This is a genomic window from Cupriavidus sp. 22TCCZM01-5 (genome assembly GCF_057798915.1).
The window spans coordinates 57,414-114,283 of the sequence record NZ_JBYOJR010000017.1; the positions used below are offsets into that span (position 1 = coordinate 57,414).

A 56,870-nucleotide genomic window follows, 5' to 3' on the forward strand; every position below is an offset into this window, starting at 1 on the left:
TATACCCCATCTGCGCGGCCAGCACGGGGCCGACCAGCGGGCCGGCGCCGGCAATGGCGGCGAAGTGGTGGCCGAACAGTACCGCCTTGTTGGTCGGCACGTAGTCCAGGCCGTCGTTGTGGCGCCAGGCCGGGGTCATGCGTTTCGGGTCGAGCTGCATCACCTTGTCGGCGATGAAGCGGCTGTAGTAGCGGTAGGCGATCAGGTAGATGCAGAGCGCGGCAACCACGATCCACAGCGCACTGACAGCCTCGCCGCGCGACAGCGCGACCGTGGCGAAGGCAAAGGCGCCGAGGACGGCGACGGCCAGCCACACCAGGTGTTCTCCGATGCGATTCATAGTGAAGGTCTCCTCAGACCGGGATTTCGATAGCCTGCGGCGGCGAAGGACTGGTAACTGGCAGGGTCCCGGCGGCGCGGCGGTGGGCGCGCGCCTGAGGCGGGCAGCGGGGCAATCCGGCGGTGAAGGCGTCTCCTGGGATCTGGCTGCTGCTCGCCCGGTTCGTGTCGTTTCCGGATCTCGTCTGGCAGGCAGGCGATGCACCATCCGGGTAGGCGATGCACCAGCTGCGTGGCCGCGTGCGCCCTGCTGGGGCAGTTCTCGCGTCCGGCGTGTAGTATTGACACCCGCCATACCCCGCACAAGCGCGTAACTACGCAGCACTTCTGCGTAGTACTACGCAGATCGACGGTGGCATGCCGCCTGCGCGGCATCGGTGTTTACCCCCGGTCGTCCGGTTCATGTATGAAACTCCGCCAGAAGATCCTGTTGCTCGCCGTGGCGCCGCTGGCGGTGGCCATGCTGGGCATCGCGCTTGCCGTGCGTTTCCAGGCGACGCAGCTGGCCCAGCACGAGCGTACGCTGGTCGAGTCCGCCTATCTCCAGAGCAAGGAAACCGAACTGCGCCATTACGTAGAACTGGCGCAAAGCGCGATCGCGCCGATGGTGCGTTCGGGCCGCACCGACGCCGCCACGCGCCAGGCCGCCATGGACGCGCTGGCGCGGCTCGACTACGGGCCCGATGGCTATTTCTTCCTGTATGACTTGCAGGGCCGCAACCTGATGCACCCACGCCAGCCGGAACTGGTCGGGCAGGACTTGTGGACGCTGCGCGATCCGCAGGGCGCCCTAACCATCCAGAAGCTGATCGCGGCGGCGAAGGCGGGGGGCGGCTCGGTGCGCTACCTGTGGAAAAAGCCGTCGTCGCAGCAGCTCGCGCCCAAGCTCGGCTACGTCGTGGCCGTGCCGGAATGGGGCTGGATGCTCGGCACCGGCATCTACCTGGACGATGTGGAAAGCACGCTGCGCCAGCTCGACGCGCGCGCCGCGACCGATATCCGCGAGACCATGGCGTGGATCGGCGTGATCGCCGCGGTCAGCATCCTGCTGGTAGCGGCCAGCGGCCTGGCTCTCAATATCAGCGAGCACCGCGAGGCCGATGCCAAGCTGCGCCAGCTCGCCCAGCGCGTGGTGCAGTCCCAGGAAGAGGAACGCGCGCGGCTGTCGCGCGAACTCCATGACGGCATCAGCCAGTTGCTGGTGTCGGTCAAGCTGGTGCTGGAAGCGGCTGCCAACCGGCTGCGCCTGGCGCCGGCGGAAGGCGCGGCGGTGGCGCCGGTGCTCGGCATGGCGCTGAACCGGCTCGACACGGTGTTCAACGAGGTACGGCGCGTGGCACGCAACCTGCGCCCCGCGCTGCTCGATGATCTCGGCATCTTTGCCGCCCTGCAGCACCTGGCGCGCGAGATGCAGGCCGGCAGCCAGCTGCAGATCAGCGTGGCCCAGGCCGGCACGCCGCGTGAGCTGCCCGACGAGCAGGCCACCGCGCTGTACCGGATCGTGCAGGAAGCGCTGACCAATGTCGAACGCCATGCCGGCGCCCGCAAAGTGACCGTGGCGCTGGCATTCGATCCGGACGCGACGCGCCTGACAGTGCGCGACGACGGCTGCGGTTTTGACGTGGCCCGCATGCAGGTCGATCCGCGGCGCGGCATCGGCCTGCGCAACCTGCGCGAGCGCATCGCGGCGCTGGGCGGTCAGTTCGGCATAGTTTCGGGCATTGGCGGCACCGAACTGCAGGCGGTCCTGCCGCTCGCGAAATTGCCGGCCCGGCCCACCGCTCCCCTCCCCGCGGATTCTTCGCAGTCATGACCCATATTTCTGACCCGGCCGACATGGCGGAACCCGTTGCCGCGCCCGCGCGCGTGCTGCTGATCGACGACCATGCGCTGGTTCGGGATGGCATGCGCATGCACCTGGCGCTGCAACCCGGCCTGCGCGTCGTGGGCGAGGCCGATGGCGGCGAGGCGGCGCTGGCCTGGCTGGATCGTGCCGGCGAGCCGGAGCGCCCGGACCTGGTCATCACTGACATCGGCATGCGCGGCATGGGCGGCATTGCCCTGACCGCCGCGCTGCACGAGCAGTACCCGGAAATCGCCGTGCTGGTGGTGAGCATGCACGACAACCTGGAATACGCGCGCCAGGCCGTGCGTGCCGGCGCGCGTGGCTATGTGCTCAAGGATGCGCCGGCGGACGAACTGATGGCCGCCATCCAGGCCGTGCTGGCCGGACGCGTGTTCTATAGCGCGCGTATCGCGCGCGGCATGGCTGAACAGGCGCCCGCAGCGGATCCGCTGGACGCCCTGACCCGGCGCGAGCGTGACATCCTTGGCTGCATCGGCGAGGGCATGGCGAACAAGGAGATTGCCGCGCGGCTCGGTGTGTCGGTGCGCACGGTAGAGACCCACCGGCTCAACCTCAAGCGCAAGCTGGGCATCGAGGGCCGGGCGGGGTTGGTGAAGTACGCGGTGGAGCAGTCGGGGGGAGAGGGCGAGGCGGGATAACCGGAAGTTATCCGCAGTATCCACAGGCTGACTCGGCGACTCGCCACGCTCCCGGGCCCTCTCCCGCTGCGGGAGAGGGAGTGCCCTGGGCTGGCCGGGTGCTTACCCTTCCAGGCGCTTGCCCAGTGCCGAGCGCGCTTCGGCCAGCGCCTGCGGCAGGTTGTGCTTGAGCTGCGTGAACAGCTCGTCGTGCAGCACCAGCTCCTGCTTCCAGGCGTCGGCGTCGATCGACGTGACCTGCGCGAACTGCGCCGGCGAGAAGTCCACGCCATTCCAGTTCAGGTCTTCATAGCGCGGGCTGGTGCCGAACACGTGCTCGGCGCCCTGCCCCTTGCCTTCGACGCGGTCGATCATCCACGACAGCACGCGCATGTTCTCGCCGAAGCCCGGCCACACGAAGCTGCCGTCGGCGTCCTTGCGGAACCAGTTCACGCAGTAGATCTTCGGCAGCTTGGCGCCGGCGGCTTCCAGCTTCTTGCCCAGGTCGAGCCAGTGGCCGAAGTAGTCGCTCATGTTGTAGCCGCAGAACGGCAGCATGGCGAACGGGTCGCGGCGCACCACGCCTTGCTGGCCGGCGGCCGCGGCGGTGGTTTCGGAGCCCATGGTCGCGGCCATGTAGACGCCTTCGGTCCAGTTGCGCGCTTCGGTCACCAGCGGCACGGTGGTCGAGCGGCGGCCGCCGAAGATGAACGCATCAATGGGTACGCCGGCCGGGTTGTCCCAGTTCTCGTCGATTGACGGGCACTGCGAAGCCGGCGCGGTGAAGCGCGAGTTCGGGTGGGCCGCCTTGGCGCCGCTCGCCTTGGCGATTTCCGGGGTCCAGTCCTTGCCCTGCCAGTCGATCAGGTGCGCCGGCGCTTCCTTGGTCATGCCTTCCCACCACACGTCGCCGTCGTCGGTCAGCGCCACGTTGGTGAAGATGACGTTCTCCTTCAGCGTCGCCATCGCGTTGTAGTTGGTCTTCTCGCTGGTACCTGGGGCCACGCCGAAGAAGCCGGCTTCCGGGTTGATCGCGTACAGGCGGCCGTCCTTGCCCGGCTTGATCCACGCGATGTCGTCGCCAATGGTGTTGACCTTCCAGCCTTCGAAGCCCTTGGGTGGGATCAGCATCGCGAAGTTGGTCTTGCCGCAGGCCGACGGGAATGCGGCGGCCACGTGGTATTTCTTGCCCTCGGGCGAGGTCACGCCCAGGATCAGCATGTGCTCGGCCAGCCACCCCTCGTCGCGGCCCATGGTCGACGCGATACGCAGGGCAAAGCACTTCTTGCCGAGCAGCGCGTTGCCGCCATAGCCCGAGCCGAACGACCAGATCTCGCGCGTTTGCGGGAAATGGACGATGTACTTGGTCGGGTTGCACGGCCACGGCACGTCCTTCTCGCCGGCGGCGAGCGGCTTGCCGACAGTGTGCACGCACGGCACGAAGTCGCCGTCGGTGCCCAGCACGTCATACACGGCCTTGCCCATGCGCGTCATGATGCGCATATTGACGGCCACGTACGGGGAGTCGGACAGTTCTACGCCGATATGGGCGATCGGCGAACCCAGCGGCCCCATCGAGAACGGAACCACATACAGCGAGCGGCCGCGCATGCAGCCGTCGAACAGGCCGTTGAGCGTCTGGCGCATCTCGGCCGGGGCGATCCAGTTGTTGGTGGGGCCGGCGTCTTCCTTCTTGTCCGAGCAGATGAAGGTGCGGTCTTCGACACGCGCCACGTCGGAAGGATCGGACAGGGCCAGGTAGGAATTCTTGCGTTTTGCCGGATTCAGGCGCTTGAGCGTGCCGGCCGCGACCATCTGCTCGCAGAGGCGGTCATATTCTTCCTGCGAACCGTCGCACCAGTGAATCCGCTCCGGCTTGGTCAGCGCGGCGATTTCGGCTACCCAGGCCACCAGCTTCTGGTTCTTGACCCAGGCCGGCACGTTCAACGCGGCCGTGCCTTGCATCGAGGGGTGGTTCATACGGCAACTCCAAATGTGTAAAGGGAAGGAAGGGGGAAATCTTTTCAAAGCCCGGCCTGAGGCCAGCCAGGCCGGTGCTCGTCGCCGCGCCTCGTTGGCGCTCATCGGCGACTCGCACCGGTCGTCACATCCCGTTACAACTCCTCTGCGGCCCAGGCAACGCAAAGGGTCGCGGCAGTCCCTGCGCCTGCGCTAAAGTTGCGCTTCGCCCGCGCGGGGCCAGGCGGGCTTTGTCCGACGGCGCCGGGTGTCGGGAGCGAGGCTCAACCGACCATTCCTGGCGACACCGGAGCGGGCAAGGATACCACTGCTGCACCCTGCTGTTTTTTGCTGCGCAGCATTGCGAATCATGGATTGACGCATGGATTGTGCCGGGCCGGGATGGCCGACAATAGCGCTTGCGGCGCGCGTTCCGTTGCCGCGAGCACACATCCCGGGTCACAGGCCAGCCGACAAAAAGAGTTTCCGATGAAGATTGCTGTACTCGACGATTACCAGGATGCCGTGCGCAAGCTGCCCTGCTTCAGCCTGCTGGAAGGACACGACGTCAAGGTGTTCAACAACACCGTCAAGGGCGTGGGCCAGCTGGCCGCGCGCCTGTCGGACGTGGAGGCGGTCGTACTGATCCGCGAACGCACGCGCATCACGCGCCAGCTCCTCGAAAAGCTGCCCAAGCTGAAGATCATCAGCCAGACCGGGCGCGTCGGCGTCGCGCCGGACACGCATATCGATGTCGAGGCGTGCACCGACCGCGGCGTGGCGGTGCTGGAGGGCGTGGGCTCGCCGGTTGCGCCGGCCGAGCTGACCTGGGCGCTGATCATGGCAGCCCAGCGCCGCATTCCGCAGTATGTGGCGAGCCTCAAGCACGGCGCCTGGCAGCAGTCCGGCCTGAAGTCGACCACCATGCCGCCCAACTTCGGCCTGGGCCAGGTGCTGCGCGGGCAGACCCTGGGCATCTGGGGCTACGGCAAGATCGGCCGGCTGCTGGCCGGCTATGGCCGGGCCTTCGGCATGAACGTGCTGGTCTGGGGGCGCGAGGCATCGCAGGAAGCGGCGCGCGCCGATGGCCTGGCGGTCGCGGAGTCCAAAGACCAGTTTTTCGCCGACAGCGATGTGCTGTCGCTGCACCTGCGCCTGAACGACGACACGCGCGGCATCGTCAAGCTGACCGACCTGACCCGCATGAAGCCGACGGCGCTGTTCGTCAATACCAGCCGCGCCGAACTGCTGGAAGAGAACGCGCTGGTCGCGGCGCTGAACCGCGGCCGTCCCGGCATGGCGGCGGTGGACGTGTTCGAGTCCGAGCCGATCCTGCAGGGCCACGCGCTGCTGCGCATGGAAAACTGCATCTGCACGCCGCACCTGGGGTATGTGGAGCGCGACAGCTATGAGCTGTACTTCCGTACCGCGTTCCAGAACATCCTCGATGTGCTGGCCGGCCAGCACGACAGCATCGTCAACCCGAAGGCTTTGACGCCGGCGCTGTCGCGCTGACGAGCCCTTCATCCACGGTTGGCGTCCCTCTGCCACTCCGCGGGAGAGGGGGGCCTGCCTAGAATCGGCTCGACAACGCCGGATACCTCCCCGCTTCGGCCGCCGCGGACGCGAATTTCGCGAAACCGCTACACTCGGGACTTCCCCAGGCGCGGGCCGCAACGGCCCGCCGCACATCCCGACAATAACAAGGCGCCAGCGCGCCACCCTTCCACCAAGGCCGGAATGGACCCCAGGCTCGTGACGCTCTGCGTCGGCAATTTCATCATTGGCACCGGCGCGATGATCGTGACCGGCATGTTGAACGACATTGCCGGCGATTTCGGCCTGGGCGTGGCCAGTGCCGGCCAGCTGATCTCGGTATTTGCACTGGCCACCTGCGTGGGGGCGCCGGTATTCGCCACGCTCGGTTCGCGCATCGACCGCCGCCTGCTGCTGGCCGGTTCGCTGCTGGTCTACGCGGTGATGCACCTGGCCGCGGCGCTGGCGCCGAATTTCGCCACGCTGATGGTGATTCGCTTCCTGACCGCGATCGGTGCTGCCATCTACACTCCGCAGACCGCTGCCACCCTGCCGCTGCTGGTCAATGCGCAGACGCGCGGGCGCGCGATCAGCTTCGTGTTCCTGGGCTGGAGCATCGCCAGCGTGGTCGGCGTGCCGCTGGGCACCTGGATCGCGAGCACGCTCGGCTGGCGCGTCAGCATGGCGATCGTGGGCGTGCTGGCGCTGCTGGTGTCAGCGGCGGTCTGGCGCGCCTTGCCGCGCGGGCTCTACGTGCCGGCCGTGGGCCGCGAGGCCTGGGGCGCGGTGCTGCGCCACCGGCCGATCCTGCTCGTGGTGGCCACCACCATGATCCAGTCGGCGGGCATGTTCACGATGTTTACCTACATTGCGCCGCTGATGCGCGATGTCCACGGCATTACCGGCGCCGCGCTGAGCCTGATGTTCCTGGCCTACGGCGCCTGCGGGGTGTTCGGCAATGCGATGGCGGCCTCGCGCATGGACCGGATCTCGCCGAGCCGGATCGTCCGGATCACGCTGCTGACGTCGATTACGGCGCTGCTGCTGTGGCCGCTGGCGGGCCTGCACAGCGTGGCGCTGGTGCTGCTGTTCATGCTGTGGGGCGTGGGCGGGTTTGCCACCAATAGCGCGCAGCAGGCGCGGCTGGTGATGATTGCGCCGGACCGGGCCTCGGTGTCGATCTCGCTCAACTCGTCGTCGATCTACCTCGGCCAGGCGCTGGGCGCCATGGCCGGCGCGGCCATCTATACCGTGGCCGGCTCCGGTTCGCTGCACTGGGGTGCCGCGGCGCTGATGCTGGCGGCCCTGGTTATCTCGCAGCGCGCGCGGGCGCTTGGCTGCCAGTGGCCGCCGCGGCCGGCACCGCAACAGGCCTGAGCGGACCCCGGACCCGCTTCAGCGGGGTTTCGTTCCACAGCTTTTCCACAGTGTTGTCCAACGCACTGTCCACCACCTGTTCCCTGCGTTATCCACGGAGTTATCCACAACTCCTGCAGCGGGGGCATCGTGAGCGAACCGAACGGAGTCCTGGCCGGCGCACGCGTGCTGGCGATCAGTATCGGCAAGGCCATTCCGCTGGTGGTCGCCCGCGCCGGCACCGAGGCGGTGGTGATGTCCGGCATCCGCAAGCACCCGGTCAGCACGCTGGCCCGCCCGCTGCGCGTGCAGGTGCGTCCGCTCGGCGTGGCCGGCGACGAGCAGGCGGACCTGGCGGCGCATGGCGGCCCGGACAAGGCTGTCTATGCCTATCCGTCCGAGCACTACGCCTGGTGGAACGCGCGCCGCCGCGCCGCCGCGCAACCCGAAGCGCACCGTGGCCTGCCATTCGGCGCCATGGGGGAGAACCTGACCATCGAAGGCCTGGACGAGACCGACCTTTGGGTCGGCGACATGCTGAGCATCGGCACCGCGCTGCTGCGTGTGGCGTCGCCGCGGCAGCCCTCGTGCAAGTTCAATGCGGTGCTGGGCTACCGCCATGCCGTCCGCGACATGGTCGAGAGCGGCTACTCCGGCGTCTACCTGAGCGTGGTGCGGACCGGCGAAGTCCGGGCAGGCGATGCCATTTATGTGCATCATGGGCCACGCAAATTGTCGATCGACAGCATTAACCGCTGGCGCCGGGATGGCCGGCGGCAGCTTTTCTGATAATGTTTGTCTATCGATACAAGCAGTCGCCCCCGCCTCCGCCACGCCACCCTCGTCGCCAATCAAGCCAGGCCCGGATCACGCCGTTACCGCTGTAACGCGCTGTAATAGTCCGCGCTGGCTACGCGGGGCGAACCGCTGTACTACTACAGGTTTTGCGCGACACGTACCCGCCCGGTCCCCGGGCTGCCCGTATTGGGCGGTCACGGCAGGAAGAGGCGGGACGTCACCGGGGAGGCGCGCTGCGGCTTAGAGGGTCCACACAAGATGAAGACAGACAGGATCGATCAGCCCAAGGGGTTTGTCGACGGCAACTGGAGTGCGTCCGCGGGAACCGGCCGGGGCCGGGTATCGCCGTGGGTCGTGGTGATCACGGTGGCCGTGCTTGGCGGGGCGGGATGGTTCGGCTGGCATGCCTGGCTGGCACCCAGGCCCGTCGCGAAGGGGCCCGCGCCGGTGGTGGTCGCTACCGCGCTCGTGCAGCAGGGCGACGTGCCGCTGCAATTCACGGCCAACGGCAACGTGACGGCGTTATCCACAGTCGAGGTTCGCCCACAGGTCTCGAGTACCGTGCGCGCCGTCCATATCAAGGAAGGCCAGACCGTCAAGCCCGGCGACCTGCTGTTCTCGCTCGACACGCGCATGGACGAGGCCAACCTGGCCAAGGCGCAGGCGCAGCTGCTGCGCGACCAGGCCGACCTGTCCGACGCGCGCCGCAACCTGGCGCGCAGCAAGGAACTGCTGGAGCGCAACTTCATTTCCAAGAGCGCGGTGGATACGGCCCAGGCCAAGGTGGACGGCTTCGAGGCCACCATCCGCGCCGACCAGGCCGCGATCGAGGCCAGCCGCGTCGCCGTCAGCTACGGCGCGATCCGCGCCAGCATCGGCGGGCGCACTGGCGTGATCAATGTCTTCCCGGGCTCGATGGTGCTGCCCAACAGCACCGGCCCGATGGTCACCATCGCTCAGGTCCAGCCGATCGCGGTGACCTTCAGCCTGCCCGAACGCCAGCTCGCCGCGCTGCGCGACGCCTTGCGCTCCGGCCCCGTGCAGGTCACGGCCCAGCCCAACGACGGCAGCAAGACGCCGGTGACGGGCAAGATCACCTTCATCGACAACACCGTCGACCCGCAGTACGGCACCATCCGCGTCAAGGCGCAGTTCGACAATGACGAGCAGCGCCTGTGGCCCGGCACCTATGCCAACGTCAGCGCCGTGGTGCAGACACTCAAGGATGCGTTGTCGGTGCCGCCGCAGGCCGTGGTGACGGGGCCGGAAGGCCGCTTCGTCTACGTCGTGCAGCCGGACAGCAAGGTCGCCCGCATGCCCGTGAAGATGGTGACCACCACCGCCACGTCGGCCGTGATCGAAGGCGTGCCGCCGGGCACGCGCGTGGTCGTGGAAGGCACGCAGAACCTGCGCCCGGGCGCCCTGGTGCGCGAAGCCGCGCCGGCGTCCGCCCCCGCCGCCACGCCGGCGAGCGCGCCCGCTGCCGCCCAGGGACACTAAGTCATGACGCTGTCCGAGCTTTGTATCCGCCGTCCGGTGATGACGGTGCTGCTGTGCATCGCGGTCATCGTCACCGGCATCGTGCTGTACCCGACCATCCCGATCGCCGCGCTGCCCAGCTTCAACTCGCCGGTGATCCAGGTCACGGCGACGCTGCCGGGCGCAAGCCCCGAAACCATGGCCGCCTCGGTGGCCACGCAGCTTGAAAAGCAGTTCGCGACGATTCCGGGCGTGACGGTGATCAGCTCGTCGAACACGCTTGGCAATTCGAGCATCACGATCGAATTCGACAGCGACCGCGACATCGATGCCGCCGCCGTGGACGTGCAGGCGGCGCTGTTCCGCGCCCAGCGTTCGCTGCCGATCGAGATGACGGTGCCGCCGTCGTACCGCAAGGTCAACCCGGCCGATGCGCCGGTGCTGCTGCTGGCGATCAACTCGCCGGCGATGAGCCTGGCTGAACTCAATGCCTTTGGCGACAACCTGATCTCGCCGACGCTGGCCACGCTGCCCGGCGTGGCGCAGGTCCAGGTGTTCGGCCAGAAGCGCTTTGCCGTGCGCGTGCGCGCCCACCCGGACGCGCTGGCCGCTCGCGGCCTGACGCTCGACGAACTGGCCACGGCGCTGAACCGTGCCAACGCCAACACGCCGGTCGGCACGCTCGACAGCGCGCGCCAGACGCTGACGATCCAGGCCAACCGGCAGCTTGCCAATGCCGAAGCGTTCCGCGGCATCATCGTCGCGAGCCAGCCCAACGGCGTGCTGGTACGCCTGTCCGACGTGGCCGAGGTGGAAGACAGCGTCGAGACCCTCAAGACCGGCAGCTGGCTCAACAACGAACGCTCCATCGTGCTGGCCGTGCTGCGCCAGCCCGACGCCAACACCGTGGCCGTGGTGGATGCGATCAAGGGCGCCCTGCCCCGGCTGCTGGCCCAGATGCCGGGCTCGGTCAACGTGTCGGTGGTCAACGACCGCTCCAACTCGATCCGCGAATCGATCCACGACGTGCAGTTCACGCTGGCGCTCACGGTCGCGCTGGTGGTGATGGTGATCTTCCTGTTCCTGCGCCGCGCCGCCGCCACGCTGATCCCCACGGTGTCGCTGCCGATCTCGCTGATCGGCACGGTGGCGCTGATGAAGGCCTTCGGCTATAGCCTGGACAACGTGTCGCTGCTGGCCATCACGCTGGCCGTGGGCCTGGTGGTGGACGACGCCATCGTCATGCTCGAGAACATCGTGCGCCATATCGAGGAAGGCGTGCCGCCGCTCAAGGCCGCGCTGGTCGGTTCGCGCGAGATGGGCTTCACCATCCTGTCGATCTCGATCTCGCTGGTGGCGGTGTTCATCCCGATCTTCTTCATGCCGGGCGTGATCGGGCTGCTGTTCCATGAGTTCGCCGCGGTGGTGTCGCTGTCGATCCTGGTGTCGGCGCTGGTGTCGCTCACGCTGATCCCGATGCTGTGCGCGCGTTTCCTGTCGGCCGAGAACGTGCCGGTCGATGAATCGCAGCACGCCTATGGCGATCACGCTGGCCACGCGCCGGCGGTGGTGCAGAAGCAGACGCTGGGCATGCGCTCGACGCAGTGGTTCGAGAACCTGTTCGAGTGGACGCTGCACAAGTACGCGCACGGCCTGGACTGGTGCCTGGCGCACCGGCGCGTGGTGCTGGTGGCCGCCGGCCTGACCTTCGTGCTGACCGCCGTGCTGTTCGTCAAGATTCCCAAGGGCTTCTTCCCCGAGGAAGACATCGGCCAGATCCAGGTCAACGCCGAAGGCCCGCAGGACATCTCGTTCGACGCCATGGCCGAGCGGCTGCGCGATGCCGCCGAGCGCATGCGCGCCAACCCGGCGGTGAAGAGCATCGTGGTCTCGATCGGCGGCGGCCCGTCGCCGGCGATCAACACCGGCCGCATGTTCATCGAACTGAAGCCGCTCGGCGAGCGGCCCAAGATGCCAAAGGTGGTGGAGTCGCTGCGCAAGGACGTGTCCGGTATCCCGGGCCTGGCGGTGTATTTCTCGCCGGTGCAGAACCTGCGCCTGGGCGGACGCCAGAGCAAGAGCCGCTACCAGTACACGCTGCAAAGCGTGAAGGCCGGCCAGCTGCAGGAGTTCAGCGACAAGCTCATGGCAAAGATGCGCGCGGACTCGATCTTCCGCGACGTTACCAGCGACTCGCAGCAATCGGGCCTGGAGGCGCAGCTTTCGATCGACCGCGACAAGGCCAACGCGCTCGGCGTGCAGATGCAGGACGTGCGCACGGCGCTGTACTCGGCCTTCGGTGAGCGCCAGGTGTCGACGATCTACACGCCGATCGACAACTACTACGTGATCCTGCAGGCCGCCGACGTCGACCGCCAGGACGAAAGCGCGTTCACCAAGCTCTACGTGCGCAGCAAGACCGGCCAGATGGTGCCGATCTCCGCGTTCGCCACGACCGAGCGCCGGGTCGGGCCGATTGCCGTGAACCACCAGGGCCAGCTGCCTTCGGTGACGGTGTCGTTCAACCTGGCGCCCGGCGCGGCGCTTGGAGAGGCCTCGGCGAAGATCGACCGCTACCGGCAGGAGATCGCCATGCCGACCTCCATCTTCACGAGCTGGGGTGGCGACGCGGCCGTGTTCCAGTCGTCGCAGGCCACGCAGATCGTGCTGCTGGTGGCGGCCATCGCGGTCATCTATACGCTGCTGGGCGTGCTGTACGAGAGCTACATCCATCCGCTGACGATCCTGGCGGGCCTGCCCTCGGCCGCCATCGGCGCGCTGCTGACGCTGTTCCTGTTCAACGTGGAGCTGTCGCTGATCGCGACCATCGGCGTGCTGATGCTGATCGGCATCGTCAAGAAGAACGCCATCATGATGATCGACTTCGCGCTCGCGGCGCAGCGTGAGCAAGGCATGGCGCCGGCGCGGGCCATCCGCCAGGCCTGCCTGCTGCGCTTCCGGCCGATCATGATGACCACGTTCGCCGCCGTCATGGGCGCGCTGCCGCTGGCGCTGGGCCTGGGCGCGGGCGCCGAGCTGCGCCAGCCGCTGGGCCTGGCCGTGGTCGGCGGCCTGCTGTTCTCGCAGGTCATCACGCTGTTCATCACGCCGGTGATCTACCTGGCGCTGGACCGGTTCTCGGGCACCGGCCCGCTGCAGATCGATGCGGACGGGAACAGGCTGCCGGAGCAGGTGCACGCCGAGACGGTGCAGCAGCACTGAAGGACGGAAGCGAAGTTTTCCACTTCCGCTTGCGTGAGCGATGACGGCGCGTTGACCACGATGACTTGCGCGTGCTAACCGACACGTGGTCCCCGCGTATGCGGGGACCCGGCAACTTTCAGGAGGGCCGCACCACTATCCGCAGCACATGGCGGCGCGAATCTGGTCTGTACTCATACGGCCCCCGGGCGCAGCCGAATGGAGCCGACCACGGCGTCCCATAACTCCAGCGCCTCCTCGTCGCTGGCAAACGACTCCTTGTTGGTGCGGTAAGCGCTTTCGCCGACCTGCAGCGATATATTCAGATTTGGTTCAGCCAGGGAGTCGGCCTTGCCCGGCGCTTCCCATTTGAAGCCGTAAGTCCGCTTGCCGTCCTGCGTGCCCGCCACGAGAATCTCGTCGGCCTCGATGGGGCCGACCGGGCGCTCACGATTGCGCAGTTGGGTAAAGCCGGCCACCGCACCCAGCAGCCCGGCCAGAACCCCGCCGGCCCGCTTGCGCAGGCCTAGCTCCACGCTGCGTTGTACGTAGGCAGTGATCCTGAATGAAACGTCGGGCTTGCCCGCCAGGTGGATCACCATGCGCCAGCTTTCGAGGTTCAGTTGCTTGTCCACCAGAACAACATCATTGGCTACATAACCGATCCCTGCCGGCAATTCTCCTGGCGGGATTTCGCGCCACTCACGAGACAATTTTTCGCAATCAGACAGTGCCGACTGCTTATTGTCGGGGGAGACATTTCCCGCATACCTTACGGTCCTTGATCCGGCCCTGAAGTACGTCTCAAAGCGATATAGTATGTCTCCCGTTGGTCTGTTCCACGATATTAGCGTCACTGCTCCATTGGCATGCGGCACGCGGTCGATAAACATGCTGCCATGCTTGACGTGTCGGGCCTCCCGCAGGGCCTGCTCCTCTTTGGCGACAAACCGATCCAGGCTTGCCTGCGTCTGAATTGCTGGCATCGCCTCGATTTTGACCCCGTTGTGTGCATGGCTTTCAATTGTCCGCGCGTCTCCAGGCAGGTCGACTAAATGCCGACCGATGGCATGGGTTCTCCATCCTTCTTTCATGCTGACTCCTTCTTGTGCCATTGGGCTTGCTGGGCGATTTTCACGATCGCATACATCGTGGCGTAAAGGGCGCGTTTGTCCCCATAGCTGTCCTGATGGCCGTAGCAGAAATGCTTGTTCTGTTGCCCTGGACAGTCTTGGCCATGTGCAAAGCTCATTTCGATGCCTGTCTTTGCCGGCGCCGCACCGGATTGAAGAGGAACCGTGCCATCCCCCGGACAATCTGGTTTGCTGAGTGTCAGGCTGAGCCCCTGCGAAGTCCTCAGCGTGCCATTGCCACTGTCGCTGGTAATCCTGCCCATCTCGGGATCGAATGCTCCGACGCCGGTCCCCTCCCATGCAACTTCGCCCCAGCTGAACCGATCTGTGCTGGCGAGCAGGCCGCTGTTGAACAGCCCGCCACGCTCTTTCTCAGTGTTTCGCTGCCCTTGTGCGCCGTAGTAAGCGTAGGTGGGCACTTTGTATTGCTCTTTGATTGCTTCGTGAAACTCCCGAACACTATCGATGACTTCACTTATGGTGTAGCGAGGAGACTCGCGATTGGACATGTATGAGCTGGTCAGATTCGCCCCTACATGCATGCCGGCTGGGTTCAGTAGCCCCAGATTCCCGTCCGGCACCAGCCCATACCACGCCCGTGACAAATAGATCTCGCCGTAAGGATCCCGATGCTTCGGCAATGCCAGCGTCTCGTTGACACCCTTGCGCTCCCTCACCTTTAGCCATGGCTGGCCGTCGTTGTAGTCCGCCGTCGGCAACAGCTCCAGCCCACCCGGCGCCTGCGACAGAACGGCAACGACCTCGGCGGCATTCCGGCCTAGAACCACCTGCTCCATGCCCTCGAAGCCCGCGCGCATGCGCTTGTATGTGGCCGGCGCGCCTGTGGCCGGCTGCACGCCGTGCGAGACGCCCAGCACCTTGTCGCACGCGTGAATCTCGGTCAACGCACGGCTCACCAGCCCGCCCATCGAATGGGTCACCACGATGACCTTTTCGGCTAGCGGCCGGCCAGGCTTGCGGCGACGGATGCGGCAGTGGTCGCCACCCTCCCCGTCTGGCGTGTCCTCGGCAACGGCCGTCTTGCCTTCGTTGTAGTACGGCAGGATCGTGTTCTCGATCAGGTCCTTGATGGCCGCACCGGAGTCGCGGTTGCTCTGCAGCCAGTTGTAGCCGCCGGCCCAGACATCGAACTGGTAATTGGCCGCGTGCAGGATTTCCTCGCGCGTCAATGCCTCACCACGGTCCGCACCCCAGTCCGAAGGCGGGGATTGGCCATCTTCGGCTGCCCAGCCCTTCAGGTCCGCTACGCAGCGCTCGAAATCGTATTCCGCCAGTGAGTTCAGGAGGTGCTGCAAATCGCCCATGAACCGGTGGTAGGAGGAACGCATCAATGCTCCCCAGCCGCGCGCAACGAGCACGTTTCTGGGCAACCCGCTCAGGCCGGCGTCGATCGGCCCGCTGGGATCGACCTCCACCGTGGCGGTTGCCAGGTCGTGGGCGCGGTCCTTCGCATTCTTGAACAGATAGCTGAAGAGTTGGCAAATGGCATCTGCCGCGCCGCGCAGGTCCGTGTTTGGCGGACGCCAGGCGATATCCTTCCCTTCCTTTTTCCTGAGATTGGTGCCCATGATGCCGGGCAAAAAGAGGACGGGAATCACGTAAGGTTTGGCCAGGACGATCTTTTCACGCTGATCTTCCGCTGGCGTCAGTGTCACCGGGGCATATTGATCGCCGTCGTCGTCGATGATGCTGCGGTAGAGTAGGTAGCCGGGGTTTTCCATGGTGGCGGTGGAGGGCCGGTATTGGCCTGCAATTGAGCGAGTCCGAGGCAAGTTATCTGCCGGACGGAACGCCCGGATTGACCAGCCGCAAGGAAGGTGCCGAGCGGGGACTTACACCGAGCTATAGCTGGCCGGCCGGCGGCATTGCGTTGGCGGCAACCTGGATCGCGGGCACGGCGCTGAAGGATCTGTCCGACGGCAACCTGGCCAAGGTGGGCGAGAATCTCGCCATTGGCGGCCGCATTGAGATAAGGGAGGAACACCGCATGATGTCAATCCGGTTGCATATGGCCGGCATGCTGGCGGCGGCCCTGACCGTGCTGACGGCCGGCTGCGCAACCCAGGGACCGTCTCCCGCGGAAGTCAATGCCGACTTTGCCGGCAAGTCCTACGTGCTGCTGGGAGAAGTCCACGATAACCCCGCCGGCCAGCAACAGCGCCTCGCCGCGCTGACCCACGCCATCGAGCAAGGCTGGCGCCCCGCCATTGCCATGGAACAATTCGACCGCGAACGCCAGGCCGATATCGACCGCGCGCGCCGCGAACGAGCGGACGACGCCGACTACCTGATCGCGCAGGCCGGCGGTGGCGGCTGGCAATGGCCGCTGTACCGGCCAGTGGTGGCGCTGGCGCTGGCGTACGACCTGCCGCTGCTGGCCGCGAACCTGTCGCGCGCCGACGCGGCGAAGATAGTGCGCGGCGGCCTTGACGGCCTGTTCACGCCGCAGGAGCGTGCCCGGCTGGGCCTGGCAGGCACGCTGCCGCCGGACCTGGTGGCAGCGCAGACCGCGGTGCTCGACGAAGGCCACTGCGGCAATTTTCCCAAGGCCATGCTGCCCGGCATGCTCGACGCGCAGGCCGCGCGCGATGCCGTGATGGCGGCCACACTGCGTCCCTACGCGGCGCGCGGCGCGGTGCTGATCGCGGGCAATGGCCATGTGCGCAACGATATCGGCGTGCCGCGCTGGCTGGGAGCGGATGCCGGCAAGGCGGTCAGCGTGGGCTATCTGGAGCACGGCCAGGGCAACCCGGCGGGCTTCGACCGCGTCGTGACCGTGGCGCCCGTGGAACGCGGCGATCCGTGCCGCGACGCCGTAGTGGGCAAGGCCATGCCGGTCGCCGCATCCGCGCCTGCTGCGCGCTGAATCACCCGCCTATCCACGTAAACCCCGATGCAAGAGCTGTCAATCTGACAGCCTTTTGACAGTTTTCAACGCCTAGAATCCGGCACATGACCCACCAGCGGGTCACACAGAAGCCCATAACAATGCCGGCATGCAAGGCGTGCAACGGACAGGAGACAGCGACCTACCGGTTCCTTCGTGACGGTATGCGCCCGTGTCTCCCGGGTCCCGACGCGACGCCATGACGGCCAGCCGAAGATACGGCAATACCACAAGGAGACCGTTATGCGCCGCTCGATTCACCGTTTCGCCCACATCGTCATGGCCTCGGCCGTGGTTGCGGCCACCGCCGTTGCCGCGCCTGCCTATGCCATGGACACCGTCAAGTTCATGATCGGCGCCAACCCGGGCGGCGGCTATGACCAGACCGGCCGCGGCCTGGGCGCCGCGATGATCGCCTCGGGCGTGACCAAGACGGCCACCTATGACAACAAGGGCGGCGCGGGCGGCACCATCGGCCTGACCCAGTTCGTCAACACCGACAAGGGCAACCCGAATGCGCTGATGGTCGTCGGCGCGGTGATGGTCGGTGCCATCGAGACCAACCATCCGCCGGTCACGCTCAAGAACGCCACGCCGATCGCGCGCCTGTTCGCCGACACCATGGTCATCACCGTGCCGGCCAGCTCGCCGATCAAGTCGATCAAGGACCTGACCACGCAGCTCAAGGCCAACCCCGGCAGCGTGAGCTGGGGCGGCGGTTCGAAGGGTTCGATCGACCACATCCTGGCCGGCCTGATCGCCAAGGACGTCGGCGTGGACCCGAAGAAGATCAACTACGTGCCGTTCCAGGGCGGCGGTGAAGCGTCGGCCTCGATCCTCGGCGGCCACGTGACCGTCGGCATTGCCGGCGTGTCGGAATTCCTGCCGTTCATCAAGAGCGGCAAGATGCGCGCGCTGGCGGTGACCTCCAAGGACCGCACCGCCGACATCCCGACGCTCAAGGAGCAGGGCGTGAACGTCGAGATCTACAACTGGCGCGGCGTCTACGGCGCGCCCGGCACCACGCCCGAGCAGCGCAAGGCCATGATCGACGCCGTGGTGAAGGCGACCGAGAGCAAGGCCTGGAAGGAAACGCTGCAGAAGAATGACTGGACGCCGTTCCTGCTGACCGGCGATGAGTTCGGCAAGTTCGTCGACAGCGAATCGGCCCGCCTGGGCGGCACGCTGCGCGAACTGGGCGTAGCCAAGTAAGAACAGAGGCGCGCGAGCGCCTTGCAGTACGGATCCGCGGCCCCGCGGATCCGAGCAGTGCTGAAGTGTTACCTGTCGTGCCTGCCGAAGCTGCCGCAATAGACGGTAGCCGGGAAAACGGCGCGGGGCCCGGTGTCTGCCACCTGCGATAGCCAAACCAAAACTACATGTCGCCGGGCCCTGCGGCCGCGCAGGATTCAGAAAGCCAGCGTCGCGGACGCCAGCGCCCCTGTGCTGGCGACAAAGGCCCAAGGAGTCTCCATGAAACCCTCCCATCTCGCCATCGGCGTTGCCGTGCTGGCGATCTCGCTGTTCTTCTTCCTCGGCCTGTCGGGCATCTCGGGCGAAGAAGGCTATGCCGGCCTGTCGCCGCGCTTCGTGCCCACGCTGGTGGCGATCGGCCTGGCCGTGTGCGGCGCGCTGCTGACCTGGCAGGGCGTGCGCGGCGGCTTCCGCAACATGCCCGAAGAAGACGCCGAACTGCCCAGCGCCCCGCACAACTTCCAGGGCTTCCTGTGGGTGTCGGCGGGCCTGGTGCTGAATATGGCGCTGATCGGCACGCTCGGCTTCGTGCTGTCGTCCACGCTGCTGATGATCTGCGTGGCGCGCGGCTACGGCAGCCGCCGCATCGTGCGCGACGCGATCATCGGCCTGTGCATCACGGTGCCGATGTGGGCGTTGTTTGAATTCCTGCTCGGCATCAACCTGCCGCTGCTTCCCATCGCCGGCTTCTGAGCCCGCCCGTTCAGCAAGGAGTCACGAATGGATACCCTGAACCAGCTGATGCACGGCTTTGCCGTCGCCATCACGCCAATCAACCTGATGTGGGCCCTGGTGGGCTGCTTTCTCGGCACCGCCATTGGCGTGCTGCCCGGCATCGGGCCTGCGCTGACAGTGGCGATGCTGCTGCCGCTGACGGCCAAGGTCGAACCCACCGCTGCGCTGATCATGTTCGCCGGCATCTACTACGGCGCGATGTACGGCGGCTCGACCACCTCGATCCTGATGAACACGCCGGGCGAGTCGTCTACCATGGTCACGGCCATGGAAGGCAACCTGATGGCCAAGAACGGTCGTGCCGGCCCGGCGCTGGCGACGGCTGCGATCGGCTCGTTCGTGGCCGGCACCATCGCCACCGTGCTGCTGTCGATGTTCGCGCCGGTGGCGGCGGACGTCGCGCTGGAGTTCGGCCCGGGCGAATATTTCATGATCATGCTGCTCGCGTTCACCACGGTCTCGGCCGTGCTGGGCTCGTCGCTGCTGCGCGGCATGACCAGCCTGTTCCTTGGCCTGGGCATCGGCCTGATCGGCATGGATTCGCTGTCGGGCCAGACCCGCTATTCGATGAACGTGCAGGAGCTGTACGACGGCGTCGACATCGTGGTGGTGGCCGTGGGCCTGTTCGCCGTGGGCGAGGCGCTGTTCAACGCGTTCTTCCCGCAGCCGGAGGGCACCTTCAACAAGCTGAGCTCGGTCCACATGAACAAGTCGGACTGGAAGCGCTCGGTCCCGGCATGGATCCGCGGCACCATCATCGGCTTCCCGTTCGGCCTGATCCCGGCCGGCGGCGCCGAGATCCCGACGTTCCTCTCCTACGCCACCGAGAAGAAGCTGTCGAACCACAAGGAAGAGTTCGGCAAGGTCGGCGCGATCGAAGGCGTGGCCGGCCCGGAGGCTGCCAACAACGCCGCCGTGACCGCCACGCTGGCCCCGCTGCTGACGCTCGGCATCCCGACCTCGAACACCACGGCGATCCTGCTGGCGGCGTTCCAGAACTACAACCTGCAGCCGGGCCCGATGCTGTTCCAGACCTCGGGCGACCTGGTGTGGGGCCTGCTGGCATCGCTGTACATCGGCAACGTGATGCTGCTGGTGCTGAACCTGCCGGCGATCGGCCTGTGGGTACGCATGCTGCGCGTGCCGACGCCGCTGCTGTACGGCGGCATCCTGATCTTCGCCGGACTCGGGGCCTACGGCATCCGCCAGTCCTGGTTCGACCTGCTGCTGCTGTTCGTGGTCGGCTTGCTGGGCATGGTGATGCGCCGCTTCGACTTCCCGACCGCGCCGGTCATCGTCGGCCTGATCCTCGGACCGATTGCCGAAAAGCAGCTGCGCAATGCGCTGTCGATCGGCCAGGGCGACTGGAGCCTGTTCGTGAAGCAGCCGATCTCGGCCACCATCCTGGCCATGACCGTGGCCGTGGTGGTGATCCCGCGCCTGCTGCGCTGGCATGCCAATCGTCCGACCGCGCACGAGCAGGCGGACAATGCGGCGTGATCATGCGCCCCGTGTCATAAGATGAACGAAGCCCGGTGCATGCGCGCCGGGCTTCATGCATTCTTGCATCCACAACAACAAGGCGCCGGCTCCCCCTGCCAGGCCGCTGCATCATGAGTCTTTCCTCCCATCGCTGGCTGCCGTTCGTGCTGACGCTGCTGCTCGGCCTGGCTGCCGCCCTGCTCTGCACCGTGCTGCGCACACCGCTGCCGTGGATGATCGGGCCGTTGCTGTCCGTCGCGAGCGCGCGCATGGCCGGCGCTGACCTGCGCGCGCCGAATCAAGCGCGCAACGCCGGACAATGGGTGATTGGGGCATCGCTGGGTCTGTATTTCACGCCGGACGTGGTGGCCCGGCTGCTCGAATTTCTGCCCTACATCATCGCGGGCTCCCTGTTCGCGCTGGCATTGGGCGCGGGCGGCGCGCTGCTGCTGCGCCGGACCACGGGCGTCGCGTTCAAGACCGCATTTTTCTCGACGGCCATCGGCGGCGCTTCGGAGATGGCCAACCTGGCCGAGCGCAACGGCGCGCGCATCGACCAGGTCGCGGCGGCGCATTCCCTGCGCGTGCTGATGGTGGTGGTGGCGGTGCCGGCGATCTTCCAGTACGGCGGCATCCATGGCCTCGATCCGTACATCCCGGGGCCGCGCACGGTGAGCGCGCCGGGTCTGCTGGCGCTGATCGCCATCACGCTTGGCGTGGCGCTGCTGGTGCGCCGGCTCAATATGCCGAATCCGTTCGTGATCGGCACGCTGCTGGCCGCGGCGGTGCTGACCGCTTCGGGCGTCGAGCTGTCGGCCATCCCGACGTGGATGAGCCGCGCCGGCCAGTTGCTGATCGGCGTGTCGCTGGGCGCGCGTTTCTCGCGCGACTTCCTGCATACCGCGCCGCGTTTTCTGTCGGGCGTGGCGCTGTACACGGTGGCGGCGCTGCTGGTGTCGGCGCTGCTCGGCTGGGTGATCTCGATCCTGTCCGGCGCGCATCCGGCCACGATGATCCTGGGCACCACGCCGGGCGGCATTGCCGAGATGTGCATTACGGCCAAGGTGCTGGAGCTTGGCGTGCCGCTCGTGACCGCCTTCCATGTGATCCGGATGGCCTTCGTGGTGCTGGCCACCGGCCCCCTGTATCATTGGCTCAAACATCGCGTCGCGCCGGAGGAGACGGAGTAGCGGCCAGCCCGCTTTCCGGGCGGCTACCGGGCGACATCCCAGCGGGACAACAAGACCAGGATCGCCATGTCCGAATCCGCCGAACGCCGCCTGACCCTTGCCGAGATCGATGCCACGCTGGAGCGCGTGCTCGCGCCCTGGGTGCGCCAGCTCGGGCTGCGTGCCGAAGCCGTCGATGACGCCGGCATCACGCTGCGGCTGCCATTCCAGGAAATGTTCCGCCATGCGGGCGGCGTGGTGTGCGGCCAGGTGCTGATGTCGGCCGCCGACACCGCGATGATCGTCGCCGTGGCCAGCGCGCTGGGCGCGTTCCGGCCGATGACCACCGTCACCCTGAATACCAACTTCATGCGCCCCGTGATCGACGGCGATGTGCTCGTGCGCGCCAACGTGCTGCGCCTTGGCAAGACCGTGGTGTTCGGCGAGATCGAGCTGACTGGCACCGATGGCAAGCTGGCCGTGCAGGCTACCACCACCTATGCCCTGCTCTGACGCCGGGCCCGCAAACGACTCGCAGATCGCGGCATGACTACCGGCACCACGACCCCCTTTGACCAGATCGTCTTCGCCGGCGGCGGCAACCGCTGCTGGTGGCAGGCGGGCTGGTGGGACACGGTGGCGCCGGAACTGAAGCTGCGCCCGCGCGTGATCGCCGGCATTTCCGCGGGCGCGGCCACGGCCTGCATGGTCTATGCGCATGACTCGCAACAGACCATGGCGTACTACCGCCAGGTGCTGTCGAACAACAAGCGCAACGCCTACTGGGGCAACCTGCTGCGCAGCGAGCGGGTGTTCCCGCACTACGGCATCTACCGCACGGCATTGCTTTCGATCTTTGCAGACGGGCGACTCGCGCACTTGCAGCAGGCACCGGAGATCCGCATCGGCGTCGCGCATATCCCGCGCTGGAGCGGGCCGCGCCTGGCCGTGGCGGCGGGGCTGCTGGCGTACAACATCGACAAGCACGTGCTCAAGACGCTGCATCCGCGGCTCGGGCGCAAGCTTGGCTTCCGCCCGGAGTTCGTGCGCGCGCAGGACTGTGGCTCGCCCGAGCAGCTTGCCGACCTGCTGCTGCAGTCGGCCTCCACGCCGCCCTTCACGCCGGTGCTGCGCCGTGAAGGGCGCGCGGTGCTCGATGGCGGCCTGGTGGATAACGTGCCCGTAGACGCGCTCGACGCCACGCCGGGCAATGTGCTGGTGCTGGTGACGCGGCTGTATCCGCGCCCGCGCCGTTTCGTGATGCAAAGCGGCGGCCAGCGCCGCCTGTACCTGCAGCCTTCGCAACGCGTGCCGATCTCGAGCTGGGACTACACCCGGCCCGACGCGATGACGCACGCCTATGACCTGGGCCGCCGCGATGGGGAAACTTTCCTGCGCGAGTGGCCGTCGATCCTGAATACGGAACTGAAGTCCGGCGCCTAGCGCGTTGCTGGTGCCGGTCCGATCGTTTGTCGATGCGGCCGCGTGCCGCGACAGGAGGCATGGATGAGCAAGCGCCAGACAACAACCGCCACGTCCGACAACGGACCAAGGCGGGCCCGTCAAGTCAGTGCCGAGCCGGCGGTGGAACGCGTGCCGCGTGCGCGCGGCAAGAGCGGCAAGCCCGCGCGTTCGCGCAAGGCCGACTTCGTCGTGATCGGCGGCGGCTCGGCCGGCGTCGCGTGCGCGCGGCGCGCGGCGTCGCATGGAGCCAGCGTCGTGCTGATCGAGCGCGATGAAATCGGCGGCACCTGCGTCAACCGGGGCTGCGTGCCCAAGAAGATGCTGTCGTACGGCGCGGGCTGGGCCGCGATCCTGTCCGGCTGCCTGTCTCACACGGGTGGCCACGAGGACTGGCGCGATGCCATCGTGCGCGTCAATGCGGAAGTGGCGCGGCTGAACGTGGCCTACGCACAGCGCCTGCTCGAAGCGGGCGTCGACATCATCCGCGGCGATGCCACCGTCACGGCGCCCGATGAAGTGCGCGTGGGCGATGAAGTCATCCGCGCCAAGCGCATCCTGATCGCCACGGGCGCCCGACCCAAAGCGCTCGACATTCCCGGCGGCGAACTTGCGAGCAATTCGGACGATGTGTTCACGTGGCAGACCGTGCCGGGATCGATCGCCGTGATCGGCGGCGGCTACATCGGCGTGGAGCAGGCATCGATCCTGTCGCGCTACGGCGTCAAGGTGGACCTGATCGTTGCCGGCGACAGGCTGCTGCCGCATTTCGACGCGGAGATCGCCGAGGCGCTTGCGGGCGCGCTCGAAGCCAAGGGCGTGCGGCTGCACCTGAATGCCACCGTCAACCTGATCAGCCAGGCCAACGGCGCGCTGGAGGTTTGCTATCGCCCCCGCAACAAGCCGGGGCAGACCGAATCCGTGCGCGCGCAGGCGGCGCTGGTAGCGGTCGGGCGCGTGTCGAACGTGGACGGGCTCGGGCTCGATGCGCTAGGCGTGAAGCTCGGCGACAAGGGCGGCATCAAGGTGGACCGGCAGTTCCGCAGCTCGGTGCGCTCGATCTATGCGATCGGCGACGCGATCGAAGGCCTGCACCTGACACCAGTCGCAACCTCGCAGGGCCGCTGGCTCGCGGACCGGCTGTTCGGCCGCCGCGGCGAACGCTCGGACTTCGATTTCGTGCCGACCGCCGTGTTCTGCGAACCGGCCATCGGCGCGGTCGGGCTGACCGAGGCCCAGGCCGTCGAAGAGGCCGGCAAGCCCGAGCGCATCCGCACCGTGGTCAAGCGCTTTGTCTCGCTCGAAAGCCGCTTCGGCGGCAATGCGCTGCAATCAGTGTTCAAGCTTGTGCTGAACGCGCGTACCGGGCGCGTGCTGGGCGTGCACCTGATGGACAACGCGGCACCGGAGATCGTGCAGGCGATGGCGGTGGCGCTGCGGCTCGGGGTGCGCGAATCTCACCTGGAGACTACGCTGCAACTGCATCCCACGGTGGCGGAAGAGCTGTTCGGCTGATGGGGAATACGGTTGCGGACAGGGGCCCGTCAAAGGCCCTGTTCGCTGACCGGCAGCTTCAGCAGTGCCCTGACCCCCTGCCCTTGCGATCCTTCTGCCAGCTCCACGGTTCCGCCAAACCGCGCGGCCATTTCGCGCGAGATCGCCAGCCCGAGTCCGGAGCCCGGTTCGGTGTTGCCCACGCGCCGGTAGAAGCGCGCGAACACCTTTTCGCGCTCGCTGGCGGGAATACCCGGCCCGTCGTCCTCGACCATCAGGCACGCCGTCTGGTCGATGCGCCGTGCCGACAGCGTGATGCGGCTGCCGCGCGGCGAATACTGGATGGCGTTGTGGACAAGGTTAGCCAGTGCCTCGCGCAACAGCGCCGCATCGGCGCGCACGGGCAGCTTCAGGCCCGGCGTCGGCTCCCAGCCGAAGTCCTGCTGCTTGCCGCGCGCCAGCGGCAGGTAGTCCAGCGCGACCTGTTCGGCCACGGTGACGGCATCGAAGATATCGACGGCATCGACCGCCTGCGCGACGGCTTCGCCGTGGTGCTGCCGTACCCGCGCCAGCGCGAGCAGCTGGTTGGTCAGCCGGGCGGCCTGCTCCAGTTGCGTGACGATGCCGCCGACCGCTTCGCCGGCGGCCTGGCGCGAGGCAGGATCTGCGTCGCCCGCGCAAAGCTGTCGCTGCGCGAATTCGGCTTGCGTCTTCAAAATGGCCAGCGGCGTGCGCAACTGGTGCGCCGCGTCGGCGATGAACTGCGCCTGCGCCTGCGCCATGGCTTCGGAGCGCGCGACGTGCAGGTTCACGGCATCGACGAGCGGGCTCACTTCAATGGGCACATTGTCGAACGCGAGCGGCGTGAGGTCATCGGACGAGCGCGCTTCGACGTCGTCGCGGACCCGTCCCAGCGGGCGCAACACATAGGTCACGCCGCCGACCAGGATTGCCGCGCTCAGCACGATCAGCAGCAGATCTCGCGCGAGCGCGCTGCGCCAGACCTTGCCGATCAGCGCGGTGCGCGGCTCGGCGCTCTCGGCGACCTGGATGATGACGCGCATGTGCGCGTCGGGCCGGTACACGGGGCGTGCCATGGCGGCGATGCGCACCGCATCGCCGCGGTAGTCGTCATCGTCGTAGAAGCGCGGCTGGTTGCTGGCGAGTGCGCCGCCGGGCAGCGGCAGGTCGTCGTAGCCGGTGACGGTCTCGATCGTCCCGGCGCGTTCGAGCGAGACGCGGTAGTACACGTGGGTCTGCGCCGCCGTCTCGAACATTTCCATGGCGGCGTCGGGCAGCGTGATCTGGACGCTGTCGCCAGCCATGCCGATGGCGTTGTCGATGGCGCGGATCGAGCCGTACAGCGAGCGGTCGTAGGCCGTGTTGGCGGCATCGCGCAGCGTGCCGTAGGTGAGCCAGGTGTCGATCGCCATCATGGCCGCCAGCGCCGGCACCAGCAGCAGGAGCAGCTGGCGGCGCAGGCTGCCGCGCCGCCACAGCAGGATCGGGTGCCGCGCGCGCAGGCGCAGCTTGCGGGGCCACATATCAGGCGGCCGGTGTCTCGGGCTCGAGCAGGTAGCCGAAGCCGCGCAGCGTGACGATGGTGACGCCGTGCCCGGCCAGCTTCTTGCGCAGGCGGTAGACCAGCACCTCGATGGCGTCGGGGCTGACGTCGGCGTCGAGCGAGAACACCTTGTCGAGCAGCTGGGCCTTGGTCAGCGGCTGGCCGCTGCGCGCGAGCAGCGCGCCGAGCAGCGTCGATTCGCGCGGCGTCAGCGCCAGCGGCTGGCCGTCGAGCGTAAAGCCGCGGCTTTCGCCGTCGAACACCAGCGTGCCGCACTGCAGGCGCGGATGCGCGCGGCCGCGGCTGCGGCGGATCAGCGCCAGGATGCGCGCTTCGAGTTCGGCAATGGCGAAGGGCTTGGGCAGGTAGTCGTCGGCGCCCAGGTTCAGGCCGCGCACGCGTTCGTCGAGCGTGTCCTGCGCGGTGAGGATCAGCACCGGGGTGCGGTCGTCGCGCGCGCGCATGGCCTTGAGCACGGCCAGGCCGTCCTTGCCGGGCAGGCGCAGGTCGAGCACGACCACGTCGTACTCCTCGGCGACCAGCCGTGCCTCGGCCTGAAGGCCGTCGGTCACGTGCTCGATCACGAAGCCGCCCTGCTCGAGCGCGCGGGCCACCCAGCGCGCCAGCTCCACTTCATCTTCCACCAGCAGAATGCGCATGCTGGTTCTCCTCCTGCTGGTTCTGTCGATGCGGTCTACAGCCCGCGGGCGCCTATAATACCCCCGCCCTGCCGTTACTGGCGCACGCAGCGTCGCCAGTCCACCGTTGTTCCCTCTTGCCGCTCCGCACCATCGTGTCCCAGCGCCTGACACCGCCATCCGAACCCATCGCTGCGCAAGACCCGGCCTCGACCCTGCGCCGCCGGCTGCTGGCCGGTGCCGCGCTGGCCCCGTTCGCGGGCGGGACGCTGGCGCAGGACGCAATGCCCGCGCCGCCGGCCAGCTATCCGTCGGAATACGAAGTCACCGTCTCGCGCGCGATGCGCGAGGGCGCGGTCCATGTCTATGCCTCGACCGATCTCGACGCGGCGCAGCCGCTGATCCGGGCGTTCGAGGCGCGTTACCCGGGCATCCGCGTGCGCTACGAAGACCTGAACACGATCGAGCTGCATGAGCGCTTCCTGGCGGAGAGCGCGGCGCTCGGCAAGGCGCAGCCGGCCCGGGACGCCGCCTGTGCCGATGTGCTGTGGAGCACGGCCATGGACCTGCAGATCAAGCTGGTCAATGACGGCTACGCGCAGCGCTACCAATCGCCCGAGCGCAGCGGCCTGCCGGCCTGGGCGGTATGGCGCGACGAGGCCTGGGGCACGACCTTCGAGCCCGCGGTGATCGTCTACAACCGCGGCCACTTCGCCGGCACCAGGCCGCCGGGCAGCCGCAGCGGCCTGGCGCGCCTGCTGCAGGAGCACGCGCCGCGCTGGCGCGGCAAGGTGGTTACGTACGATGTGGAGCGCTCCGGCGTGGGCTACCTGCTGGCGCAGCAGGATGCCCGCATGGGCAGCGAATTCTGGTACCTGGCGCAGGCGCTGGGGCGCGCGCATGCGCGGCTGTCGACGTCGACGGCGGACATGATCGAGCGCATCGCCAGTGGCGAATATGTGCTCGGCTACAACCTGCTTGGCTCGTATGCGCTGTCGCTGATGGAGCGCGGCGCCGGCATCGACGTCATTGCACCGCGCGACTACACGCTGGTGATGTCGCGCGTGGCCTTCATTGCCCGGCGCGCGCCGCGGCCCAATGCGGCGCGGCTGTGGCTGGATTTCCTGCTCTCGCGCGAAGGGCAGACGGTGCTGGGCAACTCCGCCTCGCAGCTCTACACGGTGCGCACCGATACCGACAGTCCGCATACGGCGGCGGCGCTGTCGGAGCGGCTGGGCTACGCGCTCAGGCCGATCAGCGTCGGCCCCGGCCTGCTCGCGGCGCAGGATACCCTGCGCAAGCGTGCCTTCCTGACGCGCTGGCGCGAGGCCATGCGCGGCTGACTCCGGTCAGGTCGCCAGGGAGGCGCAGTCGCCGTTCTTCCCAGCTTTTTCGCACAGTGTGGACAGTTCCTGGTCCAGTTCGGCCATCGGGCGCGGAACATAGCCCAGGCGCAGGGCCGTGGAATATTTGAGGGTATCGATAAAGACGTCCGCCAGGCGCTCGGCATTGGCGTCCAGGTCAAAGTCCTGCGGCGAGAACAGCCAGTGCGCCAGCACGCCGCCGATGCCGGCATGGAAGGCGTTCACCGCAAGGTCCAGGTCCAGGTCGGCTGGCAGCTGGCCGCGCTCCACCGCCAGGCGCAGGTGCTCGCGGATCTTCACCATGCCTTCCTGGTGCGACTGGCGCTGGCGCTCGAAGATGGCGCCGTTGTCCTGCACCATCTCGCACTTGTGGAAGATGATCTCGAACACGCGCCGCCAGCGCGGGTTGACCACGGTCTGGCGAAAGACAAAGGCGCAAATGTCGCGGATGCCGCCGAGCGGATCTTCCTGGCGCGCGATGCGCTCGGGATCGCAAAGGGCTTCCACCGGCAGGTTCACGCGGTCGCACATGGCGGCGAACACGTCGCTCTTGTTCTTGAAGTGCCAGTAGATCGCGCCGCGCGTGACACCTGCCGCCTCGGCGATGTCCGCGAGCGACGGGCGCGCGACACCGCGCGCGTGGAACACGGTTTCGGCCGCGTCGAGAATCCGGTGGCGCGTTTCAAGCGCCTCTTCCTTGGTACGTCTGGCCATTTCTATCTCTGGTGCCGGCCTTGGGGACCGGTCCGTTTTGCTCCCCTGACGTGGCTGCTGTCGCAGTCACGTGTGCTGGTGCCCTTGCACCGGCGGGTTGTTACCGTCACTTGCGGAATCCGGCGCGCGGCAACCGGCCGCGACGACCGGCGCGCATCCTAACGCGTCCAGACCCATTGCGCATGGATTCAACGCCTGAAAACCGATTTGGTTGCACACACTCAGCCAAAAAGCGCAAGCGAAGCGCCTAAAGCCCCGCTTTACCGTACAGGATTAACATACATGCTTGAATGTATATATAATACCCGCTTGCCCGGCATTCGGCCAGCCGCTGGTCTGTGCGCAAAGACGCGCCACCACTCTTGCTGACCGGTCGGTCATCAGAACCATTTGTCAAAGAAAAGGCCGCGTTCGTCGCTTTGTCGTTGTTGTGACGTTCCGTTTGGCTAGCATCACGCTTTCTCCGCTGCCGGGCACGCAGCGGACCGCATCGCGCCCCGGTTGCCCCGATCACGGGCAGGGCCGGGCCGGCGCGGCAGATCTCAAATTTCATCATGGGGTTATCGATGAGGAAGTCCCAACGTATCCATTGCGTTGCCGTTGCCGCGTTGTCGGCGCTGGCGCTGACCGCCTGTGGCGAGAAGAAGCCCCAGGGCGGCGCCATGCCCCCGCCGGAAGTGGGCGTTGTCACCGTGACGCCGTCGTCCGTCGCCATCGTCAATGAATTGCCGGGCCGCCTGGAAGGCGTACGTACCGCCGAAGTGCGTGCGCGCGTGGAGGGCATCGTGCTGTCGCGCAACTACACCGAAGGCGGCGAGGTAAAGGCTGGCCAGGTCATGTTCCGCATTGATCCTGCCCCGTACCAGGCGCAGCTTGCGTCGGCCAAGGCCCAGCTCGAGCGGGCCGAGGCCAACGCCGTGTCGGCGCGCCAGAAGGCCGAGCGCTACAAGCCGCTGGTGGCCGTCAATGCCGTCAGCAAGCAGGAATATGACGAAGCCGTGGCTGCGGCCGGCCAGGCCAACGCTGACATCGCCGCGGCCAAGGCCGCCGTGACCACCGCGCAGATCAACCTCGGCTACACCACCGTGACCGCCCCGATCGGCGGCCGCGCGGGCCGTGCCCTGGTGACCGAGGGCGCGCTGGTCGGCAAGGGCGAAGCCACCAAGCTGGCCCTGGTCGAGCAGGTGGACCCGATCTGGGTGACGTTCACCCAGCCGGCCGCCGAAGTCACGCGCCTGCGCCGCGCCATCGAGTCCGGCGCGGTCAAGGGCCTGAACGGCGGCGCCAAGGTGCACCTGTATGTCGAGGATGGCCGCGAGTACGAACAGACCGGCAAGCTGCTGTTCTCGGACATGACCGTGGACCCGACCACGGGCGCCATCACCCTGCGCGCGCAGTTCTCCAACCCGAAGCGCGAACTGCTGTCCGGCACCTTCGTGCGCGTGAAGATCGAGCAGGGCGTGGACGAGAACGCCATGACCGTGCCGCAGCGCGCGCTGATCCGCAATGCCCAGGGCGCCAGCGTGCTGGTGGTGGGCAACGACGGCAAGGTGGCCGCGGTGCCGGTCAAGGCGCCACAGGCGATCGGCGACCGCTGGGTCGTGACCGAAGGCCTCAAGGGCGGCGAGAAGGTGATTGTCGAAGGCCTGCAGAAGGTCAAGGTCGGCGCGCCGGCCAAGGCCGTGCCGTTCCAGCAGGATGGCGCAGCCAAGCCGGCATCCACGCAGGCTTCGGATTCGCAACCGGCATCGGACAACAAGGCCGGCGCCAAGGCGGAAGCCCAGGCTGACGCCAAGTCCGACGCCAAGCAAGGCTAAACCCAGCGCATCAGACAGAGGGAGCCAGTTTTATGGCCAAGTTTTTCATCGACCGGCCGGTGTTCGCGTGGGTGCTCGCGCTGATCATCGTGCTGGGCGGTCTGCTGTCGATCGCGCAGTTGCCGATCGCGCAGTACCCGAATATCGCCCCCCCGACGATCTCGGTCACCGCCACCTATCCGGGCGCGTCCGCCAGGACGCTCGAGGACTCCGTCACCTCGGTGATCGAGCAGGAGCTCAACGGCGCGCCCAACCTGCTGTACTACCAGTCGACCAGCGAGTCGTCGGGCCTGGCATCGATCACCATCGCGTTCGCGCCGGGATCGAACGTCGACCTGAACTCGGTCGAAGTGCAGAACCGCCTCAAGCGCGTCGAGGCGCGCCTGCCGGCGGAAGTGCGCCAGCAGGGCGTGCGCGTCGACAAGGCGGGCAACAACTACATGATGTTCCTGACGGTGTCGTCCAAGTCGGGCGCTGCCGATGCGATCCAGCTGGGCAACTACGTCTCGTCGCAGGTGATCGACTCGATCCGCCGCGTGCCGGGCGTGGGCCAGGCCGACCTGTTCGGCACGGAATACGCCATGCGCGTGTGGCTGGACCCGTCCAAGCTGACCGGTTTCAACCTGACGCCGCTTGACGTCACCGCCGCGGTGCAGGAACAGAACATCCAGGTCGCCGTCGGCGAGCTCGGCGGCACGCCGTCGCCCAAGGGCACGGAGCTGAACGCCACCGTCACCACGGAAAGCCGCCTGACCACGCCTGAGCAGTTCGGCAACATCCTGCTGCGCACGAATCCGGATGGTTCCTCGGTCCGCATCAAGGACGTGGGCCGCGTGGAACTCGGCGGCGCCGACTACTCGACGCTCGCCCGCACCAACGGCAAGCCGTCGGCGGCCATCGCCATCAAGCTGGCTCCGACCGGCAACGCGCTGGCCACGGCAACCGCGGTACGCGCCAAGATGGAAGAGCTGTCCAAGTACTTCCCGGCGGACTACCAGTACAGCGTGCCTTACGACACCTCGGCCTTCGTCAAGATCTCGATCGAGGAAGTGATCAAGACCCTGCTCGAAGCCGTGGTGCTGGTGTTCCTGGTGATGTACCTGTTCCTGCAGAACTTCCGTGCCACGCTGATCCCGACGCTGGTGGTGCCGATCGCGCTGCTGGGAACCTTCGGCGCGCTGCTGGCGTTCGGCTTCTCCATCAACGTGCTGACCATGTTCGGCATGGTGCTGGCGATCGGTATCCTGGTGGATGATGCGATCGTCGTGGTGGAAAACGTCGAACGCATCATGAGCGAGGAAGGACTCTCGCCACGCCAGGCCACGCGCAAGGCCATGGGCCAGATCACGGGCGCCATCGTCGGCATCACGCTGGTGCTGACCGCGGTGTTCATCCCGATGGCGTTCTTCTCGGGCTCGGTCGGCAACATCTACCGCCAGTTCTCGCTGTCGCTGATCGCATCGATGGCGTTCTCGGCGCTGCTCGCGCTGACGCTGACGCCGGCGTTGTGCGCGACGCTGCTCAAGCCGGTCGAGGCTGGCCACCACCACGAGAAGAAGGGTTTCTTCGGCTGGTTCAACCGTACCTTCGCGCGCGCGTCCACCAGCTACCAGGGCGTGGTGGGCCGCATCCTCGCGCGCAGCGGCCGCTACCTGATCATCTACGCGGTCATCATCGTCGGCGTGGTGGTGCTGTTCAAGCGCCTGCCGTCGTCGTTCCTGCCTGACGAAGACCAGGGCTACATGATCACGGTGGTGCAGCTGCCCAACGGCGCGACCCAGGACCGTACCATCGGCGTGCTCAAGCAGATCGAGGACTACTACCTGCAGAAGGAAAGCAAGGTGGTGGACCAGATGATCACGGTGGCGGGCTTCTCGTTCTTCGGCCGCGGCCAGAACGGCGGTATCGCGTTCGTGCGCCTGAAGGACTGGAAGGAGCGCTCCGGCGCCAACGAGACCGCGCAGGCACTCGTGGGCCGTGCGTTCGGCGCGCTGTCGTTCATCAAGGACGCGATCATCTTCCCGCTGAACCCGCCGGCGATTTCAGAGCTGGGCAACTCGTCAGGCTTTGACTTCCGCCTGCAGGACCGCTCGGGCCAGGGCCACGCCAAGCTGATGGAAGCGCGCAACATGATGCTCGGCATGGCAGCGAAGAACCCGGTGCTGGTGGGCGTGCGCCCCGAAGGCCAGGAAGACGCGCCGCAGCTGCAGATCGACATCGACCGCGAGAAGGCCAAGGCGCTGGGCGTGACGGTGGCGAACATCAACTCGACGCTGTCGATTGCGTTCGGCTCCAACTACGTCAACGACTTCATCTATGAAGGCCGCGTGCGCAAGGTGATCGTGCAGGCAGAAGGCGCGGACCGCCGCCTGCCGGACGACCTGACCAAGCTGCGCGTGCGCAACAGCAACGGCGACATGGTGGCGTTTGCCGCGTTCGCGACCTCGAAGTGGGTCATGGGCTCGCCGCGCCTGGAGCGCTACAACGGCATGCCGGCGGTGAAGATCGCGGGCCAGGCCGCACCGGGCCACAGTACCGGTGAAGCCATGCGCGCGATGGAGGACGCCTTCGCCAAGCTGCCGCCGGGCTTCGGCTACGAGTGGTCGGGCCAGTCGTATGAAGAGCGCCTGGCTGGTTCGCAGGAGCCGATGCTCTACACGCTGTCGCTGATCATCGTGTTCCTGTGCCTGGCCGCGTTGTACGAGAGCTGGTCGATCCCGTTCTCGGTGCTGCTGGTGGTGCCGCTCGGCGTGCTTGGCGCGCTGCTCGGCGTGACGCTGCGCGGCATGCCCAACGATGTGTATTTCAAGGTGGGCCTGATCGCCACCATCGGCCTGTCGGCGAAGAACGCGATTCTGATCGTGGAATTCGCCAAGGACCTGCAGGCCCAGGGCAAGGGGCTGATCGAAGCCACGCTGGAAGCGGTGCACCTGCGTTTCCGTCCGATCCTGATGACGTCGATGGCGTTCATCCTAGGCGTGCTGCCGCTGGCGATCGCCACCGGCGCGGGCTCGGGCAGCCAGCGCGCCATCGGTACCGGCGTGATGGGCGGGATGATCACGGCCACCGCGCTGGCGATCTTCCTGGTGCCGGTCTTCTTCGTCGTGGTGCGCAAGCGCTTCAAGGGCAGCGAGCGCCAGCACGAGTTCGAACGTGCGCGCCTGACCGCAGCGCAGGAGGACAACTGATATGACCAAGACACTGACCACACTGCTGCTGGTGGCCGGCGTTCTGACGGGTTGCACGCTGGCGCCGAAGTATGAGCGCCCGGTGCCGCCGGTGGCGGCCGGCTTCCCGGCCGCGCCGGAAGGCTATGCCACCGCCGAAGTGAAGAGCGGCGAGACGCGCCGCGCCACCGATATCGGCTGGCGCGAGTTCTTCCGCGACCCGCGCCTGCAGGCGCTGATCGCCACCTCGCTGGAAAACAACCGCGACCTGCGCACCGCCGCGCTGCGCATCGAGGAAGCGCGCGCGCAGTACCAGGTGCAGCGCGCCGACCTGCTGCCGACGGTGAATGCGAATGCTGGCTATACCCGTGCCAGCACCAACGCTGCCACGGGGGTATCGGTCCTGGGCCAGCCAGCGGTGTCGCAGGTCTACTCGGCCAGCCTCGGCATCTCGTCCTACGAGCTTGATTTCTTCGGCCGCGTGCGCAGCCTGTCCAACGCGGCGCTGGCGCAGTACTTCTCCACCGAAGAGGCGCATCGTTCGGCCTATATCTCGCTGGTGTCGGAAGTGGCCAAGGCCTACCTGTCCGAGCGTTCCTTCGCCGAGCAGTACGAGATCGCACGCGACACGCTCAAGGCGCGCGAAAGCACCTACGCGCTCGCCAAGCAGCGTTTCGACGTCGGCGCCACGTCCGCGCTGGACCTGCGCGACAACGAATCGCTGGTGGCGCAGGCACGTGTGTCCGCGGCGCAGCTCGCGCGCCAGCGCGCGCAGGCGCAGAACGCGCTCGAAGTGCTGGTGGGCAAGCCGATTGGTTCGATCGAGAACCTGCCGGAGCCGATGCGGTTGTCGGATGAACGCATCATCAGCGACATCCCGGAAGGCCTGCCTTCGGACCTGCTCGAGCAGCGTCCCGATATCCGCCAGGCCGAGCAGCAGCTGCTGTCCGCCAACGCGAACATCGGCGCGGCGCGCGCGGCGTTTTTTCCGCGCATCACGCTGACCACCAGCATCGGCACCATCAGCCCGACGTTCTCGAACCTGTTCGAGGCCGGCACCAAGGCGTGGTCGTTCGCGCCGCAGCTGACGCTGCCGATCTTCGACTATGGCCGCAACAAGTCGAACCTGGACCTGGCCAACGTGCGCAAGAACATCCAGGTGGCCAACTACGAGAAGACCATCCAGACGGCCTTCGCGGAGGTGGCCGATGCGCTGGTGGCGCGCGGCACGCTGGAAGACCAGGTGACGGGCCAGGAGCAGGTGCGCAATGCGGAAGCGGCGCGTTATGAGCTGGCACGTGTGCGGTTCCGCAGCGGGGTTGCGAGCTACCTGGATGAGCTGGACGCGCAACGTCAGCTGTTCACCGCGGAGCAAGCGCTGGTGCAGGCGCGGCAGCTGCGGTTGAACAACTCGATCGACCTGTATCGGGCACTTGGCGGTGGCCTGAAGGAGACCGGCGAGGTGGCGCAGGCGCCGGCCCCCGCCGCACCGGCGGGAACGGTCACGCAGTAAGGCTTGCCCAGGCTGGCTGATGAGCGGCGCACTTCGGTGCGCCGTTCTCTTTTTGGCTTGGGCGTGATTGTGCCGATAATGCAGTGTCGCCACCGTCGGCGCCATCCGCACCCTGCTTCCATGCACATCCGCTGGCTTGAAGACTTCATCTGCCTGGCCCAGGCCGGCAGCCTGGCGCGCGCGGCCGAATTGCGCAACGTGACGCCGCCGGCGTTCGGGCGGCGCATGCAGGCGCTGGAAGTGTGGGCCGGCGCACCGCTGATCGACCGCAGCGCGTTCCCAGTGCGTCTGACAGCCGAGGGCCGCCAGTTCCTGGAAGCCGCGCAAAGCGCGCTGCAGACGCTTGAGGATGCACGCCTCGCGCTGCGCACGGCCCATCGCGCCGATGCCAGCACCCTGACCATTGCCACCGGCAAGACGCTGGCCCGCTCGATGGTGCCGGCATGGCTCGCCGGCCTGCGCCATGCACTGCGCAACGACAAGGCCGCGGCGGGATTCCGCACGCGGCTGTCCACCTTCCCGATGCACGACGCGCTGGCCATGTTCACCGAGGGCGATGCCGATTTCCTGCTGTGCTACAGCCCGCCGGATATTCCCGTGATGCTCGACGACGCGCACTACCGCTTCCACATGGTGGGCGTGGAGCGGCTGGTGTGCGTGAGTGCCGCCGACGCTCGCGGCGCACCGCAATTCCGGCTGCAGGCCGGCAAGAGCGGCGCGGCCATGGCTCCCACGCCAATGATCGCCTACGCCGACAGCCTGACGCTCGGCCGCATGGTCAACCAGGAGATCGCGCGCCGCAAGCTGGCCAGCCGCCTGGACGTGATCGCCGTCAGCGACTTCGCCGAGTCCGTGCACGAGATGGTGCGCCAGCGCATGGGCCTGGCCTGGCTGCCCGCGCGGTTGATTGCGGACGATCTCCATGCCGGGCGCCTGGTGCGCGCCACCACGGGCCGCGGCGCGGACGAGGCCGACCTTGCACTCGAGATCCGCCTGTATCGCCAGCGCGCACCGATGCGGCCGCTTGCGGAGGCATTCTGGGAAGCGGCGGTCAGCGAAGCACAGGGCTGAGGCATTGCCGAAACGGCAACCCTCCTTGCCAAAGCCGCAATCCGCCGCCCTGCATGCTCACTAACATCGGGCCAGCGTCATCCCCATTCCAATCATCCGATCCGAGCCATGACCACGAAGACCCTGCTGCGCGCGGCCGCTGCCGCCACCCTCGCCTTCTCCGCGCTTGCCGCCCATGCCTCCGGCTGGCCGGCCAAGCCGATCACGCTGGTGGTTGGCTACACCGCCGGCGGCAGCGTCGACCTGGTGGCGCGCACGGTCGCGCCCGAACTGGGCAAGCGCCTGGGCCAGAGCGTGGTCATCGAGAACCTGGGCGGCGCCGGCGGCACCATCGGCGCGTCCAAGGTGGTCAAGGCCGAGGCCGACGGCTATACGCTGCTGATGGGCTCGGGCAGCGAAGTGTCCATCGCGCGCCTGACCAATCCGGCTGTGCGCTATGACGGCGAGAAGGACCTGGCGCCGATCACTTTCGTCGGCACGCAGCCGATGGTGCTGGTCGGCAAGACGTCGCTGCCGGCGAAGAACGCGGCGGAGCTGATGGCGCTGGCGAAGGAGCAGCCGGGCAAGCTGTCGTACGCGTCGTCGGGCGTGGGCACGCCGCTGAACCTGGCGGGCGAGCTGATCAAGCAGCAGGGCCACGTCAATATCACGCACGTGCCGTACAAAGGCGCCTCGGCCATGGCGACCGACCTGCTCGGCGGCCAGATCGACCTCGCGGTGATGGTGCTGTCGTCGGCGCTGCCGCATATCCAGGCGGGCCGCGTGAAGGCCTACGGCGTGACCGAGGCCAAGCGTTCCGGCGTGGCGCCGAACGTGCCGGCGCTGGCGGAGACCCCGGCGCTCAAGGGCGTGGACATGGGCGTGTGGTTCGGCCTGATGGGCCCGGCCGGCACGCCGCGGCCGGTCATCGACCGCCTCAACACCGAGATGCAGGCCGTGCTCGCCATGCCTGACGTGAAGAAGAAGCTGGCCGAGGCCGGCGTGGAAGTGGCCCCGGGCAATCCGGCCCAGTTCGGCGCGTTCATCAAGCGCGAGACCGGCCGCTACCGCACCATCGTCCAGACCGCAGGCATCCGCGAATAAGCCGTCACCCGGCAGGACATCCCAGCATGAGCAACGCTCCTCTCACCCTTGACGCGTATCCCGTCGAGGTCGAATTTCCCGATATCCGCCCTTATGCCGAGGGCAACTGCGGCATCCCGTATGTGTTCACGTTCGACAGCGGCGTGGCCGGCCCGCACGTGATGGTCAATGCGCTCACGCATGGCAACGAGGTGTGTGGCGCCATCACCGTCAAAGGGCTGCTCGATGCCGGCGTAAAGCCGCGCCGCGGGCGCCTGACGCTGGCATTCGCCAACGTGGACGCCTACCAGCGCTTCGACCCGGCCCGGCCGGATGCCTCGCGCTATGTCGACCAGGACTTCAACCGCGTCTGGACCGCCGCGGTGCTCGACGATGCCAGCCGTGATTCGTCCGAACTGCGCCGCGCGCGCGCCATGCGCCCCGTGATCGATACCGTGGACCTGCTGCTCGACCTGCACTCGATGCACGAGAAGAGCCGCCCGCTGATCGTCTCCGGCCCGCTCGACAAGGGCATTGCGCTGGCTCGCCAGCTCGGCGCGCCGGCAGACGTGATCGTCGACGAAGGCCATCCGGAAGGCCGCCGCATGCGCGACTACGCGGACTTCGGCGATCCGGCCAGCGCGCGCAATGCGCTGCTGATCGAATGCGGCCAGCACTGGGAAGCCGCGGCCGTCACGGTGGCGCGCGACAGCGCGGCGCGTTTCCTGCTCAATGCGGGCGTGATCGAAGCGCAGGACGTGCCGGCCGGCTGGCTGCAGCCGCTGCCGGCCGCGCAGCGTGTGGTACGCGTGACCGAGCCCGTGGTGGCCACCAGCATGGACTTCCGCTTTGCCGGTCCGTACACCGGGCTGGAGACCTTTGCGGACGCCGGCACCGTCGTCGGCTGGCGCGACGGCGAGCCGGTGGTGACGCCCTACCCCAACTGCGTGCTGGTGATGCCCTCGTTGCGGCAGCTGCGCCCCGGCGTGACCGTGGTGCGGCTGGGCCGGCTCGAGGGCTGAACGCTCAGGAAGCGGCGGCGGTGCCCGCTGCCGGTGCGGCCACGGGCGTGCCGGCGGGCGGAGGCGGTGGGGGCAGCATGCCGGGGAACAGCTGTTCCACCAGCGCATCGAGCGTCTTCTCCGGCATGACGAAGTTGCTCAGGTTGATCCCGCCGGCGCCGCGGTTGGCGCTGTAGACCGCCTTGCCCACGCGCGCGCCGTTCTGGAACACGATGATGTCCACGCTGTTCAGGTACGTCATCCAGAACCACGCGCTTTTGGCCGAGTACGTGGCCACCAGCGGGCACGACACCACGGGCGCGTATGGCGGCAGCAGCTTCACTTCGAAATTGCGCGCCTGCAGCGACGCGCGGAACGCGTCGAGATATTCGTTGCCACTCACCGGGTTCGCCACCACGCACAGCAGCGCGCCATTGGCGCCGTAGCTGCCACGCGGGCCGGCTGCGACAGTGCTGCCGGCGGGGATCTGGAAGGCGGATAGCATGTCGCCCTGCTCGGGCCGGTCCACGGGCATCACGGCCTGGTACGTGGAGCAGCCGGTAATCATCAGGCCCAGCGCGGCGGCCAGCAGTGCTTTGTTCATGGAGTGTCCTGGATGGCATCGGCGCCGCTGCCGCTTGCGGCGGGCGGAGCATCGGTAGCGTATCCGTCCACTGTATGCGCCGGCGCGGCGCGCCGATACGGGGAACAGAGGCGCAAAACGGGCGCTGCCTGCCCGTTGCGCGCGCTGCGTGCCGCTTCAGGCGCCCGCGACGGGCTGCGCCAGGCGCCCCACCAGGATCAGCAACAACGCCGCCAGGCACAGGCCGATCACGGCAATCTGCAGCCGCCCGACGGGCTTGCCTTGCAGGAAGGTCTGGCTGATGAACGCGGGTGAAACCAGCCCGACCACGGTGATGATCAGGATGAGGAGGGCCAGGACAGAGAGGACAGTCTGCATGTTGTTGGCTCAGTCGGTCGCTTAGTTGGCGCCGCCGCGCAGCAGGCAGTCGCTCAGCAGCGGCGTGCCGTCGGACAGGCCGGCGCCGTTGCACTCCACGGCAACCTTCTGTCCGCGCCGGACCATGGTGGCGCGTGCTTCCACCTCGCACTCGCGGCCGGCCGGACCGCAGATCTGCCGGCGCAGCAACTGGGCGCGCACGACCGCGTCGGGGTCGCTTGTGCGGATATCGACGAACACATTGTCAGCCTCGCCGCGCCGCACGCCGCTGGCTATGCCTTCGACGATGATGTACTTGCCGCGATAGCGGTTGTCGGCCGCGCCGGCGTTGTCGCGATAGTCGTTCAGGATGGCGTCGGCCTGGTACTGCGGCAGGCGGTCGGCCGGGCGCTGCGGGTCGATGCTCACGGGGTCGAGCGTGCCGTTGCGCGGCACGCCGCGTACCTCGCTGGCGGCTTGCGTGTCGGCGGGTGTATCAGCCGTCGCGGCCTGCTGGCTCTGGCCCTTGTCATTGCCGGCGAACCAGAGCATGCCGAGGACGGCCACTGCGACGACGGCGATGAGGATCTGCTGGGTACGGTTCAACATCTGGAAATTCCTGCTTGAAATGACTGGCCGGCGGCGGCTGCTATCCCCTGCCCCGCCGGCAAAAGGTTTCGATGGCGGCCACGGCGTTATCCACACCGCGTTCCGCCCGGATCGCGGCGCCGAGCGCCGCGGCCTTCTCGCGCACATCGGGCTGTCGGGTGAAGGCGAGCATCGCCGCGAGCTTGCCCGCGTCGATGTCATGCCCGGCGACATACCGCGGCGCCACGCCACGTGCCGCCAGCCGGCCGGCCCAGAAGAACTGGTCGCCGGCGAACGGCAGCACGATCGACGGCACGCCGGCCGCCGCGACCGCGTGCGTGGTGCCGGCGCCGCCATGGTGGATGGCCGCGCTCACGCGCGGCAGCAGCCAGTCGTGCGGCGTGGCGCCGATCACATGGAAGTTAGGCGGCAGTGTCGCTATGTCGATGCCGCTCCAGCCCGGATAGAACAGCGTACGCCGCCCGTCCAGCGCCTGCACCAGCGCGCGCATCACCTTTTCGCGATCAAAGCCGGCCATGCTGCCGAAGCCCACGTAGACCGGCGGCTTGCCCGCGGCCAGGAAGTCCCGCAATGCGGCGGGCGCCTGCCAGTCGCCCGGCGCGGGCAGTGTCCACGCGCCGCAGACCAGCCAGTCCGCATGCCAGTCGCGCGGGCGCGGCACCAGGTGCGGCGAAATGCCGTACATCGACGGGAAGTCCTGCCACACCGCCTTGCGCGGCGCGAGCCCGAACTGTGCCTGCCGGCCCGCATTGATGGCGGGCCGGAACATGCGCCACAGCACGTTGTTGATCAGCTGATGGGTGGCCCGGTTGACCCAGCCCGGCAGACGCCACGGCGGCAGGAATGCTGACGGGAAATCGCGCGTCGGCGACAGCGGGAACATCGCGGCGGCGATGGCGGGTTTGCCCAACGCATCGCCAACGGCCATGCCGACATAGGCGGCCAGTCCCGAGAAGACGATGGCGTCGCGCTCGCGCGCGGCGGCGGTGAGCTGCGCCATCCACTGGGCGGTGTTGTCTTCCGCAATGCGCGCGAAGGCTCGCGTGGCGTCGCTGACATTGCCGCCTTCGGTCATCAGCTTGTGCAGCGCACCGCCCGGTGCCAGCGTGGCCTGGATGTCGCCAGCGAGCGCTTCGAACGCGAGGCCGTGCTCTGTCGCCAGCGCCTCGGCCGACCGTTCCCCTAGCATCAACACCTCATGGCCGGCCGCGCGCAGTCCCGCGCCGAGGGCGACGATGGGGCGGCAGTCACCCTGGGTGCCGAAGGTGATGAGGGTCAGGCGCATGCGGTGGAAGGTGTTGAGATTGTCGGCTTGCGGATTGTGCGGATGGGGCGAGCGCGCCGGCCCGATAGTGTACCCGCATGGCATGCGACGGCCGGGCCACGCGGAAATCCTGCCCAGGGACTTGCCGGCCCATGCACAATGGGGGCTTCTGGTCATCCGCCGGGACCCACGCCATGACAGCACCGATCCAACTCGTCCTGTTCGACATGGAAGGGGTACTGACCCACTATGACCGCGCCGCGCGAGCGGACCATCTGGCTGCAACGACTGGCCGGTCACCGGAGCAGGTGCGTCACGCCATCTGGGGATCGGGGCTTGAAGCGCGCGCCGATGCCGGCGAGATCAGCGATGACGAGTACCTGCGGGAACTCGGGCAACTGCTGGGCTGCCGTGTTGACCGTGCCGACTGGCTGGCATCCCGCCGCGCATCGATCACACCCAATGCCGACACGCTGGCGCTTGCGGCCAGGCTGTCCGGCCGCCACCGGATCGCCATCCTCACCAACAACTGCCGGCTGGTGACGGACCATATCGGCTACCTGAATCCGGCGGTGGCGCAGTTGTTTGGCCGGCACGTTTATCCGTCGGCGGCATTTGGCGCGACCAAGCCGGATGCGCAGGCGTATCTGGGCTGTATCGGCCAACTTGGAGCCGCTGCCGGGGAGACACTCTTTATCGACGACACCGAAGCCAATGTGGCCGGCGCGGCAGATGCCGGGCTGCATGGGTACAGGTTTGTGGGGGCTGAGGCGCTGTCGGAGGAGTTGGAGCGCAGGCGATTGATATAGCAGCGCGTTGACCTGATCCCCTTCGCTCTTATGCTGTCATCATGATAAAATGACAGCATTGAAAGCAAAAACGAATGGTGACTGCGATGGCAACTTTAACCGTACGCAATCTCCCCGACGAAACCCACCGCGCATTGCGAGTACAGGCGGCCGCGCATGGCCGCAGCACGGAGGCCGAAGTCCGCGACATCCTGGCGCGCGCCGTGAACCCGCCGGGGCGGGTGAGGATGGGCGATGCACTCGCAGAACTCGGGCAGCGCCTGGGGCTGACCAATGCCGATGTGCAGGCGCTCGAACAGACCCGTGACCGGACGCCTGCAAGTCCGCCGAGGCTTGACGAATGATCGTACTGGACACCAATGTGGTTTCGGAAGCCATGAAGCCGGAACCGGCCGCCGCAGTGCGAGACTGGCTGAATGAGCAGGCCGCCGAGACGCTGTACCTGTCCAGCGTCACGCTGGCGGAGCTGCTGTATGGCATTGCTTGTCTGCCAGATGGACGCCGCAAGCTGGCGCTGGAAGACGCGTTGGAAGGCCTGATGGCGCTGTTCGCGGGGCGCGTGCTGTCATTCGATCCGCGCGCGGCACGCTGTTACGCCGAACTGGCAGCGAGGGCCCGAGCAGCAGGTAAGGGGTTTCCAACGCCGGACGGCTATATCGCCGCGATCGCGACTGCGCACGGATTCACGGTAGCCTCGCGCGACACGGTGCCTTTCGAAGCCGCCGGCGTCCCAGTGATTGATCCCTGGAAGACTACTTCCCAATACAAAACCGCGTAAAAATCGTCCCCAACAGATCATCACTGGTGAACTCCCCGGTGATGCTGTTCAGATGCTCCTGCGCCAGCCGCAACTCTTCGGCAAACAGGTCCAACGCCTGCGCCTGCCGCTCGCTCTGCTCGGCTGCCACATCCAGGTGCGATTGCGCCTGGCGCAGCGCCGTCAGGTGTCGCTCGCGCGCCAGGAACGTGCCTTCATTGCCGGATTGCCAGCCGACCAGCCGCAGCAATTCCTTGCGCAGCAGTTCGATGCCCGCGCCATGGCGCGCGGAGATCCAGATTTCAGTGGGATTCGGCCCGTTCGCTGCGACCACATGCGGGCGGTTGCCGCTGAACATCGCGCCGCCCACGGCCGGGGCGAGGTCGATCTTGTTGACCACGCGCACGATCGGCGCGCCCGGCGGAAGCTGGCCGCTCAGGCGGTCGTCGATGGCATCGTCGATCTCGGACAGGCCGTGGCGCAGGTAGTCGGTGGCATCGACCAGATGCAGCACGATATCGGCGCGGCGGATCGCGTCCCAGGTGCGTTCGATGCCGATGCGCTCGACCTCGTCCGTGGCCTCGTCGCGCAGCCCGGCAGTGTCGATGATATGCAGCGGGATGCCTTCGATCTGGATGGTTTCCTTGACGCGGTCGCGCGTGGTGCCGGCGATCGGCGTGACGATGGCCAGCTCGGCGCCGGCCAGCGCGTTCAGCAGCGACGACTTGCCCACATTGGGCTGGCCCGCCAGCACCACCGACAGCCCTTCACGCAGCAGCGCGCCCTGCCGCGCCTGCGCGAGCACGTTGCCCAGGTCCTTGCGGATGGTGGCGAGCTGTCCGCGCGCGTCGGAGGCCTCGAGGAAATCGATTTCCTCTTCGGGAAAATCCAGCGTGGCTTCCACCAGCATGCGCAGGTGGATGACCTTCTCCACCAGCGTGTGGATGGCGTTGGAGAACTCGCCCTCCATCGAGCGGGCCGCGGAACGCGCGGCGGCTTCGGTGCTGGCCTCGATCAGGTCTGCCACGGCCTCGGCCTGGGCCAGGTCGAGCTTGTCGTTGAGAAAGGCGCGGCGCGTGAACTCGCCAGGCTCGGCCAGGCGCAGGCCGATCTCGTGGCCGGCCTGCAGGCAGCGGGTGAGCAGCAGCTGCATGACCACCGGTCCGCCGTGGCCCTGCAGCTCCAGGACCTCTTCGCCGGTGTACGAATTCGGCCCCGGAAAGTACAGCGCGAGGCCATGGTCGATTACCTTGCCGTCACCATCCAGGAACGGCAGATAGGTGGCGTGGCGCGGCTTGAGCGCCTGGCCGCAGACGGCGTGCATGACCGGGCGGACATCCGGGCCCGACACGCGCACCACGCCAATGCCGCCGCGTCCGGGTGCGGTGGCGATGGCGGCGATGGGAGGCAGGGTAGCAGTCATGGCGCTATTGTCTCAGATCGATGTGAACGGGACCGGTGACGTGCCCTGTGGAGCGCATGGCGCGAGAAAGCGGCGAAGCTGCGGCGCGGGCGAATTCACGCAGCTTCGGGTGCGGCGCCGTATTCCTGCGGCGCCACGTCCAGACATTCGCACATCAACCGCCGCGCCACGCTCTCATCGACCAAGCCGCCCAGCTTGCCCTGCCGCCTGACCAGCTTGTGATGGAGGCGCCTGGTCTTTTGCTTCGGCAATACGGGCGCGAGCGCTTCGATGGCATAGCGCAGGCGCTTGCCCGCGATGCGCTGGCGGTGCAGTGCCCGCAGGCCGTCATGGCGCGCGGCAAGGCTGCGCTGGCGCAGCGTCTTGCGTGCCTTGCGCACGCGCGTGCGGGCGAAGGGCCCAAGGCAGCCGGTGCCATCGTCGGTGTGTAGCGGAAGGTGGGCCAGGTCCCGGTGCAGGGCCGGCAGCGGATCGTCGCCATACTGTGCGAGCCGGGCCACCATGACCTCGCGCGCGAGGCGGCGGCGCGTGCGTACCGTGTCGGCCACGGCATGGAGGATCGAATCTCCAGGCTGGCAGGCCAAGGCCGGCTGGACGGTCTCGGCAAGGAACACATCCCAGTCGCGCACCTCGCCGGCCGTTTCGGCCAGCGCGCGCATGTCCTGCTTCCAGCGCTGCGCGATGCCTTGCGGCAAGAGCGGGCCAAACACCCACAACACCGCGCGCAGATAGCGTGCGCCGACGCGAAGCGCATGCACGTCCTCCACCTCGTCGCGCTGCAACAGATTGACGATGCAGTCTTCGATGCGGCGCAACCCGGTTTCGCCCAACGCGGCGAAGGCCGCCGCCGGACGCGTTTTGCGGTGCAGCCTTGGGGAGGAATCAGCGTTCATGGCAAAAGCCACTCGAATTTCGGCGGAGGAGCGGGACGCAGATTCAAGTGTAGGCGATGCGGCACGTCAGCAAGGGTGCGATGCGCCGCAGCCGCCGCTTGGCGATTGACAGCGCCGGCCCTTCGCGTTGCAAGGCGCACACACGCCACCATGCTGGATCCGGACGGCCACAATATCGAGGCCGTCTGCCACCTGCCTGGCTGAGCCTCAGCGCGTCGCCACCACAAACAACCTCGGGAACGGCAGCAACACCGATCCATCGGGCAGTGCGGGGTAAGCCCTGGCAATCTTCTCCTCATACTGCTCCAGATAAGCCGCCCGCTCCGCATCATCCAGCCGCTGGATAAACGGCCGCAGCCCACTGCCCTTGAACCACTCCACCACCGCTTTCGCCCCACCGGCGAGCGGATGGTGGTAGACCGTCAGCCAGACATCCACGCGCGAGCAGTGCGGGCGCAGCAGCTCGTAGTACCAGCGCGCCGAAGCCCGCGCAGCACGCGCATTGCTGGCGGCGGCAAGCTTGCCGGCCCACGGGCCGTTAGCGGCGGTTTCGCGCATCAGCTGGTGCGCGGGCTCCTCCAGGTTGTCCGGCATCTGCACGGCCAGTGTGCCGCCGGGGGACAGCTTCTGCACCAGCGCCGGAAACAGCGTGGCATGGTCCGGCACCCACTGCAGGACGGCGTTGGCCAGGATCACGTCGTACGGGCCCGGGTCATTCCACGCCGCAATGTCGGCCAGGCCGAACTGCACGTCGGGCAGGCGCTTGCGCGCGGCTTCGATCATGTCGTCGGAGCTGTCCATGCCAGTGATCGACGCGCCGGGATAGCGCGACATCAACACCTCGGTCGAGTTGCCCGGCCCGCAGCCGATATCCACGGCCGTGCGGATCATCTGGTTCGGGATCGCGGCGACCAGGTCGCGCACCGGGCGCGTGCGTTCATCTTCAAAGGCGACGTATTGATTGGCGGACCAGGTCACGAATATCTCCTCAGGTACAGGGCATCGCCGGATGCCCAAAAACAAAAAAGCCCGGTGTCTCCACCGGGCTTCCATCAAAACCTCTGCATCGCCTGCGCTCAGCTCTTGGCTGCCACCGCCGCCTTGCCCTTGCCGAGCATGCGGTTGATCTGCCACTGCTGGGCGATCGACAGGATGTTGTTCACCACCCAGTACAGCACCAGGCCGGCCGGGAAGAAGAAGAACATGAACGAGAACACCAGCGGCATGATCATCATGACCTTGGCCTGGACCGGGTCCGGCGGGGTCGGGTTCAGCTTGGTCTGCAGGAACATCGACGCAGCCATGATGATCGGCAGGATGTAGAACGGATCCGGCACCGACAGGTCATGGATCCAGCCCAGCCACGGCGCACCGCGCATTTCCACCGACGACAGCAGCACCCAGTACAGCGCGATGAACACCGGGATCTGGATCACGATGGGCAGGCAGCCGCCGAGCGGGTTGACCTTCTCGGTCTTATACAGCGCCATCATCTCCGCGTTCATCTTCTGCGGATCGCCCTTGTGGCGTTCGCGGATCGAGGTCATGCGCGGCTGCAGGTCCTTCATCTTGCCCATGGACTTGTAGCTCGCCGCCGACAGCGGGAAGAACACCAGCTTGATCAGCACGGTCAGCGCGATGATCGACCAGCCCCAGTTGTTCAGGAAGCCGTGCAGCTTCTCGAGCAGCCAGAACAGCGGCTTGGCCAGGATGGTCAGCCAGCCGTAGTCCTTCACCAGTTCCAGGCCCGGGGTGATCTTCTCGAGCATGCGCTCTTCCTGCGGGCCGGCGAACAGGCGCGCATCGGTCGTCACCGTGGCACCCGGGGCGATCTCGCCCAGCGGCTGCTGGATACCCACGCGGTACAGGTTCGGGTCGATCTGCTGGACGTAGAAGCTGTGCTCCTTGCCGGCCTGCGGAATCCAGGCCGAGGCAAAGTAGTGCTGCACCATCGCCACCCAGCCACTGCTGGTGGCGGCCGGCGTGCTGGCCTTGCCCTTGGCGATGTCTTCGAACGTGATCTTGTGGTACTTGTCCGCGTCCGTGTAGATGGCCGGGCCGGTGAAGGTGCTGTAGAACTGCGACTGCTCCACCTTGCTGCCGTCACGCGCCAGCTCCATGTACAGCGTCGGCGAGACCGGCGCGGTGCCGCCGTTGGTCACGGCAAAGCGCGCATCGACCACGTAGCTGCCCTTGTGGAACACGTAAGTCTTCACAAACTTCACGCCGTTCTTGTCGGCGGTCAGCGTGACTTCGAGCTTGTCGGCACCGTCCAGCGTGCGCGGGCCGGGGGTGGCCGTGAACACGGTGGTGTGGTTCGGCAGGTCGCCGCCGATCAGGCCCGAGCGTGCCATGTAGGTGCGCGTGGTGTCGCGCTCGAACAGCACCACCGGCTTGCCGTCCTTCTCGTGCTCGTTGAGCAGCTCCAGGCGCGACAGGATGCCGCCGGCGGTGTCGATCTCGGCGCGCACCTCATCGGTGGTCACGACGATCTTCTCGCCCGTGGGCTGGGCGGCTGCCTGCGGGGCTGCACCCGGGGCACCCGGGGCTGCCGGAGCGGCGGCGCCTGCGGCAACGTTGGCCTTGGGCACATCGCCCTGGGCTGCGCTGGCGGCGGCGGGCGCCGAGGCGGCCTGCTGCTGCGTCGCGCTCGGGAAGAACATCGACGCGTGGCCGTTGGCGCGCTGCCAGTTGTCATAGAGCAGCACGAGGGACATCGAGAAGATGACCCAGAGGATGGTGCGTTTGATATCCATGTCTCGCTGTGGTCGGGGAAATCAGGGTCGTGGGAGACGGACGGTGACAGGCCCATGGCCTGCCGCGGGATGGGCAAACTTGCCCGTTTGTGCCGTTTCCGCTTCCGCACCCGGCACGGGATCATACCCGCCTTGTGCGAAAGGATGGCAACGGCATAGCCGGCAAGCGGCCATCCAGCTGCCGCGCGCGGCGCCATGACGGATGACGGCGTCGCGGGCGTAGTCGGAACAGGTCGGCCAGAAGCGGCACCGCGAGCCCAGGTACGGGCTCAGAGCGATCTTGTAGATGCGCAGCAGGGCTAGCAGGATTCGCTTCATGGCTGGGAGCGGTCAGGCCGGAAGGCCCTTGGGCTGTTCTGGCGAGGCCGATGGTGATGACGGCGGCGCAGGCGGCGGTGGCAAGGGCTTGGCGGCGACCTCCAGCAGGCTGGAAATCTCCGTCAGGCACGCCTGTCGGACCGCGGCGCGGCTGGTAAATTCCGCGCGCGGAAACTTGGTCTGCAACCGCAGCAGCACGTCGCGCCCGCCCAGCTGGTCTTGCCGCTGGCGGAACAGCTCGCGCGCCATGCGCTTGACCAGATTGCGCTCGGCCGCGCGCGGTGCGAACTTCTTGCCCACCACCACGCCCAGCCGGGCCTCGGCCCGGCCGTTGGCGCGCACGTAGAGCACGAAGTGCGTACTGCGCTTGCGGGGCCGCAAAGCAAAAACGGATGAAAACTCATCCGTCTTTGTCAGCCTCGCGGCTTTGGGAAAGGCAAAGGTAGACACGCTTGGCAACGCTAGCGGGAACACTGCAGCCTGCGGCAAGCTACCGGCCATCCAGAACGCGAGGCGGTTGGCATGGACGGCGTCGCCGCCGTCCAGACCGGTCGCCCGGCCCTTAGATTGCCAGGCGCTTGCGGCCCTTGGCGCGACGAGCGTTGATGACGGCACGGCCGCCACGGGTCTTCATGCGCACACGGAAACCATGGGTACGCTTGCGACGGGTAACGGAAGGTTGGTAGGTACGTTTCATGTTGCACTCTCTGGTTGATCTGGGCTAGCCCGCCTCCGGCCGGTGCCGGGGTGCCGTGGCCGCCGCGTATGGTTCGCGTTGGGGTTGCCGCGCGTCGGAAAAGCCTGGGGCGTTTACCAACAAGTCACGACGATTCTGGTTCTGTCTTGGTGCCGGCCCTGAAGCCGGCCAGCGCTGGATTGCAAGGTATACCTGCAAGGCGCGGGCGGCACGGACAGGCCAGACCCGGCGATGCGCATACGAGATCCCCTGCCGCATCGCAGAACCCGCCATTTAAACGATTTTCCGCGCGAGTGTCAAGACTCCGTCATGTGTGCAAGGACACAATCGCGACAGCACTACGTAAACAGCCGTGCGTCATTGTCCACAACAGCCTGTTAACAAGTTTGCGTGCTGATTTATGCACTGCGTCAGGCTGCCAGAATGGCCGAAGTCCCTGTTTCCTCAGTATTTTCCGGCGTTGCAGCATGCCGGAAACCCGCGCCACTGCTCGGGTTGTGCACACCAATCCACCGAATTTGCACAAGTTGTCCACAGACTTATCCTTTGTGGATAACTTGAGGCCGGGGGTACAATCCCGGTCCAATCACTACACGGGCTGCGTGGCGCAGGCGCATCCCGGGCTTCCCCCCAAGTTTTTGCAGGTCGACACGGCGGACCGTATACAAGGACGTATACGTAAACCGATGCCGGCGCCGCAGGCATGGGTACAAAGAAGGCCGGGCTGGCAAGCGCGACAGTAGCCGTGGCGCACCCTGGGGATGCGCTAACTTAACAAAAAACAATGCAAGACTTCTGGCAGGCGGCAGCCGCGCAACTCGAGCGCGAACTGACGCCGCAACAGTTCAAAACCTGGATCAAGCCGTTGGCGCCCGTCGGTTTCGACGAAGAAGCGCTCACGCTGCGCATTGCTGCGCCGAACCGGTTCAAGCTGGATTGGGTCAAGAGCCAGTTTTCGGGGCGTATTACTGCCCTTGCCTGCGAATATTGGGAAGCGCAGGTCAGTGTTCACTTTGTCCTGGATCCTGCTGCATCGGGCCGTGCGGCTGCCTATGCGCAGCCGCCGGTAGGCGCCATGGGTGCCGGACCCGACGCTCACGCAGCACCGGGTACGGGTATGCAGGGCTATGCCGGCCAGCCGACGGGGCAACCCATGGGGCAGCCGATGGGCCAGCAGTTTGCCCAGCCCGGCATGCAGCCGGGCTATGGCGAGTACCAGTCCGCCCGCGGCCAAGCCGGCTTCGGGCCGGGCCAGGCGCCCTACCCCGGCCATCCGCTGCAAGGTGGCTCTCGCCCGCGGCAGGCGCCGGCCGCGCAACACAGTGTCGACATGGGCGAGATCGACGTGGTCCAGATGGATCCGTCCGAAGCCGCCGCCCGCTCCTACCGCGCGCAGCAGCAGCAACCGCCCATGCAGTCGGGCCCGATCGTGCAGCATCCGGGCGCGCCCGTTGCGCAGCCTGGTCAGCAGCCCGGCCAGGCCAGCGACACGGTGCACGAGCGCTCGCGCCTGAACCCGATCCTGACGTTCGACAACTTCGTCACCGGTAAGGCCAACCAGCTCGCGCGCGCCGCCGCTATTCAAGTGGCCAACAACCCGGGCAAGTCCTACAACCCGCTGTATCTCTATGGCGGCGTGGGCCTCGGTAAGACGCACTTGATCCACGCCATCGGCAATTTCATGCTGCTGGAGAACCCGCGCGCCCGCATCCGCTACATCCACGCCGAACAATATGTGTCCGACGTGGTGAAGGCTTACCAGCGCAAGGCGTTCGACGAGTTCAAGCGCTACTACCACTCGCTCGACCTGCTGCTGATCGACGATATCCAGTTCTTCTCCGGCAAGAACCGCACGCAGGAAGAATTCTTCTACGCGTTCGAGGCACTGATTGCCAACCGGGCGCAGGTGATCATCACCAGCGATACGTACCCGAAGGAGATCACTGGCATCGACGATCGCCTGATCTCGCGTTTCGACTCCGGCCTGACCGTGGCCATCGAGCCGCCCGAGCTGGAAATGCGCGTGGCAATTCTGATGAAGAAGGCCGCCGCCGAGAACGTGAGCGTGCCAGAGGAAGTCGCGTTCTTCGTCGCCAAGCACCTGCGTTCCAACGTGCGCGAGTTGGAAGGCGCGCTGCGCAAGATCCTGGCGTTCTCGAACTTCCACGGCCGCGACATCACCATCGAGGTGACGCGCGAGGCGCTGAAGGACCTGCTGACGGTGCAGAACCGCCAGATCTCGGTCGAGAACATCCAGAAGACCTGCGCGGACTTCTACAACATCAAGGTCGCTGACATGTACTCGAAAAAGCGGCCTGCGAACATTGCAAGGCCGCGCCAGATCGCGATGTACCTGGCCAAGGAACTCACGCAGAAGAGCCTGCCCGAGATCGGCGAACTCTTCGGTGGACGCGATCACACCACCGTGCTGCACGCGGTGCGCAAGATCGCCGACGAGCGCAGCAAGGACGCGCAGCTCAACCACGAACTGCACGTGCTGGAACAGACGCTGAAGGGTTGAGTTTGGTTGGACGCCGGCCCGGGAAACCGGGGCGGCCAGATTTTCCAAAAGCTGGCCTTTCGAGGCTGGCATACTGTAGGTCAGGCGTCACAGGGAAGGCCCTGGGGCGCCTGTTAAACAACATCGGCTCCGCCGCAAGTCGTGTGCAGTAATGGCCACAGATAAGGCTTTGCGGTGAGTCGGGACGAAACGCGGAAAGTCCGGCGAAAAAGTGCCGGGCGGGCATCGTGGCTTTTTTGCACAGTCCCCACTTCCGACGGTTTCGCCCCGCTTCACCGCAGCGGCTTATCCTTGGTACAATGGCACATTAACTCCTTGATTTCTAAGTGAATTGGAGTTGCCTGGAGTTTGCGGTCGCCGACGACAAACGACGAAGGATAAATTCAATGCAATTGGTCAAAACCTCGCGAGACAATCTGCTGCGTCCGCTGCAAATCGTGAGCGGCATCGTGGAGCGCCGCCACACCCTCCCGATCCTGGCCAACCTGCTGATTCGCAAGTCCGGCTCGAACGTATCCTTCCTCTCGACCGACATCGAGATCCAGATCACCACGCACGCCGAATGCGGCGTGGGCAATGACAGCGTGGCCACCACCGTGGCCGCACGCAAGCTGCTCGACATTCTGCGCGCCATGCCCGACGGCGACGTCGCCCTGTCGCTCAACGACAAGCGCATGACCGTGCAGTCCGGCAAGAGCCGCTTCGCACTGCAGACGCTGGCCGCCGAAGAATTCCCGACCGTTGCCGAAGCCACCGAATTCAACGCCAGCGTCTCGCTGCCGCAGAAGACCTTCAAGCACCTGCTGGCGATGGTCCACTTCGCCATGGCGCAGCAAGACATCCGTTACTACCTGAACGGCATGCTGCTCGTCGTCGACGGCAAGAAAGTCATGGCAGTCGCCACCGACGGCCACCGCCTGGCCTACTGCGGCGTGGAGCTGGAAAACGAAGCCGCCGGTGTGGGCTCGCGCCAGGAAGTCATCATCCCGCGCAAGACCATCCTGGAACTGCAACGCCTGCTCGAAGACAACGACGACCCCGTGCAGGTGCAGCTGGCCGCCAACCAGGTGAAGTTCAGCTTCGCCAATATCGAGCTGATCTCCAAGCTGGTGGAAGGCAAGTTCCCCGACTTCCAGCGCGTCATTCCCAAGGGCTACAAGAACGCCTTTGCGATTGACCGCGTCAGGCTGCAGCAGGCGCTGCAACGCACCGCCATCCTGACGACCGACAAGTTCAAGGGTGTGCGCTGCATCCTGGACACGCACATGATGAAGATCAGCTCCACCAACGCCGACCAGGAAGAGGCGCAGGAAGAGCTGGAACTCGATTACTCGGGCGACGCGCTCGACATCGGCTTCAACGTAACCTACCTGCTCGACGTCCTCGCCAACCTGAAGAGCGAGCAAGTGCAGGTCAGCCTCGGCGACTCGAATTCGAGCGCGCTGATCACCGTGCCGGATGACGACAACTTCAAGTACGTCGTCATGCCGATGCGCATCTGATGTTCCGGTAACAGGACACGCAGACAACGACATACCGGAGCAGCAAACGGCACGCACCGACACCCGAATCAATACGGGCAGTCTTCTCGCAGCGGGGGCAGGATCGAAAGTGGTCCGCCCCTTTTGCCGTTTTTAGTAACCGCCTTGCGGAAGCCCCAGGCCTGGCAAATTTGCCGACATGGCCGGTTTCCGTATTTGCCGTGAGTAGGAAAACATGACCCAAGCGCAAGCACCACAACAGGAAAACACCTACGGAGCCTCGTCGATCCAGATCCTGGAAGGCCTGGAGGCGGTACGCAAGCGTCCGGGCATGTACATCGGTGATACCTCCGACGGCACCGGCCTGCACCACCTCGTGTTCGAGGTGCTGGACAACTCCATCGACGAAGCGCTGGCCGGCTACTGCACCGAGATTCAGGTCACCATCCACAGCGACAACTCGATCTCCATCGTCGACAACGGCCGCGGCATCCCGCCCCTGGTCAAGTTCGACGACAAGCACGAACCCAAGCGCAGCGCGGCGGAAATCGCCATGACCGAGCTGCACGCCGGCGGCAAGTTCAACCAGAACAGCTACAAGGTGTCCGGCGGCCTGCACGGCGTGGGCGTGTCTTGCGTGAACGCGCTGTCCAAGTGGCTGCGCCTGACCGTGCGCCGTGACGGCCAGGTCCACCTGATCGAGTTCGCCAAGGGCGATGTGCAGAACCGCATCATCGAGACCGTGACCGGCCCGGACGGCCAGCCCGTGGAAGTCTCGCCGATGAAGATCATCGGCGCCACCGACAAGCGCGGCACCGAAGTCCACTTCCTGGCGGATGAGGAAATCTTCACCAACGTCGAGTTCCACTATGAGATCCTCTCCAAGCGGATCCGCGAGCTCTCGTTCCTGAACAACGGCGTCCACATCAAGCTGGTCGACCAGCGCACCGGCAAGGAAGAAGACTTTGCCTTCTCCGGCGGCGTGAAGGGTTTTGTCGAGTACATCAACCGCTCCAAGACCGTCCTGCACCCGAACATCTTCTACGCCAACACCGAAAAAGACGGCATCGGCGTGGAAGTGGCCATGCAGTGGAACGACGGCTACAACGAGCAGGTGCTCTGCTTCACCAACAACATTCCGCAGCGTGACGGCGGCACCCACCTGACCGGCCTGCGCGCCGCGATGACGCGCGTCATCAACAAGTACATCGAAGAAAACGAAGTCGCCAAGAAAGCCAAGGTGGAAACCACCGGCGACGACATGCGCGAAGGCCTGGCCTGCGTGCTGTCCGTCAAGGTGCCCGAGCCCAAGTTCAGCTCGCAGACCAAGGACAAGCTGGTCTCGTCCGAAGTGCGCCTGCCCGTGGAAGAGCTGGTCAGCAAGGCGCTGACCGACTTCCTGCTGGAAACGCCCAACGACGCCAAGACCATCTGCGGCAAGATCGTCGACGCCGCCCGCGCGCGCGAAGCCGCCCGCAAGGCCCGCGAAATGACCCGCCGCAAGGGCGTCATGGACGGCATGGGCCTGCCCGGCAAGCTGGCCGACTGCCAGGAAAAAGACCCGGCCCAGTCCGAACTCTTCCTGGTGGAGGGTGACTCCGCAGGCGGCTCCGCCAAGCAGGGCCGCGACCGTAAGTTCCAGGCCATCCTGCCGCTCAAGGGCAAGATCCTGAACGTCGAGCGCGCGCGCTTCGACAAGATGCTCTCCAGCCAGGAAGTGCTCACGCTCATCACCGCGCTGGGCACCGGCATCGGCAAGGACGACTACAACCTGGAAAAGCTGCGCTACCACCGCATCATCATCATGACTGACGCGGACGTGGACGGCTCGCACATCCGCACGCTGCTGCTGACGTTCTTCTACCGCCAGATGCCCGACATCATCGAGCGCGGCTACGTGTACATCGCCCAGCCGCCGCTCTACAAGATCAAGCACGGCAAGGAAGAGCGCTACATCAAGGACGACGTCGAGCTCAACGCCTACCTGCTCAAGCTGGCCATGGAAAAGGCCGTGCTGGTGCGCCCGGATGGCACGGAGATCAATGGCGATGCGCTGACCGAGCTGGCGCGGCAGTACCAGCTGACGGAAGGCGTGATCGGCCGTCTGTCACGCATCGTGGATCAGGATGCGCTGCGCGCGATTGCTGATGGCGTGACGCTGGACCTGGACAGCGCGCCGGCGGCTGAGGCTTCGGCCGTGGCGCTGAAGACCAAGCTGGCGGAGATGCATGCCAAGACGTTGATTGGCGCCGCGGTCAATGACGATGGCACGGCGGATGTGTATGCCCAGTTTGATGAGAAGACCGACAAGCATCGGCTGATGATTGCGCGTCGTCATCATGGCAACGTGCGGCTGTCGCACCTGGATGCGGACTTTGTCCACGGGGCGGATTACGCGGCGCTGGCCAATGCGGCCAAGACGTTCCAGGGGCTGACGCCTGAGGGGACCAAGGTGCAGCGCGGGGAAGGGGACAAGCTGAGGGATCAGACTGTCAATGACTTCCATGGGGCGATGCAGTGGTTGCTGTCCGAAGCGGAGCGCGGTGTGTCGCGGCAGCGCTATAAGGGTCTTGGTGAGATGAACCCTGAGCAGTTGTTTGAGACCACCCTCGACGTTACGCAGCGGCGTCTGCTGAAGGTGCAGATTGAGGATGCTATTGCGGCGGATCAGATCTTTACCACGCTGATGGGGGATGAGGTGGAGCCGCGTAGGAACTTCATCGAATCTAATGCGTTGGTGGCGCGGAATATTGATGTTTGACTATTCGAACAGTCCAGCAGATTACCAATTCGCAAGCTTATGGTACGCGCTTCATCAACACGGACTTCATCGAAAGAGAGAACGCCTAAAATAGCGGCAGTGGATCTTTTCTGTGGCGTCGGTGGTAAGACACATGGTTTTATTCGAGCAGGGATCGCCGTAAAAGCAGGCTACGATATTGATGCCACCTGTCGATATGCCTACGAAAAAAACAACCACGGGGCTCAGTTTATCCACAAGGGTGTCGAAGATATCACTCCTGACGAACTGACGAAGTGGTATCCGCGTGGTGCGAAAAGAGTCCTCATAGGCTGTGCCCCATGCCAGCCGTTCTCTACCTATAGCTATAAGTACGGCGCATCTGTATCGGATGGCTCGAGGCAGGATCGCAGATGGTCCCTGCTGGATCACTTCCGAAGCCTGATCAGCGCGACGATGCCGGATGTTGTTTCGGCCGAGAACGTGCCGGAACTTGCTCGTAGGAAGCACGCTGTCTATACCCGCTTCAAGGACGAACTTGCGGAAATGGGCTACCACATCAGCGAACAAATTGTTCGATGCGCTGACTATGGAGTTCCGCAAACGCGCAAGCGCCTCGTTTTACTGGCATCAAAACATGGTCACATCGACCTTGGAATGTCGAAGGAAGGAACTAGCAGGCCGCGCACCGTTGAGGATGCAATAGGAAGACTTCCCGCCATAGTTGCGGGCGGTCCAGCACCGGTGGATGATCCACTTCATGTTAGTCCAAGACTTTCGACTTTAAATCTGAAGAGGATCAAGGCGACACCTCCAGGTGGGGGGTGGCAAGATTGGCCCCAAAGCCTGCGCTTGGACTGTCATAAACGCTTGAGCGGGGCGACGTTTCCAAGCGTCTATGGGCGCATGTCTTGGGACGATCTGGGGCCAACTATAACAACTCAGGCCTATGCTCTGGGAAGC

The 56,870-nt window shown here is 66.4% G+C and carries 47 protein-coding genes (2 of these 47 cut by a window edge); 29 read left to right on the forward strand and 18 right to left on the reverse strand.

Annotated elements, in window-relative coordinates; all coding sequences use genetic code 11:
• Positions 1-340: the beginning of a carbon starvation CstA family protein gene (locus AC3FNH_RS17245; RefSeq protein ID WP_488720933.1), read on the reverse strand. The gene continues 1,733 nt to the left of window position 1, outside the view; only the first 340 of its 2,073 coding nucleotides appear in the window; its start codon is at positions 338-340; its stop codon lies off the left edge, out of view.
• 405 nt (positions 341-745) lie between these two features.
• On the opposite strand from AC3FNH_RS17245, the gene AC3FNH_RS17250 reads away from it, so the two are divergent.
• Both AC3FNH_RS17250 and AC3FNH_RS17255 read left to right on the forward strand, forming a co-directional pair.
• The gene (locus AC3FNH_RS17250; protein ID WP_276098984.1) at positions 746-2,152 is read left to right on the forward strand and encodes a cache domain-containing protein; all 1,407 of its coding nucleotides are present in this window, start codon (positions 746-748) and stop codon (positions 2,150-2,152) included.
• Positions 2,149-2,844 (forward strand): response regulator, encoded by a 696-nt coding sequence (locus AC3FNH_RS17255; RefSeq protein WP_488720934.1) that lies wholly within the window; start codon positions 2,149-2,151, stop codon positions 2,842-2,844. The genes AC3FNH_RS17250 and AC3FNH_RS17255 overlap by 4 nt, the downstream gene beginning before the upstream one ends.
• A 102-nt stretch (positions 2,845-2,946) precedes the next feature.
• On the opposite strand, the gene AC3FNH_RS17260 is transcribed toward AC3FNH_RS17255, so the two are convergent.
• Complete coding sequence (locus tag AC3FNH_RS17260; protein WP_488720935.1) at positions 2,947-4,803, reverse strand: phosphoenolpyruvate carboxykinase (GTP); 1,857 nt, start codon at positions 4,801-4,803, stop codon at positions 2,947-2,949.
• Positions 4,804-5,271: 468 nt separating this feature from the next.
• Between AC3FNH_RS17260 and AC3FNH_RS17265 the strand changes: the two genes are divergently transcribed.
• The 5 genes from AC3FNH_RS17265 to AC3FNH_RS17285 all read left to right on the forward strand — a co-directional run bounded on the left by AC3FNH_RS17265 (position 5,272) and on the right by AC3FNH_RS17285 (position 13,173).
• A complete protein-coding gene (locus AC3FNH_RS17265) occupies positions 5,272-6,297 on the forward strand; it encodes a D-2-hydroxyacid dehydrogenase family protein (protein WP_276098987.1) in 1,026 nt (341 codons plus the stop codon).
• A 225-nt stretch (positions 6,298-6,522) separates the two neighbouring features.
• Positions 6,523-7,695 (forward strand): MFS transporter, encoded by a 1,173-nt coding sequence (locus AC3FNH_RS17270; RefSeq protein ID WP_276098988.1) that lies wholly within the window; start codon positions 6,523-6,525, stop codon positions 7,693-7,695.
• 129 nt (positions 7,696-7,824) lie between these two features.
• On the forward strand, positions 7,825-8,463 hold the full coding sequence (locus AC3FNH_RS17275) for an MOSC domain-containing protein (RefSeq protein WP_276098989.1): 639 nt from the start codon (positions 7,825-7,827) through the stop codon (positions 8,461-8,463).
• Between the two features lie 267 nt (positions 8,464-8,730).
• Positions 8,731-9,972 (forward strand): efflux RND transporter periplasmic adaptor subunit, encoded by a 1,242-nt coding sequence (locus AC3FNH_RS17280; protein WP_488720936.1) that lies wholly within the window; start codon positions 8,731-8,733, stop codon positions 9,970-9,972.
• A 3-nt stretch (positions 9,973-9,975) separates the two neighbouring features.
• Positions 9,976-13,173 carry an efflux RND transporter permease subunit gene (locus tag AC3FNH_RS17285; RefSeq protein ID WP_276098991.1) on the forward strand — a complete coding sequence of 1,066 codons (3,198 nt, stop codon included), beginning with the start codon at positions 9,976-9,978 and terminating at the stop codon, positions 13,171-13,173.
• A 173-nt stretch (positions 13,174-13,346) separates the two neighbouring features.
• Here the strand turns inward: AC3FNH_RS17285 and AC3FNH_RS17290 are convergent, their stop codons facing one another.
• Complete coding sequence (locus AC3FNH_RS17290; RefSeq protein WP_488720937.1) at positions 13,347-14,246, reverse strand: T6SS immunity protein Tli4 family protein; 900 nt, start codon at positions 14,244-14,246, stop codon at positions 13,347-13,349.
• Complete coding sequence (locus AC3FNH_RS17295; protein ID WP_488720938.1) at positions 14,243-16,027, reverse strand: lipase family alpha/beta hydrolase; 1,785 nt, start codon at positions 16,025-16,027, stop codon at positions 14,243-14,245. Before AC3FNH_RS17295 ends, AC3FNH_RS17290 begins: the two co-directional genes overlap by 4 nt.
• Positions 16,028-16,296: 269 nt before the next feature.
• On the opposite strand from AC3FNH_RS17295, the gene AC3FNH_RS17300 reads away from it, so the two are divergent.
• The 8 genes from AC3FNH_RS17300 to AC3FNH_RS17335 all read left to right on the forward strand — a co-directional run bounded on the left by AC3FNH_RS17300 (position 16,297) and on the right by AC3FNH_RS17335 (position 24,809).
• Positions 16,297-17,172, forward strand: coding sequence for a ChaN family lipoprotein (locus AC3FNH_RS17300; RefSeq protein ID WP_488720979.1), 876 nt, complete (start codon positions 16,297-16,299; stop codon positions 17,170-17,172).
• Positions 17,173-17,436: 264 nt separating this feature from the next.
• Positions 17,437-18,405 (forward strand): tripartite tricarboxylate transporter substrate binding protein, encoded by a 969-nt coding sequence (locus AC3FNH_RS17305; protein WP_276098994.1) that lies wholly within the window; start codon positions 17,437-17,439, stop codon positions 18,403-18,405.
• 261 nt (positions 18,406-18,666) lie between these two features.
• Entirely contained in the window at positions 18,667-19,140 is a 474-nt protein-coding gene (locus AC3FNH_RS17310) for a tripartite tricarboxylate transporter TctB family protein (protein WP_488720939.1), read from the forward strand.
• A gap of 27 nt (positions 19,141-19,167) precedes the next feature.
• A complete protein-coding gene (locus AC3FNH_RS17315; protein ID WP_488720940.1) occupies positions 19,168-20,682 on the forward strand; it encodes a tripartite tricarboxylate transporter permease in 1,515 nt (504 codons plus the stop codon).
• Positions 20,683-20,795: 113 nt separating this feature from the next.
• Positions 20,796-21,854, forward strand: coding sequence for an AbrB family transcriptional regulator (locus tag AC3FNH_RS17320; protein WP_488720941.1), 1,059 nt, complete (start codon positions 20,796-20,798; stop codon positions 21,852-21,854).
• A gap of 66 nt (positions 21,855-21,920) precedes the next feature.
• Positions 21,921-22,346, forward strand: coding sequence for a PaaI family thioesterase (locus AC3FNH_RS17325; RefSeq protein ID WP_488720942.1), 426 nt, complete (start codon positions 21,921-21,923; stop codon positions 22,344-22,346).
• A 33-nt stretch (positions 22,347-22,379) separates the two neighbouring features.
• Positions 22,380-23,276, forward strand: a complete 897-nt coding sequence (locus tag AC3FNH_RS17330; protein WP_488720943.1) for a patatin-like phospholipase family protein — start codon at positions 22,380-22,382, stop codon at positions 23,274-23,276.
• 63 nt (positions 23,277-23,339) lie between these two features.
• A complete protein-coding gene (locus AC3FNH_RS17335; protein ID WP_488720944.1) occupies positions 23,340-24,809 on the forward strand; it encodes a dihydrolipoyl dehydrogenase family protein in 1,470 nt (489 codons plus the stop codon).
• 29 nt (positions 24,810-24,838) lie between these two features.
• Here AC3FNH_RS17335 and AC3FNH_RS17340 read toward each other — a convergent pair whose 3' ends face one another.
• The gene (locus tag AC3FNH_RS17340; RefSeq protein WP_488720945.1) at positions 24,839-26,332 is read right to left on the reverse strand and encodes a sensor histidine kinase; all 1,494 of its coding nucleotides are present in this window, start codon (positions 26,330-26,332) and stop codon (positions 24,839-24,841) included.
• Between the two features lies 1 nt (position 26,333).
• A complete protein-coding gene (locus AC3FNH_RS17345; protein WP_276099002.1) occupies positions 26,334-27,011 on the reverse strand; it encodes a response regulator in 678 nt (225 codons plus the stop codon).
• A 263-nt stretch (positions 27,012-27,274) separates the two neighbouring features.
• On the opposite strand from AC3FNH_RS17345, the gene AC3FNH_RS17350 reads away from it, so the two are divergent.
• Positions 27,275-28,333, forward strand: coding sequence for an ABC transporter substrate-binding protein (locus tag AC3FNH_RS17350; RefSeq protein WP_488720980.1), 1,059 nt, complete (start codon positions 27,275-27,277; stop codon positions 28,331-28,333).
• Between the two features lie 6 nt (positions 28,334-28,339).
• Here the strand turns inward: AC3FNH_RS17350 and AC3FNH_RS17355 are convergent, their stop codons facing one another.
• Positions 28,340-29,068, reverse strand: a complete 729-nt coding sequence (locus AC3FNH_RS17355; protein WP_488720946.1) for a TetR family transcriptional regulator — start codon at positions 29,066-29,068, stop codon at positions 28,340-28,342.
• Between the two features lie 566 nt (positions 29,069-29,634).
• Here AC3FNH_RS17355 and AC3FNH_RS17360 point away from each other — a divergent pair.
• The 6 genes from AC3FNH_RS17360 (at position 29,635) to AC3FNH_RS17385 (ending at position 38,720) form a co-directional block, all read left to right on the forward strand.
• The gene (locus AC3FNH_RS17360; RefSeq protein WP_276099004.1) at positions 29,635-30,885 is read left to right on the forward strand and encodes an efflux RND transporter periplasmic adaptor subunit; all 1,251 of its coding nucleotides are present in this window, start codon (positions 29,635-29,637) and stop codon (positions 30,883-30,885) included.
• Between the two features lie 32 nt (positions 30,886-30,917).
• Positions 30,918-34,073, forward strand: coding sequence for an efflux RND transporter permease subunit (locus AC3FNH_RS17365; protein ID WP_488720947.1), 3,156 nt, complete (start codon positions 30,918-30,920; stop codon positions 34,071-34,073).
• A 1-nt stretch (position 34,074) separates the two neighbouring features.
• Positions 34,075-35,565, forward strand: coding sequence for an efflux transporter outer membrane subunit (locus tag AC3FNH_RS17370; protein WP_488720948.1), 1,491 nt, complete (start codon positions 34,075-34,077; stop codon positions 35,563-35,565).
• Positions 35,566-35,685: 120 nt separating this feature from the next.
• The gene (locus tag AC3FNH_RS17375) at positions 35,686-36,636 is read left to right on the forward strand and encodes a LysR family transcriptional regulator (protein ID WP_488720949.1); all 951 of its coding nucleotides are present in this window, start codon (positions 35,686-35,688) and stop codon (positions 36,634-36,636) included.
• A 108-nt stretch (positions 36,637-36,744) separates the two neighbouring features.
• Positions 36,745-37,719, forward strand: coding sequence for a Bug family tripartite tricarboxylate transporter substrate binding protein (locus AC3FNH_RS17380; protein ID WP_488720950.1), 975 nt, complete (start codon positions 36,745-36,747; stop codon positions 37,717-37,719).
• Positions 37,720-37,745: 26 nt separating this feature from the next.
• Positions 37,746-38,720: a M14 family metallopeptidase gene (locus AC3FNH_RS17385; protein WP_488720951.1), complete on the forward strand. Its 975-nt coding sequence runs from the start codon at positions 37,746-37,748 to the stop codon at positions 38,718-38,720.
• A 4-nt stretch (positions 38,721-38,724) separates the two neighbouring features.
• Here the strand turns inward: AC3FNH_RS17385 and AC3FNH_RS17390 are convergent, their stop codons facing one another.
• From AC3FNH_RS17390 to AC3FNH_RS17405, 4 genes are all read right to left on the reverse strand, one after another.
• The gene (locus tag AC3FNH_RS17390; RefSeq protein WP_488720952.1) at positions 38,725-39,303 is read right to left on the reverse strand and encodes an Sbal_3080 family lipoprotein; all 579 of its coding nucleotides are present in this window, start codon (positions 39,301-39,303) and stop codon (positions 38,725-38,727) included.
• A gap of 156 nt (positions 39,304-39,459) precedes the next feature.
• A complete protein-coding gene (locus AC3FNH_RS17395) occupies positions 39,460-39,660 on the reverse strand; it encodes a hypothetical protein (protein ID WP_488720953.1) in 201 nt (66 codons plus the stop codon).
• A gap of 21 nt (positions 39,661-39,681) precedes the next feature.
• A complete protein-coding gene (locus AC3FNH_RS17400; RefSeq protein WP_488720954.1) occupies positions 39,682-40,248 on the reverse strand; it encodes an OB-fold putative lipoprotein in 567 nt (188 codons plus the stop codon).
• 40 nt (positions 40,249-40,288) lie between these two features.
• Positions 40,289-41,533 (reverse strand): glycosyltransferase, encoded by a 1,245-nt coding sequence (locus AC3FNH_RS17405; protein WP_488720981.1) that lies wholly within the window; start codon positions 41,531-41,533, stop codon positions 40,289-40,291.
• 173 nt (positions 41,534-41,706) lie between these two features.
• Here AC3FNH_RS17405 and AC3FNH_RS17410 point away from each other — a divergent pair, with 173 nt between their 5' ends.
• The 3 genes from AC3FNH_RS17410 (at position 41,707) to AC3FNH_RS17420 (ending at position 43,099) form a co-directional block, all read left to right on the forward strand.
• Positions 41,707-42,321, forward strand: coding sequence for an HAD family hydrolase (locus tag AC3FNH_RS17410; RefSeq protein ID WP_488720955.1), 615 nt, complete (start codon positions 41,707-41,709; stop codon positions 42,319-42,321).
• Between the two features lie 86 nt (positions 42,322-42,407).
• On the forward strand, positions 42,408-42,665 hold the full coding sequence (locus AC3FNH_RS17415; RefSeq protein WP_488720956.1) for a FitA-like ribbon-helix-helix domain-containing protein: 258 nt from the start codon (positions 42,408-42,410) through the stop codon (positions 42,663-42,665).
• On the forward strand, positions 42,662-43,099 hold the full coding sequence (locus AC3FNH_RS17420; protein WP_488720957.1) for a type II toxin-antitoxin system VapC family toxin: 438 nt from the start codon (positions 42,662-42,664) through the stop codon (positions 43,097-43,099). The genes AC3FNH_RS17415 and AC3FNH_RS17420 overlap by 4 nt, the downstream gene beginning before the upstream one ends.
• On the opposite strand, the gene mnmE is transcribed toward AC3FNH_RS17420, so the two are convergent.
• The 7 genes from mnmE to rpmH form a co-directional block, all read right to left on the reverse strand.
• On the reverse strand, positions 43,074-44,501 hold the full coding sequence (gene mnmE / locus AC3FNH_RS17425; RefSeq protein ID WP_488720958.1) for a tRNA uridine-5-carboxymethylaminomethyl(34) synthesis GTPase MnmE: 1,428 nt from the start codon (positions 44,499-44,501) through the stop codon (positions 43,074-43,076). The two genes, AC3FNH_RS17420 and mnmE, sit on opposite strands and share 26 nt — an antisense overlap.
• 95 nt (positions 44,502-44,596) lie before the next feature.
• Positions 44,597-45,394: a CHAD domain-containing protein gene (locus AC3FNH_RS17430; RefSeq protein WP_488720959.1), complete on the reverse strand. Its 798-nt coding sequence runs from the start codon at positions 45,392-45,394 to the stop codon at positions 44,597-44,599.
• A 207-nt stretch (positions 45,395-45,601) separates the two neighbouring features.
• A complete protein-coding gene (gene tam / locus AC3FNH_RS17435; RefSeq protein ID WP_276099018.1) occupies positions 45,602-46,372 on the reverse strand; it encodes a trans-aconitate 2-methyltransferase in 771 nt (256 codons plus the stop codon).
• A 98-nt stretch (positions 46,373-46,470) separates the two neighbouring features.
• Positions 46,471-48,150, reverse strand: a complete 1,680-nt coding sequence (yidC, locus tag AC3FNH_RS17440) for a membrane protein insertase YidC (RefSeq protein WP_488720960.1) — start codon at positions 48,148-48,150, stop codon at positions 46,471-46,473.
• A gap of 21 nt (positions 48,151-48,171) precedes the next feature.
• A complete protein-coding gene (gene yidD / locus AC3FNH_RS17445; RefSeq protein WP_276099020.1) occupies positions 48,172-48,468 on the reverse strand; it encodes a membrane protein insertion efficiency factor YidD in 297 nt (98 codons plus the stop codon).
• Between the two features lie 12 nt (positions 48,469-48,480).
• Positions 48,481-48,969: a ribonuclease P protein component gene (gene rnpA, locus AC3FNH_RS17450; RefSeq protein WP_488720982.1), complete on the reverse strand. Its 489-nt coding sequence runs from the start codon at positions 48,967-48,969 to the stop codon at positions 48,481-48,483.
• Positions 48,970-49,030: 61 nt separating this feature from the next.
• Positions 49,031-49,165 carry a 50S ribosomal protein L34 gene (gene rpmH, locus AC3FNH_RS17455; protein WP_008650850.1) on the reverse strand — a complete coding sequence of 45 codons (135 nt, stop codon included), beginning with the start codon at positions 49,163-49,165 and terminating at the stop codon, positions 49,031-49,033.
• 784 nt (positions 49,166-49,949) lie between these two features.
• On the opposite strand from rpmH, the gene dnaA reads away from it, so the two are divergent.
• The 4 genes from dnaA to AC3FNH_RS17475 all read left to right on the forward strand — a co-directional run.
• The gene (gene dnaA, locus AC3FNH_RS17460; RefSeq protein ID WP_488720961.1) at positions 49,950-51,686 is read left to right on the forward strand and encodes a chromosomal replication initiator protein DnaA; all 1,737 of its coding nucleotides are present in this window, start codon (positions 49,950-49,952) and stop codon (positions 51,684-51,686) included.
• A gap of 386 nt (positions 51,687-52,072) precedes the next feature.
• Positions 52,073-53,188, forward strand: coding sequence for a DNA polymerase III subunit beta (gene dnaN / locus AC3FNH_RS17465; protein ID WP_488720962.1), 1,116 nt, complete (start codon positions 52,073-52,075; stop codon positions 53,186-53,188).
• A gap of 214 nt (positions 53,189-53,402) precedes the next feature.
• Positions 53,403-55,928, forward strand: coding sequence for a DNA topoisomerase (ATP-hydrolyzing) subunit B (gene gyrB / locus AC3FNH_RS17470; protein ID WP_488720963.1), 2,526 nt, complete (start codon positions 53,403-53,405; stop codon positions 55,926-55,928).
• A gap of 99 nt (positions 55,929-56,027) precedes the next feature.
• Positions 56,028-56,870, forward strand: the 5' portion of a protein-coding gene (locus AC3FNH_RS17475) for a DNA cytosine methyltransferase (RefSeq protein ID WP_488720964.1). Its footprint extends 207 nt past the window's final position; 843 of the gene's 1,050 nt are visible here — the first part of the coding sequence; its start codon is at positions 56,028-56,030; its stop codon lies off the right edge, out of view.

What these genes read in the sequence shown, in the direction of transcription:
- AC3FNH_RS17385 (WP_488720951.1), top strand. Translation starts at nt 37,746, where the DNA reads ATGAGCAACGCTCCTCTCACCCTTGACGCGTATCCCGTCGAGGTCGAA.
- AC3FNH_RS17375 (WP_488720949.1), top strand. Translation starts at nt 35,686, where the DNA reads ATGCACATCCGCTGGCTTGAAGACTTCATCTGCCTGGCCCAGGCCGGC.
- AC3FNH_RS17335 (WP_488720944.1), top strand. Translation starts at nt 23,340, where the DNA reads ATGAGCAAGCGCCAGACAACAACCGCCACGTCCGACAACGGACCAAGG.
- AC3FNH_RS17265 (WP_276098987.1), top strand. Translation starts at nt 5,272, where the DNA reads ATGAAGATTGCTGTACTCGACGATTACCAGGATGCCGTGCGCAAGCTG.
- AC3FNH_RS17380 (WP_488720950.1), top strand. Translation starts at nt 36,745, where the DNA reads ATGACCACGAAGACCCTGCTGCGCGCGGCCGCTGCCGCCACCCTCGCC.
- AC3FNH_RS17420 (WP_488720957.1), top strand. Translation starts at nt 42,662, where the DNA reads ATGATCGTACTGGACACCAATGTGGTTTCGGAAGCCATGAAGCCGGAA.
- AC3FNH_RS17400 (WP_488720954.1), bottom strand. Translation starts at nt 40,248, where the DNA reads ATGTTGAACCGTACCCAGCAGATCCTCATCGCCGTCGTCGCAGTGGCC.
- AC3FNH_RS17310 (WP_488720939.1), top strand. Translation starts at nt 18,667, where the DNA reads ATGAAACCCTCCCATCTCGCCATCGGCGTTGCCGTGCTGGCGATCTCG.
- AC3FNH_RS17260 (WP_488720935.1), bottom strand. Translation starts at nt 4,803, where the DNA reads ATGAACCACCCCTCGATGCAAGGCACGGCCGCGTTGAACGTGCCGGCC.
- AC3FNH_RS17295 (WP_488720938.1), bottom strand. Translation starts at nt 16,027, where the DNA reads ATGGAAAACCCCGGCTACCTACTCTACCGCAGCATCATCGACGACGAC.
- AC3FNH_RS17370 (WP_488720948.1), top strand. Translation starts at nt 34,075, where the DNA reads ATGACCAAGACACTGACCACACTGCTGCTGGTGGCCGGCGTTCTGACG.
- AC3FNH_RS17430 (WP_488720959.1), bottom strand. Translation starts at nt 45,394, where the DNA reads ATGAACGCTGATTCCTCCCCAAGGCTGCACCGCAAAACGCGTCCGGCG.
- AC3FNH_RS17330 (WP_488720943.1), top strand. Translation starts at nt 22,380, where the DNA reads ATGACTACCGGCACCACGACCCCCTTTGACCAGATCGTCTTCGCCGGC.
- AC3FNH_RS17325 (WP_488720942.1), top strand. Translation starts at nt 21,921, where the DNA reads ATGTCCGAATCCGCCGAACGCCGCCTGACCCTTGCCGAGATCGATGCC.
- AC3FNH_RS17255 (WP_488720934.1), top strand. Translation starts at nt 2,149, where the DNA reads ATGACCCATATTTCTGACCCGGCCGACATGGCGGAACCCGTTGCCGCG.
- AC3FNH_RS17350 (WP_488720980.1), top strand. Translation starts at nt 27,275, where the DNA reads ATGCCCGCGCCGCCGGCCAGCTATCCGTCGGAATACGAAGTCACCGTC.
- AC3FNH_RS17365 (WP_488720947.1), top strand. Translation starts at nt 30,918, where the DNA reads ATGGCCAAGTTTTTCATCGACCGGCCGGTGTTCGCGTGGGTGCTCGCG.
- AC3FNH_RS17360 (WP_276099004.1), top strand. Translation starts at nt 29,635, where the DNA reads ATGAGGAAGTCCCAACGTATCCATTGCGTTGCCGTTGCCGCGTTGTCG.
- AC3FNH_RS17355 (WP_488720946.1), bottom strand. Translation starts at nt 29,068, where the DNA reads ATGGCCAGACGTACCAAGGAAGAGGCGCTTGAAACGCGCCACCGGATT.
- AC3FNH_RS17305 (WP_276098994.1), top strand. Translation starts at nt 17,437, where the DNA reads ATGCGCCGCTCGATTCACCGTTTCGCCCACATCGTCATGGCCTCGGCC.
- dnaN (WP_488720962.1), top strand. Translation starts at nt 52,073, where the DNA reads ATGCAATTGGTCAAAACCTCGCGAGACAATCTGCTGCGTCCGCTGCAA.
- AC3FNH_RS17290 (WP_488720937.1), bottom strand. Translation starts at nt 14,246, where the DNA reads ATGAAAGAAGGATGGAGAACCCATGCCATCGGTCGGCATTTAGTCGAC.
- AC3FNH_RS17340 (WP_488720945.1), bottom strand. Translation starts at nt 26,332, where the DNA reads ATGTGGCCCCGCAAGCTGCGCCTGCGCGCGCGGCACCCGATCCTGCTG.
- AC3FNH_RS17250 (WP_276098984.1), top strand. Translation starts at nt 746, where the DNA reads ATGAAACTCCGCCAGAAGATCCTGTTGCTCGCCGTGGCGCCGCTGGCG.
- yidD (WP_276099020.1), bottom strand. Translation starts at nt 48,468, where the DNA reads ATGAAGCGAATCCTGCTAGCCCTGCTGCGCATCTACAAGATCGCTCTG.
- yidC (WP_488720960.1), bottom strand. Translation starts at nt 48,150, where the DNA reads ATGGATATCAAACGCACCATCCTCTGGGTCATCTTCTCGATGTCCCTC.
- dnaA (WP_488720961.1), top strand. Translation starts at nt 49,950, where the DNA reads ATGCAAGACTTCTGGCAGGCGGCAGCCGCGCAACTCGAGCGCGAACTG.
- AC3FNH_RS17280 (WP_488720936.1), top strand. Translation starts at nt 8,731, where the DNA reads ATGAAGACAGACAGGATCGATCAGCCCAAGGGGTTTGTCGACGGCAAC.
- mnmE (WP_488720958.1), bottom strand. Translation starts at nt 44,501, where the DNA reads ATGACTGCTACCCTGCCTCCCATCGCCGCCATCGCCACCGCACCCGGA.
- AC3FNH_RS17345 (WP_276099002.1), bottom strand. Translation starts at nt 27,011, where the DNA reads ATGCGCATTCTGCTGGTGGAAGATGAAGTGGAGCTGGCGCGCTGGGTG.
- rnpA (WP_488720982.1), bottom strand. Translation starts at nt 48,969, where the DNA reads ATGGCCGGTAGCTTGCCGCAGGCTGCAGTGTTCCCGCTAGCGTTGCCA.
- AC3FNH_RS17405 (WP_488720981.1), bottom strand. Translation starts at nt 41,533, where the DNA reads ATGCGCCTGACCCTCATCACCTTCGGCACCCAGGGTGACTGCCGCCCC.
- AC3FNH_RS17315 (WP_488720940.1), top strand. Translation starts at nt 19,168, where the DNA reads ATGGATACCCTGAACCAGCTGATGCACGGCTTTGCCGTCGCCATCACG.
- rpmH (WP_008650850.1), bottom strand. Translation starts at nt 49,165, where the DNA reads ATGAAACGTACCTACCAACCTTCCGTTACCCGTCGCAAGCGTACCCAT.
- AC3FNH_RS17390 (WP_488720952.1), bottom strand. Translation starts at nt 39,303, where the DNA reads ATGAACAAAGCACTGCTGGCCGCCGCGCTGGGCCTGATGATTACCGGC.
- AC3FNH_RS17285 (WP_276098991.1), top strand. Translation starts at nt 9,976, where the DNA reads ATGACGCTGTCCGAGCTTTGTATCCGCCGTCCGGTGATGACGGTGCTG.
- AC3FNH_RS17320 (WP_488720941.1), top strand. Translation starts at nt 20,796, where the DNA reads ATGAGTCTTTCCTCCCATCGCTGGCTGCCGTTCGTGCTGACGCTGCTG.
- AC3FNH_RS17410 (WP_488720955.1), top strand. Translation starts at nt 41,707, where the DNA reads ATGACAGCACCGATCCAACTCGTCCTGTTCGACATGGAAGGGGTACTG.
- gyrB (WP_488720963.1), top strand. Translation starts at nt 53,403, where the DNA reads ATGACCCAAGCGCAAGCACCACAACAGGAAAACACCTACGGAGCCTCG.
- AC3FNH_RS17415 (WP_488720956.1), top strand. Translation starts at nt 42,408, where the DNA reads ATGGCAACTTTAACCGTACGCAATCTCCCCGACGAAACCCACCGCGCA.
- AC3FNH_RS17270 (WP_276098988.1), top strand. Translation starts at nt 6,523, where the DNA reads ATGGACCCCAGGCTCGTGACGCTCTGCGTCGGCAATTTCATCATTGGC.
- AC3FNH_RS17300 (WP_488720979.1), top strand. Translation starts at nt 16,297, where the DNA reads ATGTCAATCCGGTTGCATATGGCCGGCATGCTGGCGGCGGCCCTGACC.
- AC3FNH_RS17395 (WP_488720953.1), bottom strand. Translation starts at nt 39,660, where the DNA reads ATGCAGACTGTCCTCTCTGTCCTGGCCCTCCTCATCCTGATCATCACC.